Raw genomic sequence first — 57671 nt, 5'->3', positions numbered from 1 at the left:
CTTTTGGGGATGGTGCCGCGCAGCCTGCTTACTGATTTCACCGCGTTTAACCAACTCGTTGACCAACGAATGGTCCTCAGTCAGTTGGCGTAAAACGTCATCTCGCAGGAGGTAAGCGCGTGAATCACCAATGCTGGCAATGACGACCTCATCCGTAAAGTACAGGGCTGCCACCAGGGTCGTGCCCATGCCGTTTAAATCTGCAAACTGGTTGGACTTGTCGATGATCGACTGATTTTCTGCCGTGATTTCAGTGGTGATCCAGTCACGAGCAGCCGCAGGGGTGGTTAAGTGAGTCTGTTCAAACTCATGCCCCAGGTGGGACACCGCCATGGCACTTGCCACGTCGCCCCCCTGGTGACCGCCGATGCCATCCGCAATAATGGCCAGATGCTGACCAGCTTGGTTGGTATATACATCGACGTAGTCTTCGTTATCATTGCGTTGCTTCCCAATGGACGTTCGGTATGCGACTTCCATTAGCACTCACCCCTACTTCTTACGACGAAAGGCACTCACGAAGAAACCATCGGAATCAAAATCATCCGGATAGATCTTTAAGGTATCGTTCGTGCGATCATCTTTCAGTTGTTGACTAGTCTCGACCCGCATGGACTCGAATTCAGGATGGTCCGCCAGGAACTTGGTGGCGACGTCCGTGTTTTCCGTGTCCAAAATGGTGCAGGTACTGTAGACCAAGATACCATTAGGCTTAACCTTGGCGCTCACGGCGTCCAAGATTCCTAACTGTACCCGTTGTAATGATTGGATATCTTCAGGCGTTTTTTCGTAACGAATTTCTGGTTTCCGACGAATCAGGCCTAGCCCAGAACAAGGCGCATCGACTAGAATTCGGTCGAACATTTTCTTGGGATAAGCCTGGTCGATTTCCCGGGCATCCAAGGCGACGGCATCCACGCGGTCAGCCACGTGTAGCCGTTCCGCGTTGGCTTCGATCAGAGCTACTTTCTTGGGATGCAGATCCAAAGCAGTGACCTTACCACCTGAATGAGCATCGAGGTGCGCAGCGATTTGGGTGGTCTTCCCACCAGGTGCCGCACAGGCATCCAACACCTGATCACCAGGTCGAATCTGTAAAGCTTCTACTGGTAACATGGCACTCTCATCTTGAATCGTCAGGCGACCATCAGCAAATGCTTTGCTTTGGTTAGCTGCAGCATCGTCCAAACGGAAGGCATCCCCTGCCACTTCACTGTGAGTGACTGTGTAACCTTCGTCGTTTAACGCCTGTTCAACGGCTTCGACCGTGGTAACCGCAACGTTGACACGTACGGATTGTTCAGCTGGTTGGTTAATAGTCTCTAAGATCTTCAAGGTCTTGTCGGCACCAACTTGTTCCTGTAAGGCCGTGATCAACCATTCGGGAACTGAGTATTGCAGGCTTAGACACTTGGTTGGGTCTTTAATGGCCGCAATGTCTGGTAACCCTTGACGGTCCATGGCGTGCAGTACACCCGTGACAAACCGTCGGATGCCTTCGTGACCCCGGTCCTTAGCCAATTGAATGGCTTCGTTAAAGATGGCCCGCTTGGGAACACGGTCCAAGTAGATTTCTTGATAGAGTGCGACTAACAACGTCATTTTTACCCAGGGTAAAACTTTTTGGTTGGGCTTAACGAAGCCCTCCAAATAGTATTCCAAGGTCAGTCGGTGTTGAATAGTCCCGTAGACCAAGTTGGTCACAAAGCGCCGGTCAACGTCACTCAACGCGTGACTTTCCAGAGTTTGTTCCAATTGTAAGTTTGAGTAGGCCCCGTTAGCGACCCGTGTTAAAGCCTCGACCGCTAAGGCCCGAGGAGTTGTATTTTTCGTCATTATTCTGCCACCTGTTCACCAACGGCTAATTCATCCGTGGTCCCGTTTAGAAAGTCTGTAATGCTTAATTTTGGTTTCCCTGCTGGTTGTAATTCTTCCAGACTGATAACGCCGTGTTCCCCAGTTGCAATCGCTAAATGATGCTTGTCGCGACTCACAACTTGACCGGGCTTAAGATCGGTCTGTTCATCTAAAACGGCCACCCGCCAGAGCTTAGTCTGGACACCATTTAGGTAAATATGAGCCGTTGGAAATGGCCGTAATGCCCGCACCTTGCAGTCAAACAACCGGGCACTCAACGTGATATCGACTCGTTCCTCATCGGACTTGATGGTTGGTGAGAAGCTGACCTGGTCCTCATCCTGCTTCACTGGTGTTATTTCACCGGCTAACAGCTTCGGCAGTGTCTCCAAAAGGAGGTCGCGACCCAAGTCACTGAGCTTATCAAACATGCTGCCAACGTCATCCTGATCCGTGATAGGAATGGCCTTTTGCGAAAGAATATCACCGGCGTCCATTTTCTTTTCCATGAACATGATGGAAACCCCAGTCTCCTTATCACCATTCATGATGGCGTAGTGGACTGGCGCACCACCACGGTACTTTGGCAGCAAAGAGGCGTGCACGTTGACCGCCGCCACCTTAGCCGCCTTCAACAGCTTCGTTGGCAAGAATTGACCGAACGCCGCCGTGACGATTAGGTCCGGCGCGAGGTCGATGGCCTGCTGCATCTCTGGACTACCCGAAATCTTTTCGGGTTGAAGCACCTCGATATTGTGGTCGACAGCGACTTGCTTGACTGGTGAAGCCGTCAACACGTGCTTCCGGCCAACGCGGCGATCCGGTTGGGTCACCACGGCCAAAACGTCGTAGTCGTGTTCGATCAAACTACTCAGAATGGGCGCTGAAAATTGGGGAGTCCCCATAAAAATTACTGAAGTCATCTTGCACCATACTTTCTTTATCTACATAAAATTCATTGGTTCTGAATCAATCGTTACGGACAAGCCATGCCGAGCTGGTACTTGGGCGGCCTGTCGAATCTGTTCGAGAACTGGCTTTAACTGCGGTTCTTGCTTATATTTGATCACAACTTGATAATAATACTTCCGCTTGACCCGTGCAATCGCCTTGGGAGTAGGCCCCAGAATAATCGCATCGGGACTGAGTCCCTTCTTTAGGGCCGCCACAATTTGAAACATGGCTTTGGCCGCCACGGCTTCTTCCTCATGGCTCGCTGTCAGTTGGACCGCAAAGTAGTACGGCGGATAGCTTCCCTGATGCCGCATGTGCATCTCCGTAACGAAGAAGCGCTCGTAGTCTTGTTGTTGCGCCAGTTGAATAGCGTAATGGTCCGGATTAAACGTCTGGATGAAAACCTCACCAGGCTTGCTAGCCCGTCCAGCCCGGCCACTGACCTGAGTCAACAGCTGAAAGGTTCGTTCACTCGCCCGAAAGTCTGGTAGACCCAGAGCAGTGTCGGCGTTTAACACGCCAACCAGCGTAACGTTAGGAAAGTCTAGTCCCTTGGCAATCATTTGCGTCCCGAGTAGGATATCTGCTTCGTGCTTGCCAAATTTCTGCAAGATTCGTTCGTGAGCACCCTTTCGTCGGGTAGAGTCAACATCCATCCGGAGAATGTTAGCGCTAGGAAACTCGCGTTGCAGGGCTTGTTCTACCTTTTGCGTCCCAGTGCCGTAGTACCGAATCTTGCGGCTATGGCAGTTCGGACAAACGTGAGGAATTGCTTCCTCATGCCCACAGTAGTGGCACTTCATGGTATGCGTGTCCATGTGCAGCGTCAGCGAAATATCACAGTTAGGACACTTCAACACGAACCCGCAGTCCCGACACATGACAAAGGAAGAAAAACCCCGCCGGTTCAGCAACAAAACAATCTGTTCGTGCCGGTCCAACCGCGTTTGAATAGCCGTTAACAACGGCTGTGAGAAGTCACCCTCGCTCCGCTGCTTAACCTCCTCACGCATATCAACGATGTGCACGGGGGGCAATGGCCGGTCATTGACCCGCTTGGCTAACACAAGCCGCGTGTACAGACCCTTGGCAGCTCGGGCTCGCGTCTCCAAGGACGGGGTCGCACTGCCTAACACGACGGGGCACTGGTTGTACTGCCCCCGCCAGAGCGCAACGTCCCGAGCGTGGTAGCGCGGATTTTCATCTTGCTTATAACTACTTTCATGTTCCTCATCCATGATAATGATTCCCAGATTCTTGACGGGCGCAAACACGGCTGAACGTGCACCCACAACAACGGTGGCTTCACCACTGTCGATGCGGCGCCATTCGTCATACTGTTCACCCTTAGACAAGCCACTGTGCAAGACAGCCACGCGTTGGCCAAACCGGGCTTTCACGCGGTTGACCATTTGGGGCGTCAACGCAATTTCTGGGACCAGCATCAAAGCTGTGCGTCCCTGATTCAGGGCAACAGCGATGCTTTGGAGATACACTTCTGTCTTTCCACTACCAGTAACCCCTTCGACCAAGAAGTTTTGAACTTTCTGTTGGTCGATTGCCGTGGTGATCTGATCAACGGCTACCTGTTGCTCAGCGTTTAATTTTAACGGTTGTGTCGGTTTCACCGGTTGATGAAATGGATCGCGGTAAACCTCAATCTGTTGCTTCGTGAGCCAGCCTTTATCAGCGGCCGTGTTGATGACCGCCGCACTGACGCCCGCCCGGTGCACGATTTGTGATTGTGCGACTGGTGTGTCGGGAGTCATGGTCTGCAGATATGCCAATAAATCGGCCTGCTTAGGCGCCTTCTTCGCAACCGTCACTTGAATCTCCTGCAACTTGGAAACCGGTAACGCCGGCGTAATCCCAGTTGTCGTCTTAGCGGCCGCCCGGTCCTTGACCTGATAGACCACTTCCACCTTACCCGCGCGCTGAAGCTTTAACAAGCCAGACACGGTTTGATCATCGAGCTTGGCTGCATCGAATTCACGGGGAGCGCCGTCTGGAAAGTACGTGGCCATTTCAGTGGCCGTCAAGGGAGTCGTTGGCTGAATAAAGCGCTCCGTCTGGGCCTTCAGCAAGTTTGGCAACATGGTTTGAATGCAAGTAATTCGAAAGGCATAGGTCGTATCGGCCAGCCAATCGGCTAATTGTTGTAACTCCGTATTCAAGACGGGCGCTAAGTCGAGCACACTTTGAATGGACTTGAGCTGCCCGTCAAAATTGGTGACGTCACTCAAACCCACGACCACGCCGGAAACCACCCGTTTACCGCGGCCAAAGGGAACCGTGACCCGCATGCCAACCTCAACCTGATGTTCAAGTTCGGCTGGGATGGCGTAGGAATAAGGGTCGTTCGTTTGCATGGTGGGAACGTCCACTAATACTTGACCAATCTGGGCCATGGTGTGTCACCTCACTTCTTCACTAATAATTGCGCTAAGCGGTCCACGAGGGCCGTTGCGATAATGGCCTTGCTGGCCTTAGGCGTCTGATCCGTGCTACCATCTGGTGAAATGAAGGTGACCTGATTGTCATCTCCGTTAAAGCCAATGTCCTTCCGGGAGACGTCGTTAGCAGCCAACAGGTCTAAGGACTTGCTAGCCAGTTTCTTTTGACCGTTAGCCAACAGATTTTGCGTTTCAGCCGCAAAACCGATGGTCACTTGGTCGGGCCGCTTAATACCAGCGACCTGTTTTAAAATATCTGGTGTTTTCTTTAATTTTAAGATCAATTCGTCATTAGCTGGCGTCTTTTTGATTTTCTGATCAGCAGTCGTTTCAGGTTGAAAGTCTGCAACAGCCGCCGCCATGACTAGCGCATCTGCCTTAGGGAAACGTTCCAACACGGCGTTGGACAGGTCTGTGGTACTCTGAATCGGTACAACGGTCACCCCAGCCGGCGCCGTTAAGTTAGTCGGTGCGGTGATCAACGTCACCGTTGCCCCGGCTTGTCGAGCGGCATTAGCCACGGCATACCCCATTTTACCGGAAGAATCGTTGGTTAGGAAGCGAACAGGATCTAAACGTTCTCGCGTCCCCCCAGCCGTGACGATGACTGATTTACCAGCTAAGGTCTGTTCCCCGAACAGGGCCAGGCCATCAACTTGGGTCACAATGTCGGCGGGCTCTAGAAACCGACCTTGACCAGAATATCCCTCGGCCAAGGCACCGGTAGCGGGCGTCAAAACGTGCACGCCATCGGCCTGTAGCTGGTGATAGTTACGCTGGGTGGCTGGTGCCTGCCACATATGGCTGTTCATGGCGGGAACCACGACTTTAGGCGCCGCCGTCGCTAACCAAGTGGCACTCGCTGCGTCATCGGCTAGTCCGTTAGCCAGTTGCGCCATAAGATTGGCTGAAGCGGGGGCTACAATCGCCAGGTCAGTCCAGTCGGCCAGTTCAATGTGGTCGATGTTACCATCGGCCTGCCACCAACCAGTTTCAGTTAGCACCGGATGCTTAGTGAGTGCCGCAAAAGTTGCCGCGGTAATAAACTTGGCAGCGGCGGCCGTTAAAACAACGCGGACGTCGGCACCAGCGCGTTGTAAGTCTCTTGCAAGTGTGGCGGCCTTATAACTCGCAACGCTGCCACCAACGGTTAACGTAATGTGCTTTTCTTCAAACATGGTTCCCCTCCATTAAACGTTTTATGATAAAAAAAGCCAGATTACCAAACGGCAACCTGGTTCTTACTGAAGCGCCAAAACTAGGCGTCCAGATCCTTTTCGTCCGGATCAATCATTAAAGCTCCGGCCGCAATTTCTTCAAGGGCCCGGCCAATCGTCTTAGGCGACTTGTAGTCGGTCAAAAGTGGCTTAGCACCGGCGTCTAATTCGTGTGCCCGCTTGCTAGCCAGCATAATCAAAGAATACCGTGAATCCACTTGTGCTAATAAATCATCAACTGAGGGATAGAGTAGCATTTTTTATTCGTCTCCAATCATTTGTTCGTAATCCGGCATGACCCGGGTTACCCGTAACCGTTCGCTCCGAATAATCATCTGAATCCGGTCGACCGCCTTCGTGACCTCGTCGTTTACCACGGCGTAATCGTAGTTGCGCATCATCCGAATCTCACCAACGGCCTTCTTGATTCGCTTGTTAATGACGTCCATGGCGTCCGTTCCCCGACCAATCAGGCGATGCTTCAGTTCCATTAAGTCTGGTGGCGTCAAGAACACGAAGACTGCGTCTGGACAGTTTGCGCGAACCTGCATGGCACCATTGACTTCAATTTCCAAGAAAACATCTTTTCCCTGGTCTAGGGTCTCATTTACATATTTTAACGGGGTACCATAGTAGTTGTCAACATACTTGGCGTACTCCAGCATCTCACCATTACGAATATTCTCCTCAAATTCTTCCTTGGAGACAAAGTAATAATCGACGCCATTGACTTCGCCCTCTCGCGGTTGACGAGTCGTCATCGAAATGGAGTAAGAAAAGTCTGTCGCACCGGTCTCAAATAACGCCTTGCGAACGGTTCCTTTGCCGACTCCGGAAGGACCGGAGAGAACAATGAGCATTCCACGTTTAGCCATCGTTTAAAAATCCCTTCAATAAATATTTATTTATGGGAACGTAAGCCTTAATCGTCGACTCAGGCTTACCGACCCGTTTAAAGCCAGAATTACCTGACTTGAACTATAATCTATAGGATACTATATTACCACTATTCAGCGTTGAAAAGGGACATTCGGTCTTAGTTTCTCGAAAAAAGTCGTAAATCACACAAATTATTTGAAAGAGAACAAAAAGACTTGCTATTTCAAACGTGTGTTCGTATAATATAAATACAAACAAATGTTCGAGGTGATCAGCATGCAAAATTTAAACGCAACCGGTGCCGCCCTGTCTGATCGGGTCGCCACGGTTTACAAGGAACTGTTCAGTAGTCTTCCCGTCATTGACGGTGAAGTCGTTCAGCCCCAGATGCCCGTAACTCAACTCAGCTACTTTATTCAGCAGGCACTCGACCGCCACTACTTAGTCCGATTACAATTTAAGAGCGCACCAGACACTGCCCCTGCTACGGCCATTGGCCATTTGAAGCAAGACACCGCTGGTCACCTCATTTTAAAGCAAACCCAACAGTTGACCACCATAGTGGCAGAAAACCTGCTCCGGTCAGTCCAACGCGTTAAATAAGCTAGTCACTAACGACCACGATAGAAAGCTATTTCTACCGTGGTCGTTTTTTGTCTCTTAACGGCTGTTGACACAAAAACCAGCTAGGCTATCGGCCCAACTGATTTCAAATTAACCGTTATTTAGTTGCGTCGTTCACGCCGCCATTGCCAGAAACTAAGGCCAAAACCGAGTAAAAGGACACCGCCTAAAACGGCAAAGATGCTCTTGGCTTCACTAGTCTGTGGTAATAGATGCTTGGCTGCTGAGATAAGATTCCCATCCCCAACAGGATGCTTGGATGATGAACTAGCACTTGGTGTTGCGGTTGCACCGGTCATACCACTGTTGTCGGAAGAACTGGTAGATGATGTACTGGAAGAACTAGTTGAAACACTGGGCGTCACACTAATTTTGGAATGATTGCCACCACTTGATGATGTCGAGTTGCTGCTAGAACCAGAGTTAGAATCCGAACTGGAATCTGACCCCGAGTGTGAACTGGATTTAGAATCTGAACCAGAATTTGATCCGGAATTTGAGCCTGAGCTTGAACCAGAACTAGAACCTGAATTGGAACCAGAATTGGAATCTGAACTGGAATTTGAGCCCGAGCTTGAACCAGAACTTGAATCGGAGCCAGAACCTGAATTGGAATCTGAACTGGAACTTGAGTCCGAACTTGCACTAGAACTTGCACTAGAACTTGAACTTGAACTTGAATCAGATTCAGAACCTGAATTGGAATCTGAACTGGAACTTGAGTCTGAGCTTGAACTTGAACTTGAACTTGAACTTGAACTCAATACATCTTCCTGCGTGACGGCCACAGCTGCAGGTACAGCTGCTTGTGTATCTTCAATTGTAAATTGCTTAGGCTCACCAACCTTATACCCAGTTGGTGCCGCCGTTTCAACGAACTCATACGTCCCTGGTGCCAGACCATTCACAGTAAACGTCCCGTCATCCCCGGTTGTATAAGTATTGGTACCAATGGCATTGCCATCCTTATCAGCCAATTGGAACACGGCACCCTTTAACTTCTCGCCAGAATCCTTGTCTATCTTGGTCAAAGTTACGGAACCTTGGGTATCTGTCTGCGATACATCCACGTGTGAATCTGTGTTTTGTGGTCCAATACTAAATGGAACTGTTGCTGGATTTATTTGATAGCCTTTAGGTGCCGCCGTTTCAACAAACTGATAGTCACCAACTTCCAAGGACGTACTATTAATTTGTCCCTTTGAATCGGTGACCAAATGGGTCTGATAATCAGTAAACAAGCCATCACTGTTCTTCTTCTGGAGTGTATAAGTTGCACCAGGTAAAAGACTGCCCGTAGTCGCGTCCTTCTTAGTCAACGTCACACTGCCAATGTACGTCACATCAATTTCTGCGCTACCGCCCCACGGAGCGTCCTTATGGGTATCAGCCGTTATATTCGGCGTGGCTGGATTTGAACCGGAACCAGAACCAGTTCCGGCACTTCCCGTTTCACCGTCTTCGGCTTCCAAGCCTACATAATTCCCAAAGTAGCCAGCCGTTTGTCCAGTCAAGCTACTAGAATCAACCTTGGCGTAGTAAGACAGAGTGACTTTCTTGGTGACGTTTTTAAACACCATCTTTATTTGTGACCCGGTCACCTCGACGGTTGGCGTTAGTTTAGTCCCGTCTTCATCATTTGCCGTAACACCATGTTCACTATCAAAGCTCTGATAGCCACCGAGATCATCCGTTAACGTCACCGTCCCCATATTTTCTTCTTTGGGATTAAAAACAATCTGCCAAACAACTCGGGTCGGAATCTTATTAGCATCATAATCATCCTTTTGAACCCAACCGTTCTTGGCAATCACATAGTCATTTCCACCACCAGAAGTGTCCGTAGCGTTCCCGGTCGCGTTAATTTTCATCGTTCCCTTATTATAGGTATTCACGTTAGCGAGCTTATCATTAAAGGTGATTTCCCCCGTTGTAGCATCAGCGTCAATCGAAAAACTACCAATAGTTGTCGCTGACTGGTCACCAGTCTTAACATCAAAACCGATTGGCCCATGACCAGCTGTTGTCGGCAAAGTAACGGTTGCTGTGTCACCATCTTTAATATTGGTCCCATTCGTCACTGTCCAATCATAATACAATTGATAGCTCTGACCAGAAAGCAGTGGTGAATCCTTTGGCACTTCCGTGTAGGTATTACTATCACCAGTTTGTTCCATAATTTTGCTAGGTGCATCTAACCCCTGCACCTGACCGTCAATACTGTCTGCCGACGCAGACCCCTGAAAACCAAATAAAACTATAAAAGTAACTAAAAACCCCAAACTCCATGCTGCCAATTTCTTTCCCATGATGCCACACCTCTTCCGGTTTGTTACTTTAATTAACTTAAGTATAATCCAAAAAGTGGTATAAATTAAATATAAATTTAATAGTAACCTGAACTAATCTCCAAATTAACTACTGCCCGTGTGAATGACAGCATTAAAAAAGACTGGTTACCCAGTCTCACAATTAACTTTCATACCACTGAACCATTCATTGAACAGCTAATTTACGTGCTTTGTTTTCTGTTTATTTCGTTTAGTCTTAGCCTCATCTGCCAATCCCAGCAGTTCACTAGCATGTTCCAACGCTAGCTTCGTTACCTGAGTGCCGGCAGACATCCGGGCAATTTCATCGACCCGTGCCTTATCTCCCAAACGAGTTAGGCTCGTTTCGGTCCGCTCACCCACAATTTTCTTCGCAATGAAGTAGTGGTGATCGGCCATCGCCGCCACCTGTGGCAAATGCGTGATACAGAGCACCTGTGACGCCCGGGCAATACCACTGATTTTTTCGGCGATTGCCTGAGCAACTCGGCCACTGACTCCGGTATCGACCTCATCAAAGATAATCGACGTCACGCCCTGCGATTCGGAGAAAATCGTCTTAAGCGCTAGCATGATTCGGGAAAGCTCCCCACCGGAAGCAATCTTAGCTAACGGCCGCATAGCCTCGCCAGGGTTGGTCCGTAGATAAAATTCCACGTGATCCAGTCCTGTACTTAAAATCGGTTGGCCCTTGGACCGTGTAAAATGCACGGCAAAAACCGTCTTATCCATGTAGAGGTCCGCCAATTCACCGTGAATAGCGGCTTCTAACTTGGTAGCGGCTTGTTTCCGGGCCTTACTGAGCTGTTCGCCAATCTGTAACAGGGCCGACCGCTGTTCAGCAACCTGACCTTCTAAATCGTCGGCCTGCTCATCGGTGGATTGCATCTGTTTCAGTTCTACAGAAATCTTATCAAAGTAGCTCAACACTTGTTCTTCAGAATCACCGTACTTACGCTTCAGTTGGTTAATGACGTCCAAACGACGTTCAATTTCATCCAAACGACCCTCGTCCCATTCCAACAGATCCAGTTGAGAGGAGACGTCCCCCACGGCGTCATTTAGGGCATAGTAGGCCGTCTCTAAGCTACTAGCAATCTGCTTAAAGGCGGGATCAAAGTCCGCAATGGCCTGCATAGCCTGCATGGCACTACTGATTTGATCATTCGCTCCGGGAGTCGTATCCTCCCCCGACAACAGGAGCTGTGTCCGCTGTAGGCCGTCGTTGATCTTCTGGAAATTATCCAGGCGATCCCGCTCCGCAATTAGCTCCGTCTCTTCACCCGCCTGTAGATTAGCTGATTCGATTTCATTGACCTGAAACTTCAACATATCGAGATGCTGGGCCCATTCCTTTTCGTTAGTCCGCTTATTTTCCAACGTAGCTTGAACCTGTACATAACGTTGATAGGTCTTTTGATAGCGCTGGCGTAAGTCAGCAATCTTATCCCCGGCAAACTCATCGAGCATCCCCAGATGTTTTTCTGGTTGCATGAGTTCCTGGTGCTCGTTTTGCCCGTGAATGTCGACCGCCGTTTCGCCAATCCGTTTCAAAGTATTGGTGTTAACCAACATCCCATTGACCCGACAGGTATTGCGACCATTTTGATGAATTTCACGCTGCAAAATGACGCTTCCATCATCGTGATCAATTCCCAAATCGTCTAAAACGCGATAGGTGGCCCCACCATGTGGAAACGAAAAGCTCCCCTGGATGATGGCCTTATCGGTCCCCGTCCGCACAAAGTTGGCTGAGCCGCGGCCCCCGGCCAATAAGCCCACTGCATCAATGATAATGGACTTCCCAGCACCGGTTTCCCCGGTCAGAACAGTCATGCCTTTCTTAAAGGCAACGTCCAACTGGTCAATAATCGCAAAATTTTTAATTGAAAGCTCCTGTAACACGTTTTGGCCTCCTAAAATAAAACGACCACCGCTGCTTCGTCAGCGCTAATGCTGGTGAGTCAATCGTGGTCGGTGTCTTAATCCGCAAGCATGCGGTCAATCGTTTTTTCTAGTTGTAGGGCGCCTTGATGGTTGACGCACACCGTCAAAACGGAACTGTCATCGCCCACCGTACCAAATACAAAGTCATACCGCATCTGATCCAGCAACGAAGCAATCACGGGGCCGTTACCTGGCAAAACCTTTAAAATCGTAAATTGATCTTGCACCGCAAAGGAAATATAGGCGTTCTGCAAGGTTCGCTGCAATTTCTTTTGCGTATCGATTTTCTTTTGCACGGGTAAACTATACCGGTAACCACCAGAATCAGCTGGTAACTTGACCAACTGCATTTCCTTAATGTCCCGTGAGATGGTGGCCTGCGTCACGTGAATCTCGTCTTCAGCTAACAGCCGCACAAAATCCTCTTGTCGTTCAATTTCTCGGGTCGTCAGTAGCCGCTTAAGTAATTGCTGACGTTCTTGCTTCTTCATACCTAGCCCCCCTTATGTGATAAAAATGCATAATCTTATCATATACCAGACCTAAGTATTTGGAAAGCATATTCTCATAATTTTCTCATAATCTACTGATTTAGGCCTTTATAAGCATTGTCAATAGTATGTTCCACTGAGACAGAACTTGCAACAACTGCATGTTTATCAACTGACTGTAAGTGGACTAAAAACTCAATATTTCCCTCACCACCACGAATTGGCGAGAAATCAAGTCCTAAGACACTATAACCAGTGGCCAACGCAAAATCCAAAATCCCGGTTACCACGGATTCATGGACTCGCCGTTCTCGAACGATACCATGCTGACCGACGTCTTCCCGATCCGCTTCAAATTGCGGTTTTATCAGGGCAACCACTTCCCCATTCTCAGGCAGAATGCCCTTCAATGGCGGTAGAATCAGTCGTAATGAAATAAATGACACGTCAATTGACGCAAACGTCGGTTGTCCCTGTGTGAAGTCGGCTAACTTACTGTAACGGAAGTTGGTATGTTCCATCACAATGACGCGGGGGTCCTGCCGTAGTTTCCAAACTAATTGATTACTACCAACATCCAGCGCATAGCTAAGTTTGGCCCCATTTTGCAGCATGACATCCGTAAACCCACCGGTTGAAGACCCAATGTCCAAGACGGTGCGATCTTGAACGCTAATGTTAAAGCTTTCAAGCGCCTTAGCCAGTTTAAATCCGCCCCGTGAAACGTATGGGAGCGGATGGCCCTTTAAATGGAGCTCGGTATCTGCCGGAATCATTGAGCCCGGTTTATCCAGTCGCTCTTCGTTGGTCCCCAGGATCTCACCCGCCATTACGGCGCGTTTTGCCTCATCCAATGAGGTGTAAAGGCCCTGTTCAACTAAGAGGTCAGCGACGCGTTTCTTTTTCATCTATTTTCCACCCGTTTCGTGTCAAAGTAACTAAAGAATGCGGCCAATTGATTCCGGGCAGCACTAGCTGGCAACGCCCGTAAAGCCGTTTGACCGACCTGAATCGTGTCGATCAGGGCTTGGTTGGCCCCTTGCAGCCCAAGCTTACCTGGATACGTATTCTTGGCTTCACCGGCATCCTTCTGCGTTGCCTTACCCAACTCTTGTGGCGTACTGACCACATCCAAAATATCATCATAAATTTGAAACGCCAGTCCAAAGGCGTCCGCAAATTGAAGGTAAGGTTCCCATTGATTTTGCGGTGTTTCACTCAGAATCAAACCAGCCTGAACTGCGAAATGCAGCAACGCGCCAGTCTTTTCTTTATGCAGAACTCGTAATCGTGCCAATGGCAGATCCACGTGTTCAGACTGAATGTCCTTCGCTTGACCTGCGACCATGCCGTGAGGCCCCGCCGCCTGGGCGAGCGCCAGGGTCAAAGCCGCTTGGGTCTGCGCTGGCAAATCCGTTGCCGTTAGCCACTGAAAAGCCAACGTCAGCAAGCCGTCGCCAGCTAAGGTGGCCATCCCCGCGCCAAATTTAACGTGATTAGTGGGTTCACCCCGACGCAAATCATCATTGTCCATGGCCGGTAAATCGTCATGGATCAGTGAATAAGTGTGCAAAAGTTCTAAGGCCATCACCGGTCGCCAGTGCCGCTCAGAATCAAAAGAGACGCCACGCGCCTGCATGGTCGCCACGGTCAGTAAGGGCCGCAGCCGCTTGCCGCCAGCCAAAACTGAATACTGCATAGCTTCAGCCAAACGTGCATCCCCACTATCCGCAGCAATCGCTGCCGCCAAGGGCGCGTTCAATTGTGGGACCCAGGTCGTTTCGAATTCTTTTAACTGCGCATCAATCGGCATCACCCGTGCCCCCTTGTGGCGCCTCAAAGGCCACTTCTTGGTCTGAATCATTCATCATAGTCGTCAATGTTTTCTCGGCGTCCTGCAGTGTCGCCTGTAGGTCTTTACTGAGCGCAACGCCCTTTTGGAATTGATCTAAAGCTTGTTCCAAAGGAATATCGCCTTGTTCGAGTTGAGAAACAATGGTTTCCAGGGTCGTTAAATTTTCTTCAAAGGTTGGTTTCTTATCTTCACTCATGTGTATCCTCCGATGCTGGTTTAATTGCCGTAATGTTGGCTTCAGCGGTCCCATCACTCAGGTGAATGGTCGCTTTAGCCGGTTTCAAGGCACTGACCTGACGTACAACGTGATTGTCCTGCGTCACGTAACTATAGCCACGCCCCATAATTTTTAAGGGACTTAGGTAGTCTAACCCATTAATTAACTGTGCAACGCGTTCTTGTTTCGTCGCCAAATACCGTTTGACTTCCGTATTTAACCGCGCACTAGTCTGGTTCACCGTTAGTTGATCACGGTGAACCCGTTCCAATGGCGACTGGCTGACCAATCCCTGCTTAGCCAACTGAAAACGCTGGCTCTGTTGGCGCAACGTGGTTTGCAGGTTACGCGTTAATCCCTGCTGAGCTCGGTCGAGTCGTTGCAAATAGGTCTCGTATAACCGCTGTGGCTGCCGAAAAACGTACGCGGTCATAAGTTTTTTTAACCGTTCACGTTGGAAATTAAGGCGGTTACTCATCGCATTGTAGAGCCGCGTGCGCTCTTGCTGGAGCTTAAGCAGTTCATCGTTCAAGACCGGAACCGCTAACTCCGCCGCAGCCGTTGGCGTAGCTGCGCGTACATCGGCCACCAGGTCAGCAATCGTCGTATCAGTTTCATGACCAACGGACGAAATCACTGGGAGTTCACTGGCAGCAATCGCTCGAGCCACACTCTCTTCGTTAAATGGCCAGAGGTCCTCAATCGATCCACCACCCCGACCAATAATCAGCGTGTCAAAGTTTCCCGCCGCGTTCGCACGTTGAATTTGGCGAACGATGTCGGGCGCCGCAGCGTCACCCTGAACTACCGCCGGATACAGCACAATTTGGGCAATCGGGTAACGCCGACGCGCAGTCGTAATAATATCACGGATAACGGCACCGCTAGGACTCGTTACCACGGCAATTCGTTTTGGAAAACGCGGTAATGGCCGCTTGGGCGCATCAAACAAGCCCTCCGCAGCCAGTTTTTTCTTCAACTGTTCGTACGCCTGATAGAGCTGGCCAATACCATCTGGCTCCATGCGTTCCACGTAGATTTGATAACTCCCACTGGGTTCATACAGGGAAATTCGCCCGGTCACGAGGACCTTCATCCCAACTTCAGGCGTAAATTTTAATTTTTCAAAGGCTGATTTAAACATGATGGCACTGATTTTTGCGTGGTCATCCTTGAGACTGAAATATTGATGTGCATGTGGTCGCAGACGAAAGTTAGAAATTTCCCCCGTCAGATAGACCTTGCCCAAGTATGGATCCACGTCAAACTTACGCTTTAGATACTGTGTCAGCGCCGTGACCGTCAGATAATCATTTGTCGCCAAGTTATTCACTCCACTCACATAAATCAACAGTTTGTTCCATCAAGGTGGCAATCGTCATCGGCCCAACACCACCGGGTACCGGCGTAATGGCTGCAGTTTTCTCCGCAACGCCATCAAAATCGACATCTCCGGTCAGTTTGCCGTTTTCGTCGCGGTCCATTCCCACGTCAATGACGATGGCACCAGGCTTTACATCTTTTTCTTTGATCAGATGTGCAACACCGGTCGCAACGACTAAAACATCGGCGGTCCGGGTCAATTCGCTTAAATTCTTCGTATAAATATGGGCCACACTAACCGTCATGTCGGCATTCAACAGCATTGCTGCCATTGGCCGGCCAACGATCATACTCCGACCAACCACCACCGCGTGTTTGCCTCGTAAGTGGACAGGTAAAGAATGCAGCATCGTCATGATGCCCCGCGGGGTGCACGAAACCGGATGATTCCCGGGCAGATTAGCAAACAGCCGCCCCACGTTCAAGGGGTGGAACCCATCAACATCCTTAGCCGGATCGATAGCCGCTACAATAGCCTGTTCATCCAATCCCACTGGTAACGGAGATTGCACCAAAATTCCGTGAACGCTAGGATCCACGTTGTAGGTTTCAACGATGGCCAACAGTTCTTCCTGACTAACCGTTGCGGGGAGTTCCCGCACAATAGAGTTGATACCCAATTGTGTTGCCTTACGGTGCTTGTTACGCACATAAATGGCACTGGCTGGATCATCCCCCACGATGATCACCACGAGCCCAGGAACGCGTCCACGTTCTTTCAGTGCGGATACCCGTTCCTTAGTCTTTGCGTTAACTTCCTTAGCAAGTTGCTTGCCATCGATGATGGTCGTCATGAAGCTCGTCCTCCCCAAAATTTAAAGTTACCTATTATTTTAGCATATTCGCCAGCAAAACGGGACCGAACACCTCAGTTCAGGTCGCACTTTTAGTTTAACCAATCGGATGTTCTCCAACCGGTCAAATAAGTTACCTACTCATTTCCATTCAGAATAGTCTCCGTGAATCTGACCAGTCCAATGAACCTGATTTCTAAGCCTTGACCTAATTAGTCGCACTCCGGAGGCCAGAGATGTCGCCTGCTGTGAGGACGCTTCAGACTGGAAGAATACCAGTCTTCTCGCTCGCTTTGAAGCCACGAAAAACCCGTGTCTTCAAAGTCGCCCGTGCTGTAAGTTGGAAAATCACCAGCAAACACCACTTTCACGGCTGGCGACATCTCTGGCCTCCTCCGGCTCTGATTGTGGTGTAATATATTTCTTGCTAACAGAGTTTACTGGAACCATGCGTAACGGTCTAACCGATAGCAGACAGCTCTAGCAAAATACTGTATAAGCCAAGGGACTGCCAGACGTGGACTCAGGCGTATCGTTCTGCTTGGTCAGTAGATGTTCTTCCAAATTGGCTTAGCTGAAGACCATGCCTGAAAACTCACTTCTTTCGAGGTTTCAAGTTGCGTCTGCACCGTTTCAGCCCATATCTGGCGGGCGGTAAGGCGGGAAATAAAAAACGAGGACCCACCGGCTAAATTGCCAGCGGGTCCTCGTTTATTTAAATGACTAGGATTCTGTATTCGCGTCGTCGCCATCTAACGTATGTGCTAACACACCGTTGATGAACCGACGGGACCGGTCGTCACTAAACTTCTTGGCTAATTCCAAGGCTTCGTTAACGGCTACACGGTTAGGAACTTCTTCCACGTCATCGATTTCGTAAAATGCCAACCGCAAGATCACCAAGTCAGTCTTGGCGATTCGCTTTAATTGCCACCCAGTACTCAAGTATTGGTCGATTTGCGCATCCAAATCACTTTGGCTCGCTAAAACGCCGTCTACCAGAGTCTGTAAGTAATCTGGCACTGGAACGAGTTGGTTCGGGTCATCCGTCAAAACACGTTGAAACAACGCATCATGATCGGCATCGGGATTGGCGTTCAAGGCAAAAAGCATTTGAAACGCGCGTTCCCGAATTTGATGTCGTGTAAGTGTCACTATTGGTCACTGTCTCCTTCATCGGTCTGGTTGAACAGGTTATCTGGATCGACCTGTTGCGCCGTCTTTTCGGGAATGACGCCTTCCACGTGAACGTTAACTTCACGTAAATCGAGGTCCGTCATGAACAACAATTGTTGCTTCACGCTATCTTGAATGGCCAAGGCAACCTTGGGAACCGCTACCCCGTAATTCAAGTAAACGTAGACATCGACCGCCAATTCGTCGCCGTCAAAGACTAACTTAACGCCCTTGCCATGTTGCTCCTTGCGACCAAATAATTCGGTGACGCTGTTTGCCAGAGAACCTCGCATCCGAGCGACCCCTTCAGTTTGACTAGCCGCGATGCCGACGATGATTTCGAGGACTTGCGGTGCCACTTCGATCTTGCCCAAAGCAGGTTCCTTGGATTCTAAAATAATATTAGTATCTTCTGCCATTCGTTGACCCTCCCTTACTGATTAAACGTGTGGTAAACCTAGGCGCGAGAAATGTACGTGCCGTCGGTGGTGTTGATGGAGAGCTTGTCGCCTTCGTTAACGAAGAATGGCACTTGTACGACTAAGCCAGTGTTCATGGTAGCAGGCTTGGAACCACCAGAAGCGGTGTTTCCCTTGATACCAGGTTCAGTAGCCGTAACTTCCAAGACAACGGTGTTTGGTACTTCGATTCCTAAGACTTCGGAATTGAATTGAACCAAGTCAACGTTCATGTTTTCTTGTAAGTATGGCAGTTGATCCTTGATTTGATCATCTGGCACTTCAATTTGTTCGAAGTTGTCAGTGTCCATGAAGACCCGGTTGTCGGCGTCTTCGTACAGGTATTGCATAGAACGCGTTTGGATATCAGCACGTTCCATCTTGGCACCGGCACGGAAAGTCTTTTCTTGAACGGCACCCGTCCGTAAGTTCTTAAGCTTTGAACGAACGAAAGCGCCACCCTTACCAGGCTTAACGTGTTGGAATTCAATGATCCGCCAGATTGCGTGATCGACTTCAATAGTTAAACCGTTTTTAAAATCAGCAGTAGAAATTGCCATAATGTGTTCAGCCTCCTAAAATATGTCCTCTTTATAATATCAATTCTTACCCATAAAAAGCAAGATACGTGGGCCACTTACAGAATAATTAAATTCCGGGGTACCGTCGTCAGGACTTCGTGACCGGTTGGCGTCACCAATAAATCATCCTCAATTCTGATACCACCCTTGCCGGCAAAGTAAACACCGGGTTCTACCGTAACGACCTCGTTAGCAGTCATTACGTCTGGCCAACCGTGGCCAATGTTCGGTCCCTCGTGAATGTCCAAGCCAATTCCATGGCCGGTTCCGTGAATGAACGCCTCACCAAATCCGCGTTCGGTCAAGAAATTGCGACCGATTGCATCCAGTTGGCCGCCAGTCACGCCAGGTTTAACCGCTGCCATGATCTTTTCTTGGGCACTTTGAACGGCCTGGTAAGCCGTCCGCAACATTTCGCCAGGATCGCCCAAGGCCACCGTCCGGGTCACATCAGAGGTGTACCCATCCACGTAAAAACCACAATCAACCGTTACGAGTTCGCCGTGAGCTAACACTTTGTCGCTCGCTTGTCCGTGTGGCCAGGCGGAACGCTCTCCACTAGCTACGATGGTCCCAAAACTGGGGCCCGTTGCACCGTGATCTTGCATCCAGCGTTCGAGCCACTGGGCAGCCTGCCGCTCAGTCATCCCGGGTTTGAGCACATCAAAGAGAGCTAACAGTCCTTCACTCGTCAGGGTCGTGGCGTGCCGAAGAGCGGCCACCTCAGTCGGTTCCTTGATTTGACGGAGCCCGTCAACTACACCAGCCATCGGCACGATGTCAGTCATCAGGTGCTCGTCTAACCAATCAAATTCGGCCAAGGTCAAACTATCCTCGATACCCAATACAGTCGCGTGAACAGCCTCTAAGGCGTCGTCAACGGCCTGCAAATAGTTACGGGTGATTGTTTGTGGTATGTTTGGCATGGTTTCCGCCAATTCACTCTGATAGCGGGCATCAGTCACAAAGACTGCCGAATTGGCCGTCACTAATAAATATCCGTCACCAGGTTCGACACTCGCACCAGCCAGATACAGCTGGTTGCTGGGTGATGAAACCAAAAAGCTATCGATACTCAGGTCAGCAAACTTGGCCTGCAACTGTTCAATCCGAGTCATCATGACCGCCTCCTTGAAATTGTTCCCTTAAACTTGAGAAGTCGCCTTACCGGTCGGCCATTCTGGGCTGGAACGGTGCCGCCACAACTTTAAGCCTTGAAACCCACAAGTCTTAAAGCTCGGTCTTGGTCTAAGCCGTAAACGATCAAAAACAACGCGGCGCCTGAGCCCAGAATGGCCGACCTCTCGGCTTACACAGGTTTCACCACAATTAGCCAGTGTAGCTATTCTTCATCAGTCAGCAATACACGACTTCTCAGCCGTCCAAGTGACCGATAAACAATTACACGCCATCGCGATTTTCCCACTGACACCCCATTTTAAGGCGAAAAAAGAAGAACTCAAAGCGAATTGGTCTCGCCTCAAGCTCTTCAGTCGTTACGAGGAAAACCTCGTGTTATTTAGCTGCTTCTTCTGCAACTGGGTATACGGATACTTGACGCTTGTCACGGCCAAGACGTTCGAATTTAACGACGCCAGCAACCTTAGCAAACAGAGTATCGTCACCACCGCGGCCTACGTTCAAGCCAGGGTAGATGTGCGTCCCACGTTGACGGTAAAGGATAGAACCACCGGTAACAGTAGAACCGTCAGCAGCCTTCGTCCCAAGACGACGACCAGCAGAGTCACGACCGTTAGCAGTAGACCCACCACCTTTATGGTGAGAGAAGAATTGTAAGTTCATGTTCATCAGCATAAGTTTCACCTCCGCGTTTCAATCTTTGGTTTCAGCGAATTGAATATAATCCGCGTAATTTGTGGCGACATCTCTTAACCCATCCGCAAAACTCTGGAGGAGTGTTTGTCCCTTTAATTCGGTCGTTGCTTCCAGCTTTGGTGGAAGGTGGACTTCCAGATAACCACCTTCCTGATCACGATTGTCAACCTCTATTGGAATCTCAGCGATTCGTTGTAGAGCATTGACCGTCGTAATCGTAAGCACCGAAACCGCAGCACAAACAATATCTTGACCATACTCACCTGAGTCAGCGTGGCCAGTGATTTGGAATGAATCGATTCGGTTAGCTCCATGATGGAACGTCGCGTGAATCATCGAGATCGCCTCTCTTAATCTTTAGGCTTAAGCGTTGATAGCATCAACGACAACCTTAGTGTATGGTTGACGGTGACCCTTCTTCGTATGTTGGCCCTTCTTGGCCTTGTACTTGAAAGTAACAACCTTCTTTTCCAGACCCTGCTTTTCAACAGTTCCGGTAACAGTTGCACCTGCAACAGTTGGTGTCCCAATCTTAGGCGTGTCGCCACCGACAAAGACAACTTGGTCAAAAGTAACCTTTTCACCAGCTTCAACGTTCAACTTTTCGACATAAACAGCTTGGCCTGCTTCGACCTTGTACTGCTTGCCACCAGTTACGATAATTGCGTACATGTATGTGCACCTCCTTATATATTTAGACTTAGACTCGCCGAAAACAAGTGCTCCGCAAGCGGAAATCTTAACTAACTTGTCCCGAGCGGTTGCAGCTGTGGAAGTCCACAAATACAACATGAAAATTATACTTGATGGGGTCAGCCACGTCAAGCTTTTTCTACACCAACCGTCAGATCTAGTCCTACCGGAGCAAACCAGGCCGCTACTGGCATGGTTTCCGGCGTGATCATTTGGTAAAAAGAATTTGCCAAATAATCCGGCCGGTACCGGCGATCATCACGCAACCAATGTTGCACTAAGCCGATAAATGCTGTGGCTAGGAAGGTCACCTGCACGTCCAACGGTGGCTCATTATTCAGTCGTTCGACCTGCTCACCAAACTGTGCTAACTCCCGTTCGAACCGTTGAACCAGTCGTGGGCGAAATTGTGTGAACTGCGGGTGCAGCAGAACGGCTAGAATCTGATGATGGTCGTCCGCAAACCGCAACGCTGGTCCCAACGCGAAACCACTCACGGGTTCCCCATTGGGAGCTAACGTGGTCTTAGCGGCTGCCAACCACTCGTCGATTACCTGCTGCTCAGTCTGCTCAAAAAAATCAACCTTGTCTTGATAGTGTAAGTAGAACGTCCCTCGTGTAATCTCCGCCGTCTGTGTTAACTTTTGAACGGAAATTTGCTTCAAAGAATTTTGTTTTAACAGGTGGCTCAATGCCATTCTCAGGCGCTCATTCGTCCGCACCACCCGTGGATCCGTCTGACTGATGATGGTCACTCCCTTCTCGTGCACAAAAAGCTAGCCCTTATGATAGCGGACTAGCTTCCGAATTAATAGTTATGTGCTTGCCGGTCTAAATTGACCTGGCGTTTGGCTTCATAGGCCGCTTGAATCTGGTCTTGTTTAAAACCAAAATCAACGAACCCCCACTTCAAGAAGAGCCGCCATGCGTGACGAAAATCTTCCTGCCGGTGGGCAAAATGACTGTTAAACAGCATTCGTTTTAAAATCAAATACTGTTGGTCAAGATCCTTGGCGGGCCGACTACTTTCCAACGTCGTTAGGTCCTCTTCCGTCAACATGATCAAATGCGTCCAAGTCTTCTTAGCCGCTACCAGGAAAAAGAAGTCCATGGCATCCGTGTACTCCGTCAATAACGTTTCAGCGGGCGTCTGACCGTCGTCAGCTTTTCCGCGGTGCGTCTTCCAAACCTTAAACCATTCAGAGGTATTGGCCACTTCTGCCAATTCCACATCTAAAGCCACGTAAGCATTTTCAATCTGACTCTTGCGCGTCATTTCAATATCACGATCAGCAGTAATCTGTTCGTCCAAAGCAATCGATTGTTGCACTAATTTGGCTAACTCTAACACGCTGGGAATCCTCCTATGCAAAAATCAAGGGATCTGAGGCAATCTCTAAATCCGTAAGGTCTTCTAAGTACCAATCGCGCATGAATGGGTATTTCAGGAGCACGTCAAACCAAGAAATCTTCTGTTCATCGTCGTGGACCGTCATGACCCATTCTGGTTGTCCTTCGAGTTGGTTATTGAAGATATCTACAACCACACCCTTATCGAGTTGAATTTCAGCGCCGTTGCCGTTGACTCCGTTGGTCAGCATGTAGTCATTCTTGGCAGCGGTCACAAACAACCGGTCAACCACACCCGCCGGCAAATCAGCTGAACGCACGGCGTAGTTCTGACGATTGGCAGCATCCAAGATGTTGAAGTCTACGGAATAACCGTAATCTTCTTTTAAGTAACGAGCAAAGTCTAAGAGAATTTTCACGGACGTCTTGACCGTTTCTGCCGGCACCGTATCGTGCAAATCGATGATAAATAACTGGGTCAAGGCGTGGCTGTTAAACCGGAACATCTTCCGTTCCAGGTTCAGGTAGAACAGGGACTGCCCTGTGGCGCGTTCCCGGTAGAAGACACCGCCATTCTCGGAAGATTCAACCCGGAAGTTGAACGTTCCCCGGTCACCCAGTGGCGTCAATTGCTGTGTCAGTTCTTCTCTGTGATCACGAGATTGTAGGATAACGTTCTTCCCCTGGTCATGGAGTTCCAACATCCGTGACATGAATAGCAGGTAGTAATCTGCGTTGCTGTATTGGTGAGGGAACGTCACAAAGTCGGAGTCCAACGTAAAATTAGCTAACTCGGTCGCGGCTGCCACCAATTTGTCAGCATCGTTCGTTTTAATCAGTTGGTCCATTAACTGGGTAAACTTCAAGCCAGTCTCTAGCCCCGACTTAATTGCGTCATTATAGTTGACCAGTCGACCACTCGTAGTCAACGTTGATGGATCATTTTCATTAATCATCGACAGTCACCTCACCCTCGCTCTTGCCTAATAAACTATTTAGGTAATCAGCGTACAGACTGGCGTTGTGAGCCTCGAAGTGTTCGAAATCATCGAAGGAATCCCGAATACTTTGCTTTTCGTAGTTCAGGATGGTGTCTTCCTTAGACAGCACCAAAATCTTGTCGTCATTGGCTTTGATTAACTTGTGAGCGTTCAGGGCCTTTTCATCCTCGTCAGCGAGCTTGGTCAATTGATCAATGATCCGTTGACGTTCATCTTTCAGCTTACCAGAATCCCAAGGCAGGCTACTCTTGCCACTATTTTCTTTTAATTGGTCTCGTAACTCGGACTTTTGGTTGTCCCGCGTTGCTTGAGCATCAACTAAATTTTGTAACTGTTCGCTTTCAGCAGAGATGGATTCAATTTTTGCTGTGTTGAGCCGTTGATTTTGGCTTTCCAGGGCAAATGAATCCCGCAACTTTTGATATTCAGTCTTATCAAAATCAAAACGAACGTTGATGACGTCCAGGTCCCCAAATAAACGCCGGTCCCACCAGTTTCCAAAGTAGATATGGAACAGGCCCGTCGTGTATTCTTCGTAGTAGAAAAATGGGTAAATGTGCCCCAAGTAATCGATCAACTTATCACTTAAATAGTGTGCGATTTGGGGGTGAATATTGTCGACTAATTCAGCTAAGTGGTTCACTGACCGTGTCGAACGGGTCTTTTTAACTTCTTCATAATAGCGAACTTGGTCAAGCAGTTCGTAAACTTGTCGGTCATCGCCGTGCTGAACCGCAGCCTGCAACGTACTTAAGTAATCGAGTTTACTTGCGATTGCCTGCGTTAAGACATCGGCTGCACTAGCTTGTTGTTCTTGATTATCCATGAATTATCCCTCATTCTGATGTTCTCTAGCGCTTGCCGTGAACATTTGGTTATAGCTTCATGTTACCAAAAATCCGCACAGAATAAAGCAGTTTGCAGGAATTTCACGTGAAAACCACGAAATTTTTAACCCAAACCCCAAACTACTTAAAAATTACGACCATTTGAAGACAAATATTCTCCAATTTATGGTGCTAACCCATGAGCCGATAAATACTTTTGACCACTAACTAAGCGCTCCGGAGGCCAGGGATTCCGGCTCTAATAGTGGTGTAACACGAATACCGCTGACAGAGGTTTAGTTGAACCACTCCTAACAGCCTCGTTGATTGACAATAGAACACTGTGTAGGCCGAGAGGCAGCCAGATATGGGCTCAGGCGCGTCGTTCTGCTTAGTTAGTAGGCGTCTTTTCCTACTGACTTAGCAGAAGACCAAGCTTGTAGACTCGGGGCTTTCGAGGCTTCAAGTTGTGTCCGCACCGTTCCAGCCCATATCTGGCTGCTGGTAAGGCGGAAGACCACACTAAGTTGCCAAGTATTCAGCACTCAACCAACAAAAAAGCCTGAGATCACCTCTCAGGCTCTTCCAATTGCTATTGCTGAAACGTGTTCTAGCCGGCCATTAACTACCAACCTTTTCACTCTCAGCGTGCCCACACTCCCGAATGTATTTAAGTTCATCCAGGCTGTTTATCTTTTGATTTTTAGTACAATTCCAAGTACTGGTCACGTTCCCATTGAGAAACCTGTGTCCGGTAAGAGTTGTATTCCAAGTTCTTGGCTTCGATGAAGCTTTGGAACAAGTGCTTACCCATGGCCCCACGCATGACGTCGTCGGCAGCTAAGTCCTTCAAGGCGTTGTGCAAGGTATCTGGTAAGTTCGTAATATGGTTTTCCTGACGTTCTTCGGCATCCATCCGGTAAATGTTCCGGTCGACAGCCTCTTGTGGCGCCAACTTATTCCGTAACCCATCAAGACCAGCTTCCAACATGGCAGCGATAGCCAAGTATGGGTTAGCAGCTGGGTCCACACTCCGAACTTCCAAACGGGTGGACAAACCACGGGAGTTTGGTACTCGAATCAATGGTGACCGGTTAGAGCCAGACCAAGCAACGTAAACGGGTGCTTCGTAGCCAGGAACTAAGCGCTTGTAACTGTTAACGATTGGGTTGCAGATAGCCGTGAAGCTCCGGGCATGCTTCATCAAGCCACCCAAGAAATGGTAAGCGTCTTCTGACAATTGCATCTTACCCTTTTCATCGAAGAAGGCGTTCCCCTTGTCATGGAAGAGTGACATGTTCAAATGCATCCCCGAGCCGTTGATACCAGCCAAAGGTTTTGGCATGAACGTTGCGTAGAGGCCGTACTTCCGCGCAATGGTCTTCACAACTAATTTAAAGGTTTGAATGTTGTCGGCCGCAGTCAATGCGTCGGCATACTTAAAGTCAATTTCATGTTGGCCAGGCGCCACTTCATGGTGCGCTGCTTCAACGTCAAAGCCCATTTCTTCCAAGGTCAAGACGATTTCACGCCGGCAGTTTTCGCCCAAGTCCATTGGGGCCATATCGAAGTAGCTCCCCTTGTCGTTGAGTTCAGTCGTTGGCTTGCCATTTTCATCCATCTTGAACAAGAAGAATTCAGGTTCTGGTCCAATGTTAAAGTCGGTAAAGCCCGCCTTACGCATGTCGTTAAGAACCCGGATCAAGTTGTTCCGTGGGTCCCCTTCAAATGGTTTCCCATCAGTCGTGTAAACCTCACAAATAACCCGAGCGATTTTACCCCGTTCCGTACTCCATGGGAAAATCATCCACGTGGAAAGGTCCGGGTACAGGTACATGTCACTTTCTTCAATGCGGACGAACCCGTCAATTGAAGAACCATCAAACATTAGCTTGTTATCAAGCAACTTACCGAGTTGGCTGATTGGTACTTCGACGTTCTTGATTGTCCCGAACAAGTCGGTGAACATCAGACGAAGAAACTTGACGTTTTCATCCTTCGCCATTTGACGAATATCATCTTTTGAATAGTCCCGTTTTGCCATTAAAATCGCTCCCTGTTAGTTTTTAGCGTCTCATTACCTGTGGTTTAAAAGGGTCGTTGTTGCTGAATCCCTGGTGCCGGGTGACCGAGGCCCCCCTGCCGAATGAATTCGTCCTGTAAAATTCGCCGGACATCATCATCCGTTAGCGGCTGGCTCTCAGCGGATTTCTTCTCCTGGGCAGCACGTTGCTGCTGGTTGTAGATTGCTTTGATTCCCGCCACATTGACACCATCGGCCAAGTAATCCTTGATCTCCAGTAACCGGTCAACGTCGTTAAGCGAATACATTCGCCGGTTGCCGTCGCTGCGTTGTGGGAATACCAGGTCTTGAGCTTCATAGTAGCGAATCTGTCGAGCCGTCAAGCTCGTCAGTTTCATAACGGTTCCCATTGGCAACACGGCCAATGAACGCCGCAATTCTTTTTCCTTCATCACTACTGGCCCCCTTTAACTATGGGGTAATCATACCACCCTGAGAACGGGAGTCAAGGCTTCATGTTACATTTTCTAACATGAAGGGCCAAAAAAGTTAGTTCTTTAATTAATCGTAAGAATTAACAACTTATCCAGGCAGTCACTTGTTGGGTAATCTGTTCAAATTCAGCAGGATGTTGCACTAAATCATACCAAGTAGCGGTCGTCTGATTACGGAACCACGTCAGCTGACGTTTGGCGTAGTGCCGAGAATCTTGCTTAATCTGGTCGATTGCCGCTGGATATGCTGCTGGTTGATCAATTATCGGTAACAGTTCGCGGTAACCAATCCCAGTGGCAGCCGGTAAAGCCGTACCACCTTGTGCTGCCAACCAACGCACCTCATCCAACAGACCCGCCTGTACCATCAAATCAACCCGCTGATTGATTCGATCGTACAAACGTTTCCGGTCCGTATTCAGTGCCAGGTAGCATTCATCATATTGGGCACCAGCATCCCCCTGATTAGAAAAGAGCTTACCCGTTACCTGGATAACTTCCAGTGCTCGCACTGTCCGGCGAACGTTGGTGACCGGAATCTTAGCCGCCGCTACCGGATCTTTTTCCGCCAACCGTTGCCAGAGGTACTGGGGACCTTGCTCATTGGCCACCGACCGCAGCTGTTCACGGATTGCTGGGTCTCCGGGAGCCTCTGCGCCCAGCTTCAAGCCATCAAACAGAGCTTGTAAATAAAAGCCCGTCCCACCAGCAATGATCGGTAAGTGGCCGCGGTCCGTAATCTCTTGAATCAATTTCTGAGCAGCCACCACAAACTGTGCGACCGTAAATTGCTGGTCGACGTTGCGAACATCAATCAAGTGATGCGGTGCTTGCGCTTGTTCCTCAGCCGTGGCCTTCGCCGTGCCAATGTCTAAGTGCCGATACACTTGCATGGAGTCACCCGAAATAATTTCACCGTTAAATTGCTGGGCCAAGCGGATCGACAGTGCCGTCTTCCCCACCGCTGTTGGTCCCACGATTGCTAACACTTTTTCCATAGTTAAGATTCTCCTTGTATTTCCGCACGTACGGCAACCGCTCTGGCCGGATAATCGGTGAACATCCCCGCAAAGTGATGCCGAAAACAGTACGTCATATCTGCCTCGTTGTTGACCGTCCAGGGCCGTAATTGCACGTGTGGTAGCCAAAACCGATTCGCTTTGACCCAGTGAATATCCGGGTGCAAAGCGCCCACCTGATGTCGGCGTTGCATCCGGCGAGCCTGCTGTCCCGCGGTTTTAAATAATTTGGCATACTCCGCCTCCGGGTACAGTGCCCGCAGTGTAATCAGTGACTTCGCCCGAAAGCTAGAAAAGACCACCCGAAACGGAACGGACTGTCGCTGAAAATAGCCGGCTAACCGTTGTTCGATCCCAGGATACGGAATCTTATTGGTCTTCAACTCGAGGTTAAAGACCCCCTGAAAGTCGTTCCGAATCAGGAGTTGAATCACTTCATCCAGAGTAGGAACCGGTGTCCCAGCATACTCGGGACTAAAAAAGTGTCCAGCATCCAAGTCTTTGAGCTCTGCCAACGTGAAATCCTTAAGGTAACCGGTCCCGTCCGTTGTCCGATCGACGCGCTCATCGTGCATAATGACCAGCTGATGGTCGCGGGTAAGTTGCACATCCGTTTCGATGCCATCCGCCCCAGCGTCGATAGCCGCTTGAAAAGCGGACAGCGTATTTTCCGGGCGAGTGCCTTTACTTCCCCGGTGGGCAATGATTTGAGTCAGTGGTCGTTTAAACAAGGCAAATGCCTTCCTTCCGCTTTGAATTCTATCTTCTTTCAGGTTACCACAGAATCCCCGATTTTCGCCGCAAATTGCTAGCAATTTACTTAAAAAACAAGCATAATGGAAGCGGATAACTTAAATTCTTAAACGATGGGAGTCGAGTGATATGAAGCACTTCACAAAAGGTTTCTTATTTGGCGTTATTGCGACTGCAAGTGCCGTTGCTGGCGCGGTCTTTTCCTTCAAGAAGAAGGTCGTTGAACCAATTGAGGATCAAGAGGCCCGGTTTGAAGAAAACCGGAAGCGTGCCAACCGCAAGAGTCACGCTGCACACCATAACTAATCGTTTTAACCAGAAAAATCTCGCCTCAGAAAGACTGATTGGGTTTTTGGCTCAACCATCATAAAAAGGTATCACGGAAAAATCCGTGATACCTTTTTTAAGTTACACTATTTAGTCTTCTTAGTCTTTCCTTGCCAACGTGTGTAACCCGTCTTCAGGATCGAAATATCCTGAAAGCCTTCCTTACTGAGGACCAAGGCAGCCCGCGTACTGAGGGCCTTCCCTGAATCGTATAAGTAAACGGGTAAGTCCGCACGCAATTGATGATGGTAAGTCTTAAACGTTGAGTAAGGAATGTTCCGGGAACCCAAAATGTGGCCCGCATCAAAATCCTTTTTCTCACGTAAGTCGACAACCTGTGCCTTACGCATCCCTGCTTGGAAGGTCTCCTCATCAATGACTGTGGCAACCCGGTTGCGACGCATAATCGTCACACCCTGCCATGCTGCCCAGCCAACAATTAAGACCAGGAGGACGATTCCATAGACCGTCCACGCTGAAAGACCGCTATCTCCAATAACCAAAACCAAATCTTCCTTCCTTAACGACTTACTTAATTAGTCTTTTGAAAACGCAAAGCCAATGAAGCGGCACCGATAACCCCAGCGTCGTTACCCAATTGGGCTAAACGTATCTTGGTTGAATCCCGCACTGCTGGAAAGGCGTTTTCTTGGAAGTAACGCGTCGTTGGTTGTAACAACGTGTTACCAGCGTTGGACACCCCACCACCAATGATGATGTTAGCTGGATTCAAAATGTTGGCTACGTTAGCCAATGCCAAACCTAAGTAGAAGGTCACCCGATCAACCACTTGGTTAGCCAAAATATCACCGTTATCAGCCAGGTAGAAGACCATCTTAGACGTAACACTTTCTTGATTGTCTTCCATTTCCTTCAAACGAGATGTTCCCATGAAGTCCTTGGCCATGTCAGCAGCGACGTGGACGACCCCAGTTGCAGAGGCGTACTGTTCAAGACAGCCCCGCTTCCCACAAGTACACAGGTACCCATTGGGTTGAACCGTCACGTGGCCCAATTCACCAGCACCACCATTGATACCGTGCAAAAGGTGGCCACCAGCGATGACCCCACCGCCGACACCAGTTCCTAAGGTAACAAAGACAACGTCCTTGTCCTTTTCACCGGCACCCTTCCAGTATTCACCCAATGAAGCAACGTTTGCATCATTATCTAAGATGAACTGCAGACCAATTCCGGCTTGAATCTGGTCACGAACTTGTTGCCGTTTCTTCCAGTTTAAATTAAAGGCACCGATAACCGTTCCGTTTTCAATATCGACGGAACCTGGCGTCCCCATACCAATTCCCAGAAAATCATCCTTGCTAAATTCTGAGTTCGTAATGTGTTGGTTGATCGAATCAATGATATTTGGAACGATGTGACTGCCCTCATCCTTAATATCGGTCGGAATGCTCCACTTTGTGAGGATGTCCCCATTAGTTGAGAGGAAGGCCATTTTCGTGGTCGTTCCACCCAAATCGATTCCAATTAAATTCCGTGCCATAACTCTAAATCCCTCCAATGGATTGGTGTTTAATTTTTGCTCGTTGTTCCTCTAAGCGGTGTTCATGTGTCAAAACAATCTTAGCCTGAACAAAGGTTTTATCATCCACCACGCGGGCTTGCCGGAGGTGATCCAATTCCAATGCCATGACCTCAATGTCCCAAAGGCGCTTGCCAATGTACACATAAATTCCGAATTGTTTTAGTAGCTGCTGGACATCATATAACGTTTTCATTGTGCCACAACCTCCGTAAAATTGCACGAGACTTTTCGTTGTTTACTGGGCCATACCGTGTAAATACAACCAGACCAATCCACCGATCAGAACAACCGTTGCCACGACACGTTTAACTGGGCTAACTCGACCAATTCTGGGAACGCCAACTGTATACGCTACCAAAAAGCCAACAGCTAACCCGCCGATATGCCCCGCCAGATCGATTCCTGGCGTGAACACATCAAAGGCAATGTTCATCACCACAAAGGCCATGAAAGTCCGCGCAAGTTGACTGATCACGGGGTTTTGCCAGAAGGATTCCCCCAGCATCATGAACGCCCCAAACAGGCCAAAGATGGCCGTACTAGCACCGGCAGAAAGGCTGTCCGAGAAACAGAAACTCGCGATATTGCCCCCAATGCCAGAAACTAAGAACATCACTAAGAATCTCGTATGACCAAACGCCGCTTCAATCTGCATCCCGACGAAGTACAGCGTGATCATGTTCATTAGGATGTGAGTGAACCCGATGTGTAAAAACATTGGGGTGGCAAGTCGCCACCACTCTCCCTGTTGAATCAGGGCGTTCACCTTGGCGCCATAAGTAATTAAGACGTTGACGTTCGTACTGCCGCCAGACACCGTCATGGCACCGTAGACGAGCACCATAATGGCAATTAGGCCCACCGTCATGAACGGATACTGATTCCAGCGATGCAATCGATATTTAATTTGTGACACCGTCAGGCTTCCTTTCTACTTTACCGCTGCGTTCAAAACCGCATCTAGGATAACATCAAAGGGTTCCACCTGCCAACTCGCTTGTTGGATCTGCTGAGCCGGCAACGCTAACGCCACCTTAGCCCCTGTCGTCCGTGGCAAGTAGCGGTCATAGTAGCCGCCGCCAAAGCCTAACCGTTCTCCCGTCGGTGCGAAGACCAGTCCAGGAACGATGATCAGTTCAAACTCCGCCGGCGCCACGATCATCCCGTTGGTTGGCTCTAACAGGCCGAATTTCGTTCGCGCTAACTGCGTCTGACCATCGAGAACGTGAAACGCCATCTGTCGCTTAGGCAGCGTCTCAGGGACCGCAATCGTCTTGCCTTCAGCGTGAGCCCGCTCAATAATAGGTTGCGTCGCCAATTCGAAGTCCCCACTGACGGTCGTCGCAACCGTGTGGGCTGTCTGCCAGTAGTCACTGGCGAATAACTGTTGATACAGGTCGGCTGACGCTGCTTGACGTTGCTCATCGGGCATCATCTTCAGGGTCTGAATGGTTTGTTGCCGCAGTTCAGATTTTGTTGGCATGGTTTACCCCCTTGTAGAAAAATTTCAATAAAAAAAGGTGCGGACTCTCGCCCGTACCTTACTTAGTTTCACGATGCAAAGTTACTTTCCGGTCACGTGGGCAGTATTTCTTAAATTCAACCCGGTCCGGGTTATTACGCCGGTTCTTGCTGGATAAGTAATTGCGTTCGTGGCATTCTGTACATTCTAAAGTGATGTGTACACGCATTGTGGGTAACCTCCCAACTTATTCAAAATTACAGGCTAGAGCCCTTAACTCGTAATATATTACCATTAATCCGTGGCAATTACCAGTCATAATCTCAAATATGTTAAGGAAAAATACTTAACAGCTAAATTACCCGTTGGTGTTCTGGGCTGCACCCGACTTCGTTGCCTTGGTTGGGTTCGTCAACGTCGAGGTCGACTGAACGTATTTCCAGTAAGCAGCATAGATGGATTTGGCCAACTTCATGTTGTTATCTTCGGCACCGACTCCCAAGTTAGGCATTGCTAACGCAACGACCACTTGTGGGTCGTTGGAAGGCGCATAGGAGGCCAGACTCAAGGTAACCGTTTCGTTCCCCTTGTAATACGTCTGAGCGGTCCCAGTCTTCGCTGAGATGCCTGGTGAGATGGAAGCCAACTCGGCACCAGTCTTGTAAGTGTTGGTCCCATGAACAACGTCATAGAGCCCTTCCTTGACCAGTTTCTTCTCGGATTCCGTCATCCCAATGGTGTTCAAGACCTTTGGCGTCACAGTGGACTTGACAGCCCCGAGTGATCCGTCAGACTTGGTGCCACGGATGGACTGAACCACGTGTGGGGCAATCCGGGTTCCCCCGTTGGCCACCGTCGACATGTATTGGGCAACTTGCATAACTGTGTAGGCATCGTAGTTCCCGTACGCCAAGTCAAGTGCGTTCCCAATGTGAGCCCGTGAACTGGACCCCTTCAAACCAGTGCTTTCACCTGGAAGATCGATGCCAGTCTTAACACCTAATCCAAACTGGTTGAAGTAACCCCGTTCAATATCAAAGGCCTTGGAACTCATAGTCAGTGCCGCACCTGATGAGTACTTGAACCCAGCTTCCTTCATGGCTAATTGCATCATGTAGGAGTTAGAAGAAACTTCCAGGGCTGAAGCTGCGTTGACTGCCATATTAGCGCCACCATTGGCGTTAAACCAAGAAGCCTTCTTGACCCCACCAACCGTGATTGGCATATCAGTCAAGGTACTATTCGTTGGCGTAATGACACCCTTCATCAAGGCACCAGAGACCATGGCCCCCTTGACGACAGACCCCATAACGATATCACTGTTAATGGTCCCCAACGCATTCTCGGTGACCTTCCCCGTCGATGGATTCCGGTCCACCCCGGCCATCCCAATGACGGCCCCAGTGTTCGGATTCATGACAACAGCGTAGGTCCCAGTCGAGTTACCACCAGCACCAGACTCGGCCGATTTGACGAGCGACTGCAACTTACTTTGGAAGGTCGAGTTGATCGTCAGTTGCAGGTTATCACCCTTCTGACCACCGTACTTCTGAACTTCCTTGGTCACCGTGTTGTTCCCGGCAACCTCGACCTGTTTTTCAGCCTTGGTTCCCCGCAGAACAGATTCGTACTCCTGTTCCAGGTAGGACTGTCCGACACTGTCGTTACGAGAGTAGCCTTGTGCCAACAATTCGTTGACCTTGTCACTCGGTAGCCCAGTCTTTTCAGAAGAAACCGTCCCGATAATCGACTGAATCGACGTCCCGTTCGGGTAATTCCGTGACCAGCTAGTCCCAACCTTGATACCAGGCATCTCGGATAAGTGTTCCCCAATTTCGGCAATTTCTTGACTAGAAACACCCGAATCCTTGATGTAAGTGGTTGACAGAGCGTACGCACCGCTCATCTTCGCAAAGATTTCCGCGGCATTCTTTTGACTCTTAGTTAATTTAAAGGAAGAATCACCCTGCAAATAACTTAAAGCCTTATCGTACTTCTGTGTGGCCGTTGCCCCTTTGGGAAAGGAGAGCTTACTTTCAACAGCCTTCAATCGATTCACATCCGTTAAGTAGTAATCGATTGATTGACGCGGCGTTAACGAACTGGTTGACACCGTTAAGTACGTTCCCAACCGATTGGCAATCTTGTACATGTCCGTAGACAAGACGTTGACACCCTTCGTGTAGGAAATGGCTTGGTGGGCCTTGTTGCCGACCAGCACCTTGCCGTTGGAATCATAAACCATCCCCCGTTGCACGTTGGTGGTTTCAATCGTGGTATCGGTCTGATTGACCTCCGCCTTGAACTTCGTTCCGTAAATCACTTGTAGGTACGCTAATTGACCAATCAACGCCACAAATAACAGGGCAACGATAAAGAAAAGAAAGTTTAACCGGAACGGAATCTGCGACTTGCTAGGGCCGCCACTAGACCGTTGGTTTCGGTTACTAACGCGATTATAAAAATTCTTCACAACAGCTCTGCTCCTTATTGTACAGTTACTATTTTACCAAACTTCGCCGTCGGCCACTATCCCACTACCGAAATTTAATCATTCTATGCTATTCTAGAGACCTGAACGGAAAATGTACAGGCTCCAAGTTAACTTTTATAATTTCTAAAGATTGAGGTGGCTTTTTTTGCAAGACAAAAAACGGCGCTGGTCCCTTTCCCGACGCCAAGCAACTTTATTGGGTGCGTTCTTCACACCCTTCATATTAATGACAGCCTATTTTATTTACCGACAAATGGCGCCGTTCGGATCAAGTAGTTTACTAACCGTTGACCTTGGCCAACAGTATATCGACTTTTTCGCCTACCTGCGACGGGCGATTCTCCACGACCCAAGCAGTATCTTCTACTCGTTTGCGAACGGCTTAGGTGGTGAGATGCTAGGAACTTGGGCCTACTACCTGCTGAGTCCTCTGAACTGGCTACTGTTACTGTGTCCCGGTGCATCCCTGACTACCGGCGTTTTCTTTCTCACCGTCTTTAAGTACGGCCTGGCGGGATTGGCCTTCGGTTGGCTGTTGGACAAGACGACCGCCCAATCAGGACTCAAGCTGGTGACCTTTGCCACGGCCTACGCCCTAATGGGTTGGTCGATTGCCAATCAATTGAACATCATGTGGTTGGACGCGGCCTACCTGCTGCCCCTGATCTTCTACGGGCTGTATCTCCTGATGCATACTGGCAAGTGGCGAACCTACGTCGTCTGGCTGACAATTATGTTGGTCGTCAACTACTATATGGCCTACATGATCTGTCTTTTTATGATTCTGGCCTTTATCTGGCTGGCCGTCGACCGGTTTTCCAATTGGAAGACTTTACTGATTCAAACCGGTAAATTTGCCCTGACCTCAATCGCCAGTGGTTTACTGGCCGCATTCATCCTCCTGCCAACTTGGTGGTCCCTTGCCCAAAGTAAGGCCCAGTACACGGTCACCACGTTTAAATGGAAGTTTGAATTTTTTCCACCCAAGATGTTGGCCAAGTTCTTCATGGGCAGTTTTAATTTCGACCAAATGCCTAGTGGAACCGCAAACCTCTTCATTGGGGCAATCGCTTTGTTAGGAAGTATTTTCTTCTTTAGCGACCGTCGTGTCCGCCTACGTAGCCGATTGACCGCCGGGGTATTGACCATTTTCTTGGCCCTCTCCCTCTGCGTTCAACCATTAGATTTACTCTGGCACGCCGGTCAGTTCCCCGTTTGGTACCCGTACCGATTCTCATTTATTGTCAGCTTCTGGCTGATCTGGCTGGCCGCACGAACCCTTACCGACGACTTTCAACCTGGCTGGCTGGCAATTGCCATTGCCACCCTGCTGATTGCTGCTGGTGGGGCCTACGTAGCACTTAACCTGAAATCCTTCAAGTTTCTACAAATGAACCAGGTCCTCTTAGGCTTGTTTTTCGTCGTTCTGGCCCTCGCCTTAACGACCCTGCCCATGAAGACCCATTGGATCTACCCACTGACCTTCTTCGTCATTGGTCTGACCGAAGTTTCCGCCAACGCCTTCATGTCTCTCAATAACATCAGCTACGTGTCACAAGGCGAATACGGCAACTATACCAATGAACTCCAGCAATTGGTCACCAAGGTCCAGCAGAAGGACACTGGCGCCTATCGAATTGGGAAGACTTTCCTCCGAACTAAGGGCGATGCCTTCCAGACGGGGTACAATGGCGGTGGCGTCTTCTCATCCGTCTTGACCAAGACCACGCCCACTTTTTATGGCAAAATTGGGAACCCCGATGGGGATGGCTTCGTTGAATACAGTAACGGGACCCTGATCACTGATTCCCTGTTGAACATGAAATACTACTTCCAACAAAAAGAATTGTCTGGTGCCCTCAGTGGTAGCAGTCTGCTACCGGCCGCGACCAACGCTGCCGACCTAGCGGATTACCAAAAGATTGGGGCCGACCACTGGGCAACGACCTACCGTAACCCATACGCCCTACCAATGGGCTACGTTGCCAGTTCCCAAATTCTTACGTTAAAGAATAAGACAGCCGACCCCGCCCAGTACCAGGCTAACTGGTTAGCGGCGCTGACTGGGAATCCGGCCGATCAGAAACTTTACACGGCCCAAAACTTCAATCAGGTCACGTTCCAAAATATTAATCAGCAGACTAAAATCACCGGCGCAGTTCTGCAAAAGAAGAATCTGTTGAAACCGGCCAAGATTACGCTGACGTTCGTGCCGAAGGACAATGACGCCTATTATCTAACGTTTGGCTCCACCGTGAACCCTGACAATGCGAACTTTGTTTTAAATGGTAAAACCCTGAATCAGTACAAGACCTACCGCAACACCATCATGGTGAGTGCGGCCGACCATGACAAGGGTAAGCCAATGAAGCTGACGATTCAGCTCAAGAAAGGCTCCCTCTGGCTAGATAACTTCACGCTGTACCGCTTAGATACGCAACGCTTCCAGTCAGCGGTCACCCAGCTGAAGACCCACCCTTGGCATTTGACAAAACACACCAGCCGCTACTTTAAGGGAACGGTAACGAGTGAAAAGTCGGGCCAAGTTCTGAACACCTCCATCCCTTACTCACAGGGTTGGCACGCGACCGTCAATGGTCATACCGCCAAGACAGTCAAGACTGTCGGGATGTTCACCGCGGTTAAACTCCCCAAGGGTCAAAACACGGTGACTCTCGCCTACTGGCCACCCCTCCTGAATGTCGGTATTCTAATTAGTTTAGGAACACTCGTCGTCTTGACTGGTGGTTGGTACCTCTACCACCGTCGCCATTGAGTTTCCTAAGCTAGACACCGTAAGACCAAAAGTTTCATTGGATGCAGAATAGTTTTAAAACTATTTGATAGCCACCCTGCGATCCACAAAAATAAAGGTCATCGCCGAAATTGGCGATGGCCTTTTTACTTGTGAAGCCTTTAAACGATGCACCTAGCTGTTGCCACTACTTATCAAGTTCACCATTATCATCGTATTGATAGACGGGACCATCAGTCTTGGCGTCGTAGTCGATCGTTAAATCGTAGCCCACGAAGAACCATTGATCCCCCTCAGTAATATAGTAGGTCACATCATCCTTCTTTTCCGCAACAACTGGGTGGCGGGGATGATCATCAGGCGTCATTCCTAGTGAGAACCCTTCGTGAACCGGGGTCTTGCCGTAAACTTTACCAAAGAAACGAACGCCACGGCCGGTCATACCCATGTCTTCCCGAAACCATTTGCTTGCTGCATCAGTAACCTTAATTTTCATAATATAAGACTCCTCTTAGACAGACTATGAATCCGTTTTCATTCTATTTATACCACGAGAAACGGGTATTTTGCAAGTATCATTTCACTAACTGTATTATGCACGATTTAATTGTGCATTACGAGTAAAACGCTCAAAGCCCGTCACCACCACGCTTACCCGGAGTTTTATTGAAAAATATTTAAAAAAAGGAACGGGTCACCGCCAGCTTTTGAGCAAGCGGTGACCCGTTCCATAATTTAGTTGCATAAATTTTAATAATCCATTGGGCTATCATGCCAAGACACAATCAAAGCCGGAGGAGGCCAGGGATTCGGCCAGCCGTGATTGTGGTGTTAGTTGGTGATTTTTCCAACTTACACCACGGGCGACTTTGGAGACACGGGGTCTTCGTGGCTTCAAATCGAGCGAGAAGACTGGTGCTATTCCAGTCTGAAGCGTCCCCACAGCAGGCGGAATCTCTGGCCTCCGGAGTGCGATCAATTAATTTATCTTTCGGCATTTAATTAGTATCGTTTTAAACGACTTTATTCAACGTCTAAGACTTCCACGGACATGTCGCCACCCGGAGTATCAAACGTAACCTTTTCACCCTTACGATGACCCAGAAGGCCCTTAGCGATGGGTGAGTCATTAGAGATCTTACCAGACATTGGGTCGGCTTCAGCTGCCCCAACGATGGTGTATTCTTCTGGTTCTTCATCGGGAAGTTCCTTGAAGACGACCTTCTTACCAACAGTGATTTCATCTTTGTCAGTCCCACCATTGTCAATGATCTGGGCGTATTGAAGCATCCGTTCAACGGTGCTGATTCGTGTTTCTAGCATACTCTGTTCGTCCTTAGCTGACTCGTATTCAGAATTTTCTGAAAGGTCCCCATATGAACGCGCAATCTTAATCCGGTCAATTACTTTAGGACGTTGATTGATCTTTAAATCTTCGAGTTCGGCTTCAAGCTTCTCCTTGCCTTCCTCGGTCATTGGATACATTTTTTCTTGTGCCACTTTGGCCACCCCTTTAACAGTTTTTAAATGCCGTGAGTTTCACTCCGACTTAAATTTATTGTGATTTAGAAAAGGCTAGCCGTTTTGTCAGCTAACCCGTCCTATTCTATATGGTTGTATCTGGATTGTCAAAAACTTGTTCGTTACCACTAGCTTCGAGAATTGCCCGAATCTTGGTTACTAACAGGTCGATGGCAACTTGGTTCTCGCCACCCTCAGGCACAATCAAGTCGGCGTAACGTTTAGTTGGTTCTACGAATTGATGGTAAGTTGGCTTAACCGTCGCTAGGTATTGTTGAATAATGGACTCCAACGACCGGCCCCGTTCATTCATGTCCCGTTCGATTCGTCGAATGATTCGAATATCATCATCAGTGTCAACGAAGACCTTGATGTCCATTAGATCCCGCAGCCGTTCATCATCCAGAATTAAAATTCCTTCCAAGATGATAACGTCCCGTGGTTCCTGATGAATCGTCTTGTCACTACGCGTTGAGAGCGTGTAATCATACACGGGTTTCTCAATGGCTTGACGGTCTAAAAGTTGCTTCAATTGGGAAATCAAGAGGTCCGTATCGAAGGCCAGGGGATGATCATAGTTCACCGCTGCCCGTTCTTCCATGGTCATTTCGGACTGATCATTGTAGTACGAATCCTGTTGTAAAATCATGATTGAATGTCCAATCAATTGATTGAAGATTGCCCGACTAACGGTTGTCTTACCGCTACCGGAACCCCCAGTTACACCAATAATGATCGGTCGCTTTTTGTCTGCCAACACTGTCGCCATCCTTTATTTATTATCACTTGCTAATGAACTTGTTTTTTCTTGATGTTGCGCATAGGTTTCTGAGAAGTACACCTTCCCCGTCTTGGTATTGGCGATGAAGTAGTAGTACCCCTTCTTCCGATCTGCCGGATGTAAGACCGCCTTGATCGACGAAGCACTTGGGTTTGCAAATGGCCCAGGGCCATACCCCGTATGGGTGTACAAGTTGTATGGTGATTTAACCTTCAAATCCTTGTAGGTCAACGTCTTCTTGGTCGTCTTCAGCGCGTATTGCACGGTAATGTCCGACTGAAGAGCCATGCCAGCCTTGATTCGGTTCAAGAAGACCCCCGCAATCTTGTCACGGTCAGATTGCGTGACCCCTTCACGTTCGACTAAGGACGCCAAGGTCAGAACTTCTTGAACGGTACGGCCTTGCTTCTTAATGGCGGCGTAGCTCGGTTGTAACTGCTGGTCCATATTGCCCACCATCTGCGTCACAATCTGCTTCAACGTCATCTTCTTGCTAGCCTGATATGTGGCTGGTGCTAGGTAGCCTTCCAGCCGATACCGGACATGTTTGGCCTTCTTAGCCGAACTTAACAGTTGCGGATACTTGGCCGCCAACTGATTGAAGAAAGTCTGATCCTTCATCAGATTCATGAATTCCTTCTTGGTGAAATCAGTCGTTTGTGGAATCTCAGTGGCTAATTGATCGATCGTCTCACCTTCACGAACCAGAACCTTACCAGATTGACTCTGAATTGGTTCTGCCGAACCACCCTTTTGAAGCTGCGTGGCAATTTGCTTCAAACTCATTGAAGGTTTCAGTTGATAGTAACCCGCCTGAAAATTCGTGAATTTATTTGATTTAACGTAGTAGTTGAAAACCATACCACTCTTAACCACTTTTTTATCCTGGAGAATCTGACCAATCTTATTCGAGGTCGCCCCAAGGGGAACGTGAACCTGAACCACGTTTTGATCATCAGAATCATAAGGCTTCAGTGACGTCTGGAAATAGTGATATCCGAAGATACCAATTGCCACCGCCAGAATCACGAGTAGACTTGCCACACCAATGATGATGCGTCGTCCAAATGAACGTTTATTCCCCGCTTCATGCCGTGTAGGCGTGGGATCTGTGCCATTATCCAACTTATTTCCTCCGTTCTATGCCATAGTCTTCTCTATTATACAGAACTTCCCCCCAAGCGGGAACATGAAAGTGTGACTTTGATGAAAATGTAATCTTTTTTTCAGCAACCAGTTGGCAACCTGACCCAACCAACGGTCATTTTTAATAAAAACGTGTTCAATCTTCCCGAAAGAGAATCAAACACGTCTTTAATTGGCTTTTAAAAAATATAAATTAAGGGACGTTAGCCAGGCACTTCATCTGAAATCGTTGAAATTTACTGATGCCAATTATCAATTTTGCAATAACTGCTCACTGTCGCATTCCTGCCAACTGAAAGCAGCAATTAGCAAAAATTAACGAATTTCAGCACCTAAGTCGTCTTGCAAGCGTTTCTCAACCTTTTCGAAAGCCTGCGTAACGGCGTCATCGACCAACGTTTCATTCTTGTCTTGGTAAGTGAGGGTGTAAGCCAATGACTTCTTCCCCTTAGGGACCTTAACACCATCGTAAACGTCAAAGAGCTTGACGGACTGCAGGAATGCTCCGCCCCGCTTTTCAATCAAGGCCACGATTTGTTCGTTCGTCACGTCATCGGCTACCAGCATGGCAATGTCTCGCGTAATCGCTGGGTAACGTGAAATCACGTCGTATTGGTTTTCCTGCTTAGGCATATCAATGATTGCCTGCAAGTTGAGTTCAAAGACGTAAGTGGCACCAATCTTAAATTGCTTAGCAATCGTAGGGTGAACTTGACCCATGAAACCGATCCGGTGACCGTGAACTAAGATATCTGCGGTTCGCCCTGGATGCATTTCAGGCATATCGGTATTGGCTTCGTAAGTGACATCCCCGTTAACGGCCATGTCTTTCAGGTATGCTTCAACGATCCCTTTGATTTGATAGAAATCAACTTCTTGGGCAGGTTGGTTCCAACCTGCAGGCATCAGCGTCCCGGTGATTGCACCAGCAATGTGTTCCTGTTCGCTTGGACGGTCAGTACCATTCTCACGGTAGAAGACCCGGCCTTGTTCGTATAACGCCACATCCTTCACTTTACGAGCAGAATTGTAGGCAATGTCGTCTAAGAGACCCGTGACAACGTTCATCCGCAGAAATGCGTGATCAACACTCATTGGCCAAGCCAATTGGGTCGTTTCACTGTCTTGCATCAAGAACATCTTGGCCTTGTCTTCCGTCGTCAATGCGTAGGAAATCGCTTGGTTCAAGCCCAGCCCTTCCAGGGAGTGCCGCGTTGCGCGCATCAATTTTTGTGCGGAAGTCAACGTCCCCATCGTCATCCGCCCAGTAAGTAAGGTCGTTGGTAACTCATCGTAACCGTAGATCCGAGCAATTTCTTCCAACAAATCAGCTGGAATGTGAATATCATTCCGTCGAACCGGAACCGTCACCGTGAGCGTTTCACCCTTGCTAGCGACGTCAAAGCCTAAGCTTTCCAGAATATGGGTAACTTTAGCGAGGTCGAGGTCAGTTCCCAAGACGGCGTTGATGTGACCTAACGTAATCGTAATAACTGCTGGATCAGGAATGTTCGCTGAACCCACAACGGCGCCCGTTTGAACTTCCCCTGCAGCCAGTTCGTTCATCATTTGCGCAGCAGCGTCTAAGGCTTCTTGCACGCCTGCTTGATTGACACCACGTTCGAACCGTTGAGAAGCATCCGTGTGTAAGTGATGCCGTTGGGCTGCCTTCCGGATGTGATCATGTTCAAAGACGGCAGATTCAATGGCCACCGTAACGGTCTCATCGGAAATAGCCGTGCTTAATCCACCCATCACACCAGCCAACGCGATTGGTGCTTTGTCGTCAGCGATGACGATATCTTGTGGGTCTAAGTCGTGTTCGCCTTCATCTAAGGTCGTCAGCTTTTCACCAGCCTTAGCCGTCCGGACGTAAACGTCTTGACCAGCAAACTTGTCGTAGTCAAAAGCGTGCAAAGGTTGACCATATTTCAGCATAATGTAGTTCGTGATATCGACCACGTTGTTGATTGGCCGGTAACCAGCGTTCCACAAACGAATCTGTAACCACATTGGACTTGGGGCCAGCTTAACCTGCTTGACTAACCGCATCCGGTATTGAGGGGCTAAGTCAGCATCCACGTGAACGGCCAATTGGTCTTCAATGGCTTGGCCGGCTTCCTTCAAATCAACTTGATCAAGGGTAACTGGTCGGTCGTAGATGGCTGCCAAATCATGCAACGTTCCGTTCAAGCTCAGCATGTCACCCCGGTTAGGCGTCACATCTAAGTCGATCAGACTGTCGTTCATCCCCAGGTAATCGTACACATCGTCACCAGGTGTTGCGTCTGCTGGTAAGACATAGATTCCGTCGGCGTAGTCCTTAGGAACAACATCGTCTGAGAACCCAATTTCTTGTAAGGCACAGATCATCCCGGCTGAAGGAACACCGCGCATCTTAGACTTCTTGATCTTAACGTTACCAGCAATGCGGGAACCAGGTAAGGCAACAATGACCTTCTGGCCCTTATCGATGTTAGGCGCACCACAGACAATTTGTAAGGGGTCGTCTTCACCAACGTCCACCTGACAAATGTGCAGGTGATCTGAGTCGGGGTGCATTTCAATCGACAAAACGTGGCCAACAACGATTTTCTTCAAACCATCACTGGGTTTAACGACGTCATCAACTTCAACGGAAGTCCGTTCGATTTTTTCCGCCAAGTCAGCGGGTTTAACGTCTAAATCTAAATATTCTTTAATCCAATTGTATGAAATCTTCATGGTTGGCGGTTATCCTTTCTTTGTGAATTGCGTGAGGAAACGAACATCATTTAGGTAGAAGTTCCGGATGTCATCGACCCCATACTTCAACATTGCGAACCGATCTGGGCCCACACCAAAGGCAAACCCACCGTAAACATCAGGATCCACGCCGGCCATCTTCAAGACGTTCGGGTGAACCATGCCGGCACCAAGGACTTCGATCCAGCCGGTATTCTTGCAGACACTGCAACCCTTACCACCACAGTTGAAGCAGGTAATATCAGCTTCAACTGAAGGCTCAGTGAATGGGAAGTAACTTGGCCGCAAACGAACGTCAAACTTATCCCCAAACAATTCGTGAGCCAGAACTTGAAGGGTCCCCTTCAAGTCAGCCATGGTAACGTGCTTGTCGATCACCAATCCTTCCACCTGATGGAACTGGTGGGAATGGGTCGGGTCATCGGTATCGCGCCGGTAAACAACTCCGGGTGAGATCATCTTCAAAGGTCCTTGACTAAAGTCGTGCTTTTCCAGCGTCCGGGCTTGCATTGGTGACGTTTGGGTCCGCATTAAGATTTCTTTTGTAATGTAGAACGTATCCTGCATATCCCGGGCTGGGTGATTCTTAGGCAAATTCATCATTTCAAAGTTATACTTGTCTTCTTCAACTTCCGGACCGCTCAGAACTTGGTAACCCATCCCTAAGAACAGGTCTTCGATTTGATCGATAATTTGTTGAATCACGTGTGGTTCACCCTTGGCTACTGGTGTCCCAGGCAAAGTCACATCGATTTTTTCGTTTGCTAAGCGTGCATTCAAGACGGCATTTTCTAATTCTTCACGCCGCTTAGTCAATGCAGCCGTTAAGTCGTCACGAATTTCATTCGCAAAAGCACCAACTTTAGGCCGTTCTTCAGCGTCTAAGTCGCGCATGCCCCGCAAGACTTCCGTGATGGGGCCTTTTTTACCTAACAGTGATACTCGGACCTGGTTTACATCCTTGAGGTCGCTTGATTTCTGAATTTCGGTCAAACCGCGTTGGCGCAGCTCGCTTAATTTATCTTTTAACGACATACAACATCCTCCATTTTAGTGTTCTGTTTCTAACATAGTTACGCGTTACTTACAGCGATGATTTCCCCGTCTTATGGGCAAACAAAAAAACTCCGCCCCATAACTAGGGACGAAGCTTCGCGGTACCACCCTGATTTCAGTCAAAGTCCAAGACTTTGACCACACTCAGTCGTGATAACGGTCACTTACCGGTCAATCATTCATCGTGTTTCCACGAATCCCGATGGCAACTCAAGAACTGAATTCACCAAACCGTTTGAAGTTTGCTTACAGTCTAGGCAAACTCTTCCTGACAAACGACACCGGCTACTGCTTTTCTATCATCGTTTTTAACTATTACGTTATCTTAGCCTAGCGGATTTTCTGAAAACTGTCAACTACTTCTGGTTAGTTTCCGTTGGGCAATACCACTTATCAGACCAGGCGTGAACGGCCGCCATAATGTCTTTGAATTCTTGGCCCTTTTGGGTGAGTTCATACTCAATCAACGCGTTATCTGGGAAAGTCCGGCGAACAATCACGCCGTTGGCTTCCAATTCCTTCAAACGTTCCACCAAGACGCGATCACTACAACGAGGAACCTTCCGCGCTAAGTCACGGAATCGTTGTGGACCTTCTTGAAGCAGGACATCAATGATTAAGCCATTCCACTTCTTACCTAAAAAAGAAAAGGTCTGCTCGAATCGTGGACAAAGTGTGAAATCCACGGTGGATTCGTCAGGCACCTTTGGTGACATTGTTTGCATCTTCATCGTTGCCTCCCATCCAGGTTTCACTGAAACTAGGCGTTAGGCGTAACCTTGTCCATCAAAGCTTCAACACGCTTACGAGCGGGTCCACAGAATTCGTGAACAGCTTCATAGTCATCCACCAAAGAAACAATAACACTTTCCCGATATCTAGGCATAGCAAGAGTGGCCCCCCACATATGCTTCAGAATAATATCTTTTTCCATTGGGCTCAGGTCCGTCAGCTTTTCAGCGTTCCGGAGCGAAACTCGTGGATGGATGAATGCGTGCGAGCCCAAATTGAACTTCGTCGTGCGCCAATCATAATAAAACAAATCATGTAACAACCCACCCCGCGCAGTGGCCCGGGTATTCAAACCAAGTTTCTTTGCAATCAAATAGCTATTGTAGGAAACCGAAATAGAGTGGTCCAATCGGTTAGAGTGGTGATGCTGGGTATAATTCGCCAGGCGTTGAACCGGCTCCTGTGCCAACAAGTCAGAAACTAAAGCAAGGTACTCGGGGTCATCGCGCCAAGTAAGTTTGGTCATAGAATGCTTCCTTTTCATTTAAAATTATGATTTTCAGTCTTCTTAACCCTATATCTTACTTGCTTTTGGCCAAATTGCAACCATTACGCTTCATTTTTAAGCGGGTTTACTGTTTCTTAACCATCAGCCCACTAGCCGGAACATCACGACCCCCGCAGCAACCGCCACGTTCAGGGATTCTGCTTGGCCCTTGATTGGAATGTACAGGTTCCTAGTCGTCATCTGCTGCAGGTCAGGCGCCATCCCATTACCCTCGTTGCCCATCACGATAGCACCGGCGCTGAGAGCGGGCACATCCCGGTAATCCTTCGCTTGCGGATCCAGATTTGTTCCATAAACCGGTAAATGCCGACTGGTGAAGGCACTGATCCAATCATGCAGGTCGGCCTCTACCACTTGGATATGGAACTGACTTCCCTGCATCGACCGTAAGACCTTGGGCAGGTAGCGGCTCGCCGTCCCTTTACCAAAGACCACTCCGGCTAGCCCCGCAGCATCCGCCGTCCGCACCATGGTCCCAATGTTGCCGGGATCTTGCACGTAATCGAGGAAGAGCCAGACACCGGTTGCCATTGCTGGGTCAACGTCCTCATCTCGCGTTAATGGTGCCGTCGCAAAGATTCCTTGGGGCGTACCGGTATCGCCGATCGTGTTAGCGATACTCTCAGTTAATTCGAAAACATCGACATCAGCTGGTAACTCATCAGCATGTCGGTCCAATTGCTCGGCTGTTCCCAAAATGGCAGTCAATGGTTGCTGGGCTTTAATCGCTTCCTGAACCAAATGCCAACTTTCTAATAGGTAGGTTTGGGTTGCCTTCCGTCCCTTTTTACTGGTCAATGCCCGCCACTGTTTGACGCGCTTGTTTTGCCCTGACGTTATCTTTTCTCTCACGGTTGCTTACTCCCATCCATTTTGTTTTCCTAAGTTTACCATATTGCTAGTCGCTCCAGGGCGTTGCGCGGTATGATTAAGAAAGAAATCCCACTCAAAAGGAGGTACACAATCCTGTGCAAACCCAAAAACTCATGGTTAGTGGTCAAGTTCAAGGCGTCGGCTTTCGGTGGTCGGCGGCCAAAGCAGCCCAGCAGCTTGGCATCACCGGAACCGTCAGAAACTGTCGTAACGGTCAGGTTGAGATATTTGCCACTGGAACATCGCACCAACTGATTGACTTTCAAAGCCAACTCAAGCGGGGCCTGTCTCCCTGGATCGCCGTTCAAGCCATCGACGCGACGGACCTCCCCTTACGCCACTTTGACGGTTTTCAAATCGTTGGTTAGGCGGTTACGATATCTGAACCGGCAAGTCAGGGGTCAGGGGCTGATTTCTCCGCGGACTGATGCACACAAAACATTAAGCCCATCATTTTACGCACAACTTTTGGTTATTATTTGAAAAAGGCCTCTAAATCAAGTAAGATGTTTGATGTTGACGGCGTTTTCGCCGTCGGGAGCGTTCACGCTCTACACAGCAATTATAAAGGGGTTCAAAACATAAAATGAAAATATCCAAGAAAGTCCCGGCACTCGGCTCACTAGCCGGACTCGCACTTCTGTTAAGTGGCTGTGTGCAGACCAAAAATGGTAAGCCTTACGGGTTCGTGTACGATTATTTAGCCGTTCCTGGACAACACGTCATGGATTGGTTTGCCAACATCTTCGGCGGTAGCTATGGTTGGGCTATCATCGCCCTGACCGTTATCGTACGGATGGTGCTCTTGCCAATCATGGTCAAGCAAATGCGTGGCGCCACGGTTCAACAAGAAAAGATCTCCATGGTTCGACCACAAATGACCGCCTTACAAAAGCAACAAAAGGCTGCCAAGACACCCGAAGAACAACAGGCTGCCAGTCAGGCTATGATGGCCCTCTACCGGAATAATGGTATCAGTATGACCGGTGGAATTGGCTGTTTGCCACTGTTGATCCAAATGCCGATTTTTGCTGCTCTGTACGCTGCCATTCGGTACTCACCAGAATTATCGAGCTCCATCTTCATGAACATCCCCTTAGGGAAATCAAGTTGGATCCTGGCAATTCTTTCCTTCGCCTCTTACCTACTACAAGGTTACTTATCTATGTTGGGGATGCCGGACGATCAGAAGAAACAAATGCGCATGACCTTATTACTCTCACCCGTGATGATTTTGTTCTTCACGATGAGTTCACCAGCCGGATTAGGCTTGTACTTCTTCGTCGGTGGGTTATTCGCCTGCATCCAAACACTGATCATCAACTTCTACCGGCCACGAATTCGTAAAGAAATCCAAGCCAAAATGAAAGAAAATCCAGCACCAGTCGTGGAACCCGTTGTTACTAAGCCAGCTGAGCCTGAACCAAAGGCTGTCGCTGCTAAGCAAACGAGTGTTAAGAACCGCAACCGGAATGCTGGTAAACAACAGCATCACCGTTAAGCAACTCAGACTAACGCAACTTAAAACCGCCATTCCAGATTAGTCCTGGGATGGCGGTTTTTGTGTGACCTTTAAAAAAAGCGTGATTGGCTGGCCAATTGACAAACCGCATTACTTGGCTTATTGATTAATACAAACACCAACTTAACAGCCGATAATCGACAATCATCGACGACCGCAGTCTGCCGACCTACCACCAAATTTACCAAAATGATTGGTCATCGTTAAATCAGGACAATATTCATTATGATTGCCTATTACAAGAAGCTTACTTTCAACCTTCAGCTGTCCATCTAGACCTCTTCTGGAAATTCAGATAGCTGTCGATCAATCGCCACCCTAGCGTAATCGTTATACGTCATGTCAACACTTGACCATATTGCAAAACGCTCTGATGTTGTTAGATACAGAAAGCGTAGATTAAGCATTTAGCCAACCCATCTAAGGGAATCTTGCTTACGACATCATCAAATTCTGCCGGACTCCGCTGGGGACTGACTCTTTTTTCGCTTCAGACCAAGACTCCACATTTTGCCCCTTTGTTTCAATTTTCAAAAAGCGCTGTGGTTTCAACCGCCACTGAGAATCAAAGGTCAACGTCCGTGATTTCCCTTGCTGATTGTAAGTCACCAGTTGGTACGTATATTCCTTCTCACCACCCCCACCGATAAACTGACGTACCGGCTTCGCAGATGTCGACGCATAAACCGTTTCATTCTTCACTAACGGGTTCACATTATCGATAGCCATTGCCAATTCTGAATGTCTGTTCTTGGTCAAGGCTGGTAATAAAATCGCGCCTACCCCAGCAACGGCCGCGAGTCCAATGATAAATAAACCAAATTTCCCCAAAATTTTCATAATATCCTCCTGTATTAGTTAGTTACTATAGTAATTAAGTAGTTACCACAGAATAGCGAAATTTATATAAGCTGTCAACCCTGCTTTTGAAAAAATCCTACTGCAATTCAAGTTTAAACGACGTTGAAAGGAAAGTGTGGGATCAAGTTCCCTACCGGAGAAACAATCCAACTTAAAAGCTGTGAGAAGACCTCTACTTTGGATATGAATCCTAGAATTGTACCGCCTAATCCCTTGAAATAGCCTATTTTACGGAATTGGACGGCCTGCCTTAGCCATCGAACATTGTTTTGATCCATCTCCAATTCATGGTAGACTCGAGTAAGAAGAGTGAATGCTATGAAATTAAGAAGTGGACTAGGTATTGTTTTAGGTGTCGCGCTTGGCATTGCATTATGTCTCATATCTTCCCTATCGGCTCAAGCTGCAACAAAGTACACAGTAGTTTCAGAGAAGTGGTACAACGTGCCAGCAACTTCTTATCGGGCAAAGTACCCCAATAAAAAAGTTGCTCTTTGGAATAAGAAGCACACTAAACGATACGGCTATTTGACCGACTGTCCCAACACGACGTTCTCACTTAATTCAATTGCGGTTCTTAAACATGGAAATACAAAAGCCGTCTATTATTATGTCGATGCTAGTGGCACCAAAAAGCATCCTAAAGGAACGCTTGGCTATGTTTGGCGTGGATATTTGACCAAAGGATTAGCAATGGATCAGCTCAAGAGCCGTTACGTTCGACTCGCAAAGTTTTCTAATAACGCAGACTATGCCAATTACATTAAATACTCTAAATCACAAAAAATTACTAAGACTTTAGTCAAAGCATTACCAAATATGAAGTTAAACTTAGATTTAACTAATATTGCTGCTTATAAATTCGCGGAAACCATGTCCGATGAAGATTCGTCTCTTCCCGATGTTAAATCTAGCTCTCTAAAGACCCAAAACTACACACATATTATGTATTTCCCAAAGGTTACTGCCTATTTAAAGAAAAGCAATAATGTCGCAACTGCTACCCGAGTCAAGAAAGTTAAGCGTATTCTAGCAAAAGACTACGGATTAACACCTGCAAAGCTAAAACGTTTGAAAAACTATCAAATTGGACTAAATATTGCCGAAAATACAACTGGCAATAAGGTTAAAGATAATGCTCCCCTAACTGTTAAGTTCTATGCTTTTGCTATTGCCCAGAAGGTCAAGTAGTTACCCAATAATCATAGCCAGAAAATAATTAATTCATCAAAAAATGGGAGATAAGCCTATATGGCCTATCTCCCATTTTTAATTATATTAATTTTCTAGCAACTAACGAAGGCTAAAAATCTGATTTAGATGAATCGTCTGGCTGTTCAGCCGAATCCACTGGTGAGTCTTCCAGTAATTGCGACTGGATACCTGGAACATCATTGGCTGCTTGAATCTGCTCCTTCTTCTCGTTTAAAACCTGAGCATCTGCATCCGACAGAATCGGTAGCGAAATGCGGAAGACGGACCCGTGACCCAAAGCACTTTCAATGGTGATTCGACCATGGTAAGCCTCAATCAACCGTTTGGCGATCGATAACCCTAGACCATTGCCCCCCTTGGTTCTAGAACGAGCCTTATCGACCCGGTAGAAGCGGTTAAAGACTCGGTCGCGGTTCTCTTGAGAGATACCTTCCCCAAAGTCTTGGACAGCAATTTCTAGGTTCCGACGGTCACTCTCGTACGTCAGATGAACCTCTTTACGTTTCTGAGAATACTTAACGGCATTGTCTAACAAAATAATCAGAATCTGTTCCAAGTGATTCCGGTAGATCTGTGCCTGTAAGGCGTGATGAACATCGTCATCTAAGATGAAGATGTAGTCCGGATGGATCATCTTGAAGTTGTCAAAGACTTGAAGCACAACCTCACTCACATCAGTGACTTCATTCGGGTAATTGACCTCAATCTGTTCCGCCCGCTGAAGATCCAACATTTCTTGAACCAGACTCTGCATCCGTTTCGTTTCCTGTAAGGAAGCTTTGATGGATTCATCCAGGACCTCTGGGTCGTCCTTGCCCCACCGGTTAAGCATCTCCATATGTCCCTGAATAATGGCCACTGGCGTTCTTAACTCATGGGAAACATCCTCCACGAATTGCTGTTGCTGGTCCATATAGCGCTGGGTCGTGTCTAACATGTCGTTAAACAGTGCTCCCAGGTCGCTCAGCTCATCCTGATGGTGCATCTCAGGTACACGGACATCTGTCTGTGGATCCTCCCTAACGGCGTGAATAGCGTCCCTAATGGCCTCGACCGGTCGCAATAAGAACGTCGCCAAGCTGTAACTTAGAACCGCAGCGGCCAACGCCGCCATCAATCCTAGCACAATTTCAACCTGCAACAGGGTCACCTGCGTCGTGTGATAGTCCCGCAGATTGTCGGTGACCTGCACGTAACCCAGTAAGTGGTTTCCCTGCTTGGCCTTGATAGGCATGCGGCCCACCAAGTGTTTGCGATGGTTGATCGTCTGGGTCACGATTCGCTGCTTGCGGGTTTGCTTGAAGGCTACTTTACTCCGGCCCGTCGCAAACAGCTCGTTGCCCTGTGCGTCGAAAACAGTCACCGTCTGACTGTCACGCGCCAAACTCGTAATCACGGCATTGTTATAGGAAGCTCCCGGTTGCTTGGTCGTTCCCAGAACCGCTCGTGGCCGCAACTGGCGGTTTACGCCCGCACTAGTCAATGGCGTCTGCTGGTTATTCAACCGTTCAACTACCACGTTGATTGAATCTGCAACGTGGGTCTTTTCCTGCCGCATCAACACCGTCATGAAGCTGTTAAAAATAAGAAAAACGATGACACCAAAAATGACTAATACGCCAAAAACGGTGGACAGCGCCCATTCCCACTTCAGTGAAAAACGGAAGCCCTTAGATTTCTTTGGCTCGTCATTTAAGGATTCATCGACTTGTGGCGATCTCACGAACGCATCACGTACCCTGTACCCCGGACAGTCTGGATATAACTCTTCTGACCGGCGACATCAATTTTGTTCCGAAGGTAACGTACGTAAACGTCCACCACGTTCGTTTCAACTTCGGATTCGTAACCCCAAACCTTTGTCAGTAACACATCTCTAGCCAACACCACATTGATGTTTTCCATTAAGGCTAACAATAGCTCGTATTCCCGTTTCGTCAGGTTGATCACTTCGTCACCGCGACGAACGATTCGATTTTCCTTTTCAATCGTCAAATCCTTGAATTTAACCGTCGTCTGCTTGGTATTCTTCTGTTCACCTTCCAAGTGAATCCGCCGAAGAAGTGCACGTACCCGGGCCAATAATTCTTCAATGGCAAACGGCTTAACAATGTAGTCATCCGCACCATGATCCAAACCGGAGACCCGGTCGATCACTGAATCACGGGCCGTCATCATAATAATAGGCGTGCTCTTTTCTTCACGTACCCGGCGCGCCACTTCGATCCCGTTTAATTCAGGTAACATCAAATCAAGCAAAATGACGTCGAAATCTTGTGACAAAGCCGCTTCTAGCCCCGTCCGACCGTTGAATTGCACGTTGGTTTCATACCCTTCGTGCTTGAGTTCCAATTCCACGAAACGGGCAAGGTTTTTTTCATCTTCAATAATTAAAATTCGACTCATTGCGCTTTAACTCCTCTAGGATAATTAGCCGCGCTCGCCCTTCAAATGTCCCAACGAATGAGCGAACGTCCGATATTCATTCAACATTTAATTTTATCATATTTTCTCATAATTGTATGCGAAAACCCCTGAGCCATTCACAGAAAACTTGTGAATTTAATCATCTATAGACTTTTTTAACCTTTTCTGAAAACATGCAACCGGTTGTCCCGAAAAATGATTGTTGCCTATGAAAGCTTGATAGTTTCACTATTCACATTCGTTTATTGAGCAAACTAATCAGTCTAAGTCAACAATACTGCGAATGGTTTAAATACTTTCACAAAAAAAGATGGTATATGTTAAAAAATTCACTTGAAACTATTTGGACTTGCTGTATACTGAGCATGTAGACAAAAAAGAAAAGGGGATTTTTTCATGAAAGCTGCTGTTATTCGCGATTCAGTCGACGGTTACGTTGACATTAAAGATGTTACCTTACGTCCAATCACCCATGGTGAAGCCTTAGTTAAGATGGAATATTGTGGTCTTTGCCACACCGACTTACACGTTGCCGCTGGTGACTTCGGTAAGCAACCTGGCCGGATCATTGGACATGAAGGTGTTGGTAAAGTTATCCAAGTTGCCGACGATGTTGACAACTTGAAGATTGGTGACCGGGTTTCCGTTGCTTGGTTCTTTAAGGGCTGTGGTCACTGTGAATACTGCTTAACCGGTCGTGAAACTCTTTGCCGTAACGTTCAAAACTCTGGTTTCACCGTTGATGGTGCTATGGCTGAAGAATGTATCGTTGATGCTAACTACGCCGTTAAGGTTCCAGAAGGTTTGGACCCAGTAGAAGCAACTTCCCTGACTTGTGCCGGTGTTACGATGTACAAGGCTTTGAAGACTGGTGAAACGAAGCCAGGCCAATGGGTTGAAGTTGTTGGTGCCGGTGGTTTAGGTAACTTGGCTATCCAATACGCACACAATGTATTCGGTGCTCACGTTGTTGCCGTTGATGGTAACCCTGACAAGTTAGCTGCTGCTAAGAAAGACGGTGCCGAAATCCTGATCAACCGTCATGATGACAACGTTGCTGAACAAATTCAGGAAAAAGTTGGTGGTGTTGATAACGCCCAAGTTACGGCCGTTACTAAAGACGCCTTCACTCAATCCGTTAACGCTTTGAAGCCAGATGGCAAGTTAGTTGCCGTTGCTTTACCACAAGGTGATATGGAATTGAACATTGCTAAGACTGTTCTGGACGGTATCTCAGTTCGTGGTTCCTTAGTTGGTACCCGTCAAGACTTAGCTGAAGCCTTCCAATTCGGTGCTGAAGGTAAGGTTCACCCTATCGTTAAGACTCGTCGTTTGGACGAAGTTAACGACATCATTGACGAAATGAAGAGCAACTCAATTGTTGGTCGGATGGTCGTTGATTTCACGAAGTAATCTCCTATAAAAATATAAAAAGTAGCGTTTCCTGTGAGGAACGCTACTTTTTTTGTCCTTTTTTCGGATATAAATACTGCAAAGCTAGGAGATCCCCCGTCGAGAGACGCAGGTGTCCCTGATCAATTGCAAACATCACAGACCCGCGGTTCTCACTATGATCCAATCCCAGTACATGCCCAATCTCATGAATAGCCACGGACTCCTGGAGTCCCCGGTCAGGATAGTGCGCGTTCAACCCTGCCCGACCACGATTAACCGTTAGCAGTTTGATGCCGCTAATCGTTTGGATTTCTGGGCCACCCTTGCCCAACTCCAAATACCCTGGTTGGTTAGAAAGATCCTTGTGATACGTATACAGAGTTATCCCATTTTGCCCAAGCCTAGGTTGACCCGGCACCAAATTAACGATGCCCGTGGCATTATAGACGGCCACTGCCCGCTCGAATAGGGCCTGGGTCTTCGGGGCTGTCCTCGGCGCAAAATGATAATAGTAGGTCGCCTTGAGTTGCCCAGGTTTAACGATTCCCTCAACGGGCGTCGCACCAGCAGCCTCCTTGCGGCCGACCAACGGCAACTTAATAACTAACCGGCTCGCGGCCTGAGCAACTGTCACCTGGGAAGAACGCACGACCTGCGGCAGATCATGCCGCACATACAAAATACTCAAACAACTCACGACCAGTAAGAGTAGCACTAACCAACGTTTCCGCATTCAGGGGTCTCCTTATTCACTCGGTAACTGAACTAACTTAAGCCAGTGTACTCAGGAATTTAGCAGAAACCAAGTAAAATTCAAATTTCTTTCACTTAACGATGGCCATTCATCGGAATTTGACAATTCGATGATTTCATTCATTAAAATTATAATTATAACAATCGCCGCCGGCTAGTATTCGCTTGGCGAGCTAAGCAAGCTCGGCAATCACCTGTTGAATAGTTTTCAAGACCCCATCCTCTTGATTCGACCATTCGGAAATCAGGTTACCAGCACGCTGAATTTCTGCCGGTGCATTCTTCATGGCCACACCCTGACCAGCAAACTGCAACAGCGGCACATCGTTCGCGCCATCACCAAACGCCATGATCTCTTCAGCCTGAATGTGCCAGTGCCGGGCCAACCATTGAACCGCTGGAAGCTTACCTACGTTAGTCGTCACCAGGTCAACGACCCCATAGCCGCTATCATGCGCGACCAATCGACCAGCTAATGCTGTATTTAGCGATTGGACCAATTGTGCCGCCTGCCCTGGTAGCACCGAGACACTAATTTTCTTTATCTTATCCGTCACAGCCTGTAAACTCGTGACCTGGTGGAGATTGTCGTAGAACTTTTCCGCAGCATCAATCAGCTGCTGTGGCGCACCGATTTCTGTGTATGACCCCTTAGCCCCCGTTAAAATGATGTAGGCGCCTTTGAGACACGGTAAAAAACGGTCAGTTTCAATAAACGTCTGCAACTGACTGGCGGTCAAGCTACCATCAAAGACCAACTGGTTGTCGTGGTAAATCGACGCCCCATTCTCAGCAATGATACCCAACTCTGGTGTGAGTACATCAGCAAATAACTCCCGGAGATGGGCAAATTGGTTGCCAGAAGACAGAACCAATTTTACATTGTGCTTCGTTAATTCTGCTAAAGTTTCCGTGAACATCGCCTGGTTAAAGCTTTGGTCATCGTGCAACAGCGTTCCATTCAAGTCCGTTGCAATAAGTTTAATTGCCACAATCTCACTCCTCAATTTTCTTCGTGTGGTTCATTATACGCGAAATGTTTGGTCGGCCCCAAGACCTTTTACGAAAAAATTCCCACAAACAACCGATAGGCTGTCAAATTTCACCATCGTTGCAATCAATTTTGCGTCTAACTCCTGAGCTGCAGCACATTTTGCTAGACTAACAGTACGCGCCCCACTTTAAGGAGGAGAACACTATGAAAAAGCTAGGCTGGTTCCTATTAGCACTTACTGGACCATTACTTGGACTATCCGTCACCGCCCAGGCCAAATCCAACACTAGGACCCCATACATCTGGGTCAGTTCTAAGAAGGTTCGCCCTTACCCGACCTATTTCAAGCTCGGGCAACCGAAACCCATGTGGAATCGGGCACATACCAAAAAAATTCACAACCTACAGAATTATCCCAGGACCACCTGGATCGTCCAACGAAAGATTGTCCTACAATCACCATCAAAGAGCCACGATACTTACTATGAGGTCCGTAGCGCCAACAAAAAGGTCCATGGTTACGTGTGGCACGGCAATCTCAGTAAAGGGGTGAATCCCAACCACGTGACCGCTGGTACATTGGCTGGTCCCCCTGGGTACGCCGTAGAAAAACGACTAATCGACGCACACCTTAATCAACAGCTTGCCAGCCTCTTTCCTGGCACCGTTGCCGATAAAAAGCTCCAGTTGTCAGCTAATATGTTGATTCCATCCCTGACCATGAGTGATGGTGTGATGAACTGTTTGGCGTATTACTTTGATGATGCTTCCGAAGACGTCCTGACATTTTCAGCCAACACTAAGATTGCCAAATCTGCGAACTTCCTTAAGGCGCAACGACGGCAATTAGGTGGCGCACTCAAACAAGCAGGTCTGACGTTCAGTAGCTTCGACCATTATCGGATTGGTGCTTACGCTTATCCGAAAAACCACGCTAAGTACGGTGAATCCGTCATCTATCTACTGGCACCAACCATCCGGTAATCCTACCACATCGCCTACTATAACAACGATATTAGCATGTAAATTAAGCACCCCCAGTGTCCCCCCTCCGCCTTACCGGTCACCAGGTATGTGCTGGAACGGTGCGGACACAACTTGAAGCCTCGAAAATACCGAGTCTACAAGCTTGGTCTTCTGCTAAGCTTGTAGGAAAATCGCCTACCGACTAAGCAGAACGACGCGCCTGCTTTATCCTGCAACTTTTGTGGTTCTATGATATTTGGTGTTGATAGAGAAATCTATCAACACCAATTTTTTGTATAATAAAAGGGGCACACTGCCCC

General features: G+C 48.3%; 59 protein-coding genes and 1 other annotated feature (1 of these 60 running past the window's edge). Of the genes, 8 read left to right on the top strand and 51 right to left on the bottom strand.

Annotation, left to right across the window (positions count from 1 at the left end; genetic code table 11):
* The 7 genes from EKM75_RS04715 to gmk form a co-directional block, all read right to left on the bottom strand.
* Positions 1 to 480, bottom strand: partial view of a Stp1/IreP family PP2C-type Ser/Thr phosphatase gene (locus EKM75_RS04715; RefSeq protein WP_125692534.1) — the 5' portion only. The gene continues 267 nt to the left of window position 1, outside the view; only the first 480 of its 747 coding nucleotides appear in the window; it begins with the start codon at positions 478 to 480; the stop codon falls past the left edge of the window.
* Between the two features lie 12 nt (positions 481 to 492).
* Complete coding sequence (gene rsmB, locus EKM75_RS04710; protein ID WP_125692532.1) at positions 493 to 1836, bottom strand: 16S rRNA (cytosine(967)-C(5))-methyltransferase RsmB; 1344 nt, start codon at positions 1834 to 1836, stop codon at positions 493 to 495.
* The gene (gene fmt / locus EKM75_RS04705; protein ID WP_125692530.1) at positions 1836 to 2780 is read right to left on the bottom strand and encodes a methionyl-tRNA formyltransferase; all 945 of its coding nucleotides are present in this window, start codon (positions 2778 to 2780) and stop codon (positions 1836 to 1838) included. The genes rsmB and fmt overlap by 1 nt, the downstream gene beginning before the upstream one ends.
* 21 nt (positions 2781 to 2801) lie before the next feature.
* Positions 2802 to 5219, bottom strand: a complete 2418-nt coding sequence (priA, locus tag EKM75_RS04700) for a primosomal protein N' (RefSeq protein WP_125692528.1) — start codon at positions 5217 to 5219, stop codon at positions 2802 to 2804.
* A gap of 11 nt (positions 5220 to 5230) precedes the next feature.
* Entirely contained in the window at positions 5231 to 6442 is a 1212-nt protein-coding gene (gene coaBC / locus EKM75_RS04695) for a bifunctional phosphopantothenoylcysteine decarboxylase/phosphopantothenate--cysteine ligase CoaBC (RefSeq protein ID WP_125692526.1), read from the bottom strand.
* A gap of 80 nt (positions 6443 to 6522) precedes the next feature.
* Entirely contained in the window at positions 6523 to 6738 is a 216-nt protein-coding gene (gene rpoZ, locus EKM75_RS04690) for a DNA-directed RNA polymerase subunit omega (RefSeq protein WP_061776946.1), read from the bottom strand.
* Between the two features lie 3 nt (positions 6739 to 6741).
* Positions 6742 to 7356 (bottom strand): guanylate kinase, encoded by a 615-nt coding sequence (gmk, locus tag EKM75_RS04685; RefSeq protein ID WP_125684060.1) that lies wholly within the window; start codon positions 7354 to 7356, stop codon positions 6742 to 6744.
* Between the two features lie 280 nt (positions 7357 to 7636).
* Here gmk and EKM75_RS04680 point away from each other — a divergent pair, with 280 nt between their 5' ends.
* Positions 7637 to 7963, top strand: coding sequence for a hypothetical protein (locus EKM75_RS04680; RefSeq protein ID WP_125692524.1), 327 nt, complete (start codon positions 7637 to 7639; stop codon positions 7961 to 7963).
* Between the two features lie 122 nt (positions 7964 to 8085).
* Here EKM75_RS04680 and EKM75_RS04675 read toward each other — a convergent pair whose 3' ends face one another.
* From EKM75_RS04675 to EKM75_RS04565, 23 genes are all read right to left on the bottom strand, one after another.
* A complete protein-coding gene (locus tag EKM75_RS04675) occupies positions 8086 to 10293 on the bottom strand; it encodes a SpaA isopeptide-forming pilin-related protein (RefSeq protein ID WP_125692522.1) in 2208 nt (735 codons plus the stop codon).
* Positions 10294 to 10491: 198 nt separating this feature from the next.
* A complete protein-coding gene (gene recN, locus EKM75_RS04670; RefSeq protein WP_125692520.1) occupies positions 10492 to 12219 on the bottom strand; it encodes a DNA repair protein RecN in 1728 nt (575 codons plus the stop codon).
* Positions 12220 to 12296: 77 nt separating this feature from the next.
* Complete coding sequence (locus EKM75_RS04665) at positions 12297 to 12752, bottom strand: arginine repressor (protein WP_125692518.1); 456 nt, start codon at positions 12750 to 12752, stop codon at positions 12297 to 12299.
* Positions 12753 to 12844: 92 nt separating this feature from the next.
* On the bottom strand, positions 12845 to 13660 hold the full coding sequence (locus EKM75_RS04660; RefSeq protein ID WP_125692516.1) for a TlyA family RNA methyltransferase: 816 nt from the start codon (positions 13658 to 13660) through the stop codon (positions 12845 to 12847).
* Positions 13657 to 14565 carry a polyprenyl synthetase family protein gene (locus EKM75_RS04655; RefSeq protein ID WP_125692513.1) on the bottom strand — a complete coding sequence of 303 codons (909 nt, stop codon included), beginning with the start codon at positions 14563 to 14565 and terminating at the stop codon, positions 13657 to 13659. Before EKM75_RS04655 ends, EKM75_RS04660 begins: the two co-directional genes overlap by 4 nt.
* A complete protein-coding gene (locus EKM75_RS04650; protein WP_125692511.1) occupies positions 14555 to 14803 on the bottom strand; it encodes an exodeoxyribonuclease VII small subunit in 249 nt (82 codons plus the stop codon). The genes EKM75_RS04655 and EKM75_RS04650 overlap by 11 nt, the downstream gene beginning before the upstream one ends.
* Positions 14796 to 16148 carry an exodeoxyribonuclease VII large subunit gene (gene xseA / locus EKM75_RS04645; RefSeq protein WP_125692509.1) on the bottom strand — a complete coding sequence of 451 codons (1353 nt, stop codon included), beginning with the start codon at positions 16146 to 16148 and terminating at the stop codon, positions 14796 to 14798. Before xseA ends, EKM75_RS04650 begins: the two co-directional genes overlap by 8 nt.
* Position 16149: 1 nt before the next feature.
* A complete protein-coding gene (gene folD, locus EKM75_RS04640; RefSeq protein ID WP_125692507.1) occupies positions 16150 to 17001 on the bottom strand; it encodes a bifunctional methylenetetrahydrofolate dehydrogenase/methenyltetrahydrofolate cyclohydrolase FolD in 852 nt (283 codons plus the stop codon).
* Positions 17002 to 17724: 723 nt separating this feature from the next.
* Positions 17725 to 18156: a transcription antitermination factor NusB gene (gene nusB / locus EKM75_RS04635; RefSeq protein WP_125683375.1), complete on the bottom strand. Its 432-nt coding sequence runs from the start codon at positions 18154 to 18156 to the stop codon at positions 17725 to 17727.
* Positions 18156 to 18596: an Asp23/Gls24 family envelope stress response protein gene (locus EKM75_RS04630; RefSeq protein ID WP_125683373.1), complete on the bottom strand. Its 441-nt coding sequence runs from the start codon at positions 18594 to 18596 to the stop codon at positions 18156 to 18158. The genes nusB and EKM75_RS04630 overlap by 1 nt, the downstream gene beginning before the upstream one ends.
* Before the next feature lie 38 nt (positions 18597 to 18634).
* Positions 18635 to 19195 carry an elongation factor P gene (gene efp / locus EKM75_RS04625; RefSeq protein ID WP_125683371.1) on the bottom strand — a complete coding sequence of 187 codons (561 nt, stop codon included), beginning with the start codon at positions 19193 to 19195 and terminating at the stop codon, positions 18635 to 18637.
* A 77-nt stretch (positions 19196 to 19272) separates the two neighbouring features.
* Positions 19273 to 20337, bottom strand: a complete 1065-nt coding sequence (locus EKM75_RS04620) for a M24 family metallopeptidase (RefSeq protein WP_125692505.1) — start codon at positions 20335 to 20337, stop codon at positions 19273 to 19275.
* Positions 20338 to 20731: 394 nt separating this feature from the next.
* Positions 20732 to 21025 (bottom strand): 50S ribosomal protein L27, encoded by a 294-nt coding sequence (gene rpmA / locus EKM75_RS04615; RefSeq protein WP_269801535.1) that lies wholly within the window; start codon positions 21023 to 21025, stop codon positions 20732 to 20734.
* Positions 21026 to 21049: 24 nt separating this feature from the next.
* Positions 21050 to 21388, bottom strand: coding sequence for a ribosomal-processing cysteine protease Prp (locus EKM75_RS04610; protein WP_125692503.1), 339 nt, complete (start codon positions 21386 to 21388; stop codon positions 21050 to 21052).
* 27 nt (positions 21389 to 21415) lie between these two features.
* On the bottom strand, positions 21416 to 21724 hold the full coding sequence (gene rplU, locus EKM75_RS04605; RefSeq protein ID WP_011667708.1) for a 50S ribosomal protein L21: 309 nt from the start codon (positions 21722 to 21724) through the stop codon (positions 21416 to 21418).
* 20 nt (positions 21725 to 21744) lie between these two features.
* Positions 21745 to 21825 (bottom strand) — a sequence feature (ribosomal protein L21 leader region).
* A 48-nt stretch (positions 21826 to 21873) separates the two neighbouring features.
* Positions 21874 to 22515 carry a TetR/AcrR family transcriptional regulator gene (locus EKM75_RS04600; RefSeq protein ID WP_225426659.1) on the bottom strand — a complete coding sequence of 214 codons (642 nt, stop codon included), beginning with the start codon at positions 22513 to 22515 and terminating at the stop codon, positions 21874 to 21876.
* Between the two features lie 38 nt (positions 22516 to 22553).
* Positions 22554 to 23096 carry a dUTPase gene (locus EKM75_RS04595; RefSeq protein WP_125692501.1) on the bottom strand — a complete coding sequence of 181 codons (543 nt, stop codon included), beginning with the start codon at positions 23094 to 23096 and terminating at the stop codon, positions 22554 to 22556.
* Between the two features lie 13 nt (positions 23097 to 23109).
* A complete protein-coding gene (locus tag EKM75_RS04590) occupies positions 23110 to 24051 on the bottom strand; it encodes a hypothetical protein (protein WP_125692498.1) in 942 nt (313 codons plus the stop codon).
* A complete protein-coding gene (locus EKM75_RS04585; protein WP_125692496.1) occupies positions 24044 to 24922 on the bottom strand; it encodes an exonuclease SbcC in 879 nt (292 codons plus the stop codon). Before EKM75_RS04585 ends, EKM75_RS04590 begins: the two co-directional genes overlap by 8 nt.
* A gap of 704 nt (positions 24923 to 25626) precedes the next feature.
* Positions 25627 to 26967 (bottom strand): type I glutamate--ammonia ligase, encoded by a 1341-nt coding sequence (gene glnA / locus EKM75_RS04580; RefSeq protein WP_125683359.1) that lies wholly within the window; start codon positions 26965 to 26967, stop codon positions 25627 to 25629.
* A gap of 44 nt (positions 26968 to 27011) precedes the next feature.
* Positions 27012 to 27398: a MerR family transcriptional regulator gene (locus tag EKM75_RS04575; RefSeq protein WP_125692494.1), complete on the bottom strand. Its 387-nt coding sequence runs from the start codon at positions 27396 to 27398 to the stop codon at positions 27012 to 27014.
* A gap of 122 nt (positions 27399 to 27520) precedes the next feature.
* Positions 27521 to 28438 (bottom strand): tRNA (adenosine(37)-N6)-dimethylallyltransferase MiaA, encoded by a 918-nt coding sequence (gene miaA, locus EKM75_RS04570; RefSeq protein WP_125692492.1) that lies wholly within the window; start codon positions 28436 to 28438, stop codon positions 27521 to 27523.
* A 2-nt stretch (positions 28439 to 28440) separates the two neighbouring features.
* Positions 28441 to 29190, bottom strand: a complete 750-nt coding sequence (locus tag EKM75_RS04565) for a glycerophosphodiester phosphodiesterase (RefSeq protein ID WP_125692490.1) — start codon at positions 29188 to 29190, stop codon at positions 28441 to 28443.
* A gap of 151 nt (positions 29191 to 29341) precedes the next feature.
* Here EKM75_RS04565 and EKM75_RS04560 point away from each other — a divergent pair, with 151 nt between their 5' ends.
* Positions 29342 to 29518 carry a DUF3042 family protein gene (locus EKM75_RS04560; RefSeq protein ID WP_125692488.1) on the top strand — a complete coding sequence of 59 codons (177 nt, stop codon included), beginning with the start codon at positions 29342 to 29344 and terminating at the stop codon, positions 29516 to 29518.
* A gap of 107 nt (positions 29519 to 29625) precedes the next feature.
* On the opposite strand, the gene EKM75_RS04555 is transcribed toward EKM75_RS04560, so the two are convergent.
* The 7 genes from EKM75_RS04555 to EKM75_RS04525 all read right to left on the bottom strand — a co-directional run bounded on the left by EKM75_RS04555 (position 29626) and on the right by EKM75_RS04525 (position 35020).
* On the bottom strand, positions 29626 to 30042 hold the full coding sequence (locus tag EKM75_RS04555; protein ID WP_125692486.1) for a rhodanese-like domain-containing protein: 417 nt from the start codon (positions 30040 to 30042) through the stop codon (positions 29626 to 29628).
* Positions 30043 to 30071: 29 nt separating this feature from the next.
* Positions 30072 to 31043, bottom strand: a complete 972-nt coding sequence (locus EKM75_RS04550; RefSeq protein WP_125692484.1) for an ROK family glucokinase — start codon at positions 31041 to 31043, stop codon at positions 30072 to 30074.
* Between the two features lie 4 nt (positions 31044 to 31047).
* Entirely contained in the window at positions 31048 to 31278 is a 231-nt protein-coding gene (locus tag EKM75_RS04545; protein WP_125683344.1) for a YqgQ family protein, read from the bottom strand.
* Between the two features lie 42 nt (positions 31279 to 31320).
* Positions 31321 to 32001, bottom strand: coding sequence for a rhomboid family intramembrane serine protease (locus EKM75_RS04540; protein ID WP_125692482.1), 681 nt, complete (start codon positions 31999 to 32001; stop codon positions 31321 to 31323).
* Between the two features lie 15 nt (positions 32002 to 32016).
* Positions 32017 to 32568, bottom strand: a complete 552-nt coding sequence (locus EKM75_RS04535) for a 5-formyltetrahydrofolate cyclo-ligase (RefSeq protein WP_125692480.1) — start codon at positions 32566 to 32568, stop codon at positions 32017 to 32019.
* Between the two features lie 58 nt (positions 32569 to 32626).
* Positions 32627 to 32776, bottom strand: a complete 150-nt coding sequence (rpmG, locus tag EKM75_RS04530) for a 50S ribosomal protein L33 (RefSeq protein ID WP_011667723.1) — start codon at positions 32774 to 32776, stop codon at positions 32627 to 32629.
* 129 nt (positions 32777 to 32905) lie between these two features.
* A complete protein-coding gene (locus tag EKM75_RS04525; protein ID WP_125692478.1) occupies positions 32906 to 35020 on the bottom strand; it encodes a peptidoglycan D,D-transpeptidase FtsI family protein in 2115 nt (704 codons plus the stop codon).
* A gap of 166 nt (positions 35021 to 35186) precedes the next feature.
* On the opposite strand from EKM75_RS04525, the gene EKM75_RS04520 reads away from it, so the two are divergent.
* Positions 35187 to 37817 carry a YfhO family protein gene (locus EKM75_RS04520; RefSeq protein ID WP_125692475.1) on the top strand — a complete coding sequence of 877 codons (2631 nt, stop codon included), beginning with the start codon at positions 35187 to 35189 and terminating at the stop codon, positions 37815 to 37817.
* Positions 37818 to 37983: 166 nt separating this feature from the next.
* Here the strand turns inward: EKM75_RS04520 and EKM75_RS04515 are convergent, their stop codons facing one another.
* From EKM75_RS04515 to EKM75_RS04475, 9 genes are all read right to left on the bottom strand, one after another.
* Positions 37984 to 38292, bottom strand: coding sequence for a HesB/YadR/YfhF family protein (locus EKM75_RS04515; RefSeq protein WP_125683334.1), 309 nt, complete (start codon positions 38290 to 38292; stop codon positions 37984 to 37986).
* A 527-nt stretch (positions 38293 to 38819) separates the two neighbouring features.
* Positions 38820 to 39296, bottom strand: a complete 477-nt coding sequence (gene greA / locus EKM75_RS04510) for a transcription elongation factor GreA (RefSeq protein WP_164508728.1) — start codon at positions 39294 to 39296, stop codon at positions 38820 to 38822.
* 106 nt (positions 39297 to 39402) lie between these two features.
* A complete protein-coding gene (gene udk, locus EKM75_RS04505) occupies positions 39403 to 40086 on the bottom strand; it encodes a uridine kinase (protein ID WP_125683330.1) in 684 nt (227 codons plus the stop codon).
* Positions 40087 to 40089: 3 nt separating this feature from the next.
* A complete protein-coding gene (gene mltG, locus EKM75_RS04500; RefSeq protein ID WP_125692473.1) occupies positions 40090 to 41223 on the bottom strand; it encodes an endolytic transglycosylase MltG in 1134 nt (377 codons plus the stop codon).
* A gap of 336 nt (positions 41224 to 41559) precedes the next feature.
* Positions 41560 to 43968 (bottom strand): phenylalanine--tRNA ligase subunit beta, encoded by a 2409-nt coding sequence (gene pheT, locus EKM75_RS04495; RefSeq protein ID WP_125692471.1) that lies wholly within the window; start codon positions 43966 to 43968, stop codon positions 41560 to 41562.
* 9 nt (positions 43969 to 43977) lie between these two features.
* Positions 43978 to 45024: a phenylalanine--tRNA ligase subunit alpha gene (pheS, locus tag EKM75_RS04490; protein ID WP_125692470.1), complete on the bottom strand. Its 1047-nt coding sequence runs from the start codon at positions 45022 to 45024 to the stop codon at positions 43978 to 43980.
* A gap of 377 nt (positions 45025 to 45401) precedes the next feature.
* Positions 45402 to 45770 (bottom strand): winged helix-turn-helix transcriptional regulator, encoded by a 369-nt coding sequence (locus EKM75_RS04485; protein ID WP_125692681.1) that lies wholly within the window; start codon positions 45768 to 45770, stop codon positions 45402 to 45404.
* A gap of 35 nt (positions 45771 to 45805) precedes the next feature.
* A complete protein-coding gene (locus EKM75_RS04480) occupies positions 45806 to 46303 on the bottom strand; it encodes an HD domain-containing protein (protein ID WP_125692468.1) in 498 nt (165 codons plus the stop codon).
* A gap of 123 nt (positions 46304 to 46426) precedes the next feature.
* Entirely contained in the window at positions 46427 to 47197 is a 771-nt protein-coding gene (locus EKM75_RS04475) for a TrmH family RNA methyltransferase (RefSeq protein WP_125692466.1), read from the bottom strand.
* Between the two features lie 116 nt (positions 47198 to 47313).
* Between EKM75_RS04475 and EKM75_RS04470 the strand changes: the two genes are divergently transcribed.
* A complete protein-coding gene (locus EKM75_RS04470) occupies positions 47314 to 47586 on the top strand; it encodes an acylphosphatase (RefSeq protein WP_125692464.1) in 273 nt (90 codons plus the stop codon).
* 218 nt (positions 47587 to 47804) lie between these two features.
* On the top strand, positions 47805 to 48719 hold the full coding sequence (gene yidC, locus EKM75_RS04465) for a membrane protein insertase YidC (protein WP_125692462.1): 915 nt from the start codon (positions 47805 to 47807) through the stop codon (positions 48717 to 48719).
* Between the two features lie 456 nt (positions 48720 to 49175).
* Here yidC and EKM75_RS04460 read toward each other — a convergent pair whose 3' ends face one another.
* Entirely contained in the window at positions 49176 to 49580 is a 405-nt protein-coding gene (locus tag EKM75_RS04460; protein WP_125692460.1) for a YxeA family protein, read from the bottom strand.
* Between the two features lie 339 nt (positions 49581 to 49919).
* Between EKM75_RS04460 and EKM75_RS04455 the strand changes: the two genes are divergently transcribed.
* Complete coding sequence (locus tag EKM75_RS04455; protein ID WP_125692458.1) at positions 49920 to 50792, top strand: hypothetical protein; 873 nt, start codon at positions 49920 to 49922, stop codon at positions 50790 to 50792.
* A gap of 112 nt (positions 50793 to 50904) precedes the next feature.
* On the opposite strand, the gene EKM75_RS04450 is transcribed toward EKM75_RS04455, so the two are convergent.
* Both EKM75_RS04450 and EKM75_RS04445 read right to left on the bottom strand, forming a co-directional pair.
* Positions 50905 to 52539: a HAMP domain-containing sensor histidine kinase gene (locus EKM75_RS04450; protein WP_125692456.1), complete on the bottom strand. Its 1635-nt coding sequence runs from the start codon at positions 52537 to 52539 to the stop codon at positions 50905 to 50907.
* Positions 52536 to 53222, bottom strand: coding sequence for a response regulator transcription factor (locus tag EKM75_RS04445; protein WP_125683306.1), 687 nt, complete (start codon positions 53220 to 53222; stop codon positions 52536 to 52538). Before EKM75_RS04445 ends, EKM75_RS04450 begins: the two co-directional genes overlap by 4 nt.
* Positions 53223 to 53639: 417 nt before the next feature.
* Here EKM75_RS04445 and adhP point away from each other — a divergent pair, with 417 nt between their 5' ends.
* Entirely contained in the window at positions 53640 to 54656 is a 1017-nt protein-coding gene (adhP, locus tag EKM75_RS04440; RefSeq protein ID WP_125683304.1) for an alcohol dehydrogenase AdhP, read from the top strand.
* Between the two features lie 43 nt (positions 54657 to 54699).
* Here adhP and EKM75_RS04435 read toward each other — a convergent pair whose 3' ends face one another.
* Together EKM75_RS04435 and EKM75_RS04430 are read right to left on the bottom strand one after the other, a co-directional pair.
* Positions 54700 to 55371, bottom strand: a complete 672-nt coding sequence (locus tag EKM75_RS04435; RefSeq protein ID WP_125692454.1) for a matrixin family metalloprotease — start codon at positions 55369 to 55371, stop codon at positions 54700 to 54702.
* Between the two features lie 193 nt (positions 55372 to 55564).
* Positions 55565 to 56383: a Cof-type HAD-IIB family hydrolase gene (locus EKM75_RS04430; RefSeq protein ID WP_125692452.1), complete on the bottom strand. Its 819-nt coding sequence runs from the start codon at positions 56381 to 56383 to the stop codon at positions 55565 to 55567.
* Between the two features lie 206 nt (positions 56384 to 56589).
* Here EKM75_RS04430 and EKM75_RS04425 point away from each other — a divergent pair, with 206 nt between their 5' ends.
* On the top strand, positions 56590 to 57369 hold the full coding sequence (locus EKM75_RS04425) for a hypothetical protein (RefSeq protein ID WP_125692450.1): 780 nt from the start codon (positions 56590 to 56592) through the stop codon (positions 57367 to 57369).
* Positions 57370 to 57671 lie beyond the last annotated feature (302 nt).

This window comes from Levilactobacillus tongjiangensis, from assembly GCF_003946345.1.
Taxonomy (GTDB): domain Bacteria; phylum Bacillota; class Bacilli; order Lactobacillales; family Lactobacillaceae; genus Levilactobacillus; species Levilactobacillus tongjiangensis.
Note: the sequence above shows the minus strand (reverse complement) of the source record. Positions and strands in the feature narration are given on the sequence as shown.

What these genes read in the sequence shown, in the direction of transcription:
- EKM75_RS04650 (WP_125692511.1), bottom strand. Translation starts at nt 14,803, where the DNA reads ATGAGTGAAGATAAGAAACCAACCTTTGAAGAAAATTTAACGACCCTG.
- EKM75_RS04485 (WP_125692681.1), bottom strand. Translation starts at nt 45,770, where the DNA reads ATGCAAACAATGTCACCAAAGGTGCCTGACGAATCCACCGTGGATTTC.
- rplU (WP_011667708.1), bottom strand. Translation starts at nt 21,724, where the DNA reads ATGTACGCAATTATCGTAACTGGTGGCAAGCAGTACAAGGTCGAAGCA.
- EKM75_RS04660 (WP_125692516.1), bottom strand. Translation starts at nt 13,660, where the DNA reads ATGAAAAAGAAACGCGTCGCTGACCTCTTAGTTGAACAGGGCCTTTAC.
- EKM75_RS04585 (WP_125692496.1), bottom strand. Translation starts at nt 24,922, where the DNA reads ATGGATAATCAAGAACAACAAGCTAGTGCAGCCGATGTCTTAACGCAG.
- yidC (WP_125692462.1), top strand. Translation starts at nt 47,805, where the DNA reads ATGAAAATATCCAAGAAAGTCCCGGCACTCGGCTCACTAGCCGGACTC.
- efp (WP_125683371.1), bottom strand. Translation starts at nt 19,195, where the DNA reads ATGGCAATTTCTACTGCTGATTTTAAAAACGGTTTAACTATTGAAGTC.
- rpmG (WP_011667723.1), bottom strand. Translation starts at nt 32,776, where the DNA reads ATGCGTGTACACATCACTTTAGAATGTACAGAATGCCACGAACGCAAT.
- EKM75_RS04575 (WP_125692494.1), bottom strand. Translation starts at nt 27,398, where the DNA reads ATGAAGGAAAAAGAATTGCGGCGTTCATTGGCCGTGTTGCCAATGGGA.
- EKM75_RS04515 (WP_125683334.1), bottom strand. Translation starts at nt 38,292, where the DNA reads ATGAAAATTAAGGTTACTGATGCAGCAAGCAAATGGTTTCGGGAAGAC.
- EKM75_RS04550 (WP_125692484.1), bottom strand. Translation starts at nt 31,043, where the DNA reads ATGGCACGGAATTTAATTGGAATCGATTTGGGTGGAACGACCACGAAA.
- EKM75_RS04665 (WP_125692518.1), bottom strand. Translation starts at nt 12,752, where the DNA reads ATGAAGAAGCAAGAACGTCAGCAATTACTTAAGCGGCTACTGACGACC.
- gmk (WP_125684060.1), bottom strand. Translation starts at nt 7,356, where the DNA reads ATGGCTAAACGTGGAATGCTCATTGTTCTCTCCGGTCCTTCCGGAGTC.
- EKM75_RS04630 (WP_125683373.1), bottom strand. Translation starts at nt 18,596, where the DNA reads ATGGCAGAAGATACTAATATTATTTTAGAATCCAAGGAACCTGCTTTG.
- EKM75_RS04455 (WP_125692458.1), top strand. Translation starts at nt 49,920, where the DNA reads ATGAAATTAAGAAGTGGACTAGGTATTGTTTTAGGTGTCGCGCTTGGC.
- priA (WP_125692528.1), bottom strand. Translation starts at nt 5,219, where the DNA reads ATGGCCCAGATTGGTCAAGTATTAGTGGACGTTCCCACCATGCAAACG.
- EKM75_RS04435 (WP_125692454.1), bottom strand. Translation starts at nt 55,371, where the DNA reads ATGCGGAAACGTTGGTTAGTGCTACTCTTACTGGTCGTGAGTTGTTTG.
- EKM75_RS04535 (WP_125692480.1), bottom strand. Translation starts at nt 32,568, where the DNA reads ATGCCAACAAAATCTGAACTGCGGCAACAAACCATTCAGACCCTGAAG.
- EKM75_RS04480 (WP_125692468.1), bottom strand. Translation starts at nt 46,303, where the DNA reads ATGACCAAACTTACTTGGCGCGATGACCCCGAGTACCTTGCTTTAGTT.
- EKM75_RS04460 (WP_125692460.1), bottom strand. Translation starts at nt 49,580, where the DNA reads ATGAAAATTTTGGGGAAATTTGGTTTATTTATCATTGGACTCGCGGCC.
- EKM75_RS04620 (WP_125692505.1), bottom strand. Translation starts at nt 20,337, where the DNA reads ATGATGACTCGGATTGAACAGTTGCAGGCCAAGTTTGCTGACCTGAGT.
- EKM75_RS04425 (WP_125692450.1), top strand. Translation starts at nt 56,590, where the DNA reads ATGAAAAAGCTAGGCTGGTTCCTATTAGCACTTACTGGACCATTACTT.
- EKM75_RS04445 (WP_125683306.1), bottom strand. Translation starts at nt 53,222, where the DNA reads ATGAGTCGAATTTTAATTATTGAAGATGAAAAAAACCTTGCCCGTTTC.
- miaA (WP_125692492.1), bottom strand. Translation starts at nt 28,438, where the DNA reads ATGGAAAAAGTGTTAGCAATCGTGGGACCAACAGCGGTGGGGAAGACG.
- EKM75_RS04610 (WP_125692503.1), bottom strand. Translation starts at nt 21,388, where the DNA reads ATGATTCACGCGACGTTCCATCATGGAGCTAACCGAATCGATTCATTC.
- coaBC (WP_125692526.1), bottom strand. Translation starts at nt 6,442, where the DNA reads ATGTTTGAAGAAAAGCACATTACGTTAACCGTTGGTGGCAGCGTTGCG.
- EKM75_RS04675 (WP_125692522.1), bottom strand. Translation starts at nt 10,293, where the DNA reads ATGGGAAAGAAATTGGCAGCATGGAGTTTGGGGTTTTTAGTTACTTTT.
- adhP (WP_125683304.1), top strand. Translation starts at nt 53,640, where the DNA reads ATGAAAGCTGCTGTTATTCGCGATTCAGTCGACGGTTACGTTGACATT.
- udk (WP_125683330.1), bottom strand. Translation starts at nt 40,086, where the DNA reads ATGGCGACAGTGTTGGCAGACAAAAAGCGACCGATCATTATTGGTGTA.
- EKM75_RS04655 (WP_125692513.1), bottom strand. Translation starts at nt 14,565, where the DNA reads ATGCCGATTGATGCGCAGTTAAAAGAATTCGAAACGACCTGGGTCCCA.
- EKM75_RS04680 (WP_125692524.1), top strand. Translation starts at nt 7,637, where the DNA reads ATGCAAAATTTAAACGCAACCGGTGCCGCCCTGTCTGATCGGGTCGCC.
- rpoZ (WP_061776946.1), bottom strand. Translation starts at nt 6,738, where the DNA reads ATGCTACTCTATCCCTCAGTTGATGATTTATTAGCACAAGTGGATTCA.
- pheT (WP_125692471.1), bottom strand. Translation starts at nt 43,968, where the DNA reads ATGAAGATTTCATACAATTGGATTAAAGAATATTTAGATTTAGACGTT.
- pheS (WP_125692470.1), bottom strand. Translation starts at nt 45,024, where the DNA reads ATGTCGTTAAAAGATAAATTAAGCGAGCTGCGCCAACGCGGTTTGACC.
- glnA (WP_125683359.1), bottom strand. Translation starts at nt 26,967, where the DNA reads ATGGCAAAACGGGACTATTCAAAAGATGATATTCGTCAAATGGCGAAG.
- fmt (WP_125692530.1), bottom strand. Translation starts at nt 2,780, where the DNA reads ATGACTTCAGTAATTTTTATGGGGACTCCCCAATTTTCAGCGCCCATT.
- EKM75_RS04545 (WP_125683344.1), bottom strand. Translation starts at nt 31,278, where the DNA reads ATGAAAACGTTATATGATGTCCAGCAGCTACTAAAACAATTCGGAATT.
- folD (WP_125692507.1), bottom strand. Translation starts at nt 17,001, where the DNA reads ATGACGACCATCATCGATGGCAAGCAACTTGCTAAGGAAGTTAACGCA.
- rpmA (WP_269801535.1), bottom strand. Translation starts at nt 21,025, where the DNA reads ATGAACATGAACTTACAATTCTTCTCTCACCATAAAGGTGGTGGGTCT.
- rsmB (WP_125692532.1), bottom strand. Translation starts at nt 1,836, where the DNA reads ATGACGAAAAATACAACTCCTCGGGCCTTAGCGGTCGAGGCTTTAACA.
- EKM75_RS04590 (WP_125692498.1), bottom strand. Translation starts at nt 24,051, where the DNA reads ATGATTAATGAAAATGATCCATCAACGTTGACTACGAGTGGTCGACTG.
- EKM75_RS04560 (WP_125692488.1), top strand. Translation starts at nt 29,342, where the DNA reads ATGAAGCACTTCACAAAAGGTTTCTTATTTGGCGTTATTGCGACTGCA.